Source organism: Novosphingobium sp., assembly GCF_031424035.1.
GTDB lineage: Bacteria > Pseudomonadota > Alphaproteobacteria > Sphingomonadales > Sphingomonadaceae > Novosphingobium.
The window spans coordinates 1-53,074 of record NZ_JANPGP010000141.1 but is presented as its reverse complement, the minus strand read 5'-3'; the positions used below and the strand labels follow the sequence as shown (position 1 = coordinate 53,074).

The 53,074-nt window shown below is 64.9% G+C and carries 52 protein-coding genes and 1 pseudogene; 14 read left to right on the top strand and 39 right to left on the bottom strand.

Annotated elements, in window-relative coordinates; genetic code table 11:
- The 3 genes and pseudogenes from RMO89_RS19615 to RMO89_RS19605 all read right to left on the bottom strand — a co-directional run.
- Positions 1 to 374: pseudogene (locus tag RMO89_RS19615) on the bottom strand (efflux RND transporter periplasmic adaptor subunit); the annotation flags it as partial.
- 328 nt (positions 375 to 702) lie between these two features.
- A complete protein-coding gene (locus RMO89_RS19610) occupies positions 703 to 1,002 on the bottom strand; it encodes a DUF1153 domain-containing protein (protein WP_310535296.1) in 300 nt (99 codons plus the stop codon).
- Positions 995 to 1,312 (bottom strand): hypothetical protein, encoded by a 318-nt coding sequence (locus RMO89_RS19605; RefSeq protein WP_310535295.1) that lies wholly within the window; start codon positions 1,310 to 1,312, stop codon positions 995 to 997. Before RMO89_RS19605 ends, RMO89_RS19610 begins: the two co-directional genes overlap by 8 nt.
- 159 nt (positions 1,313 to 1,471) lie before the next feature.
- Here RMO89_RS19605 and mnmA point away from each other — a divergent pair, with 159 nt between their 5' ends.
- On the top strand, positions 1,472 to 2,656 hold the full coding sequence (mnmA, locus tag RMO89_RS19600; RefSeq protein WP_310535294.1) for a tRNA 2-thiouridine(34) synthase MnmA: 1,185 nt from the start codon (positions 1,472 to 1,474) through the stop codon (positions 2,654 to 2,656).
- A 16-nt stretch (positions 2,657 to 2,672) separates the two neighbouring features.
- Here mnmA and RMO89_RS19595 read toward each other — a convergent pair whose 3' ends face one another.
- Positions 2,673 to 2,957: a hypothetical protein gene (locus tag RMO89_RS19595; RefSeq protein WP_310535293.1), complete on the bottom strand. Its 285-nt coding sequence runs from the start codon at positions 2,955 to 2,957 to the stop codon at positions 2,673 to 2,675.
- Positions 2,958 to 3,062: 105 nt separating this feature from the next.
- On the opposite strand from RMO89_RS19595, the gene RMO89_RS19590 reads away from it, so the two are divergent.
- Positions 3,063 to 4,196 (top strand): serine hydrolase, encoded by a 1,134-nt coding sequence (locus RMO89_RS19590; protein ID WP_310535292.1) that lies wholly within the window; start codon positions 3,063 to 3,065, stop codon positions 4,194 to 4,196.
- A gap of 5 nt (positions 4,197 to 4,201) precedes the next feature.
- Here the strand turns inward: RMO89_RS19590 and RMO89_RS19585 are convergent, their stop codons facing one another.
- Together RMO89_RS19585 and pdxH are read right to left on the bottom strand one after the other, a co-directional pair.
- A complete protein-coding gene (locus tag RMO89_RS19585; protein WP_310535290.1) occupies positions 4,202 to 5,128 on the bottom strand; it encodes a cation diffusion facilitator family transporter in 927 nt (308 codons plus the stop codon).
- Positions 5,125 to 5,733 carry a pyridoxamine 5'-phosphate oxidase gene (gene pdxH / locus RMO89_RS19580; RefSeq protein WP_310535288.1) on the bottom strand — a complete coding sequence of 203 codons (609 nt, stop codon included), beginning with the start codon at positions 5,731 to 5,733 and terminating at the stop codon, positions 5,125 to 5,127. The genes RMO89_RS19585 and pdxH overlap by 4 nt, the downstream gene beginning before the upstream one ends.
- Before the next feature lie 65 nt (positions 5,734 to 5,798).
- Between pdxH and RMO89_RS19575 the strand changes: the two genes are divergently transcribed.
- The 3 genes from RMO89_RS19575 to fabI are packed head-to-tail and all read left to right on the top strand — an operon-like array spanning position 5,799 to position 8,582.
- A complete protein-coding gene (locus RMO89_RS19575; protein ID WP_310535286.1) occupies positions 5,799 to 6,734 on the top strand; it encodes a DnaJ C-terminal domain-containing protein in 936 nt (311 codons plus the stop codon).
- A gap of 19 nt (positions 6,735 to 6,753) precedes the next feature.
- Positions 6,754 to 7,782, top strand: a complete 1,029-nt coding sequence (locus tag RMO89_RS19570) for a YihY/virulence factor BrkB family protein (RefSeq protein ID WP_310535285.1) — start codon at positions 6,754 to 6,756, stop codon at positions 7,780 to 7,782.
- Positions 7,779 to 8,582, top strand: a complete 804-nt coding sequence (gene fabI / locus RMO89_RS19565) for an enoyl-ACP reductase FabI (RefSeq protein ID WP_310535282.1) — start codon at positions 7,779 to 7,781, stop codon at positions 8,580 to 8,582. Before RMO89_RS19570 ends, fabI begins: the two co-directional genes overlap by 4 nt.
- Before the next feature lie 51 nt (positions 8,583 to 8,633).
- Here the strand turns inward: fabI and RMO89_RS19560 are convergent, their stop codons facing one another.
- The 10 genes from RMO89_RS19560 to RMO89_RS19515 form a co-directional block, all read right to left on the bottom strand.
- Positions 8,634 to 10,004, bottom strand: coding sequence for an O-antigen ligase family protein (locus RMO89_RS19560; RefSeq protein ID WP_310535281.1), 1,371 nt, complete (start codon positions 10,002 to 10,004; stop codon positions 8,634 to 8,636).
- Complete coding sequence (locus tag RMO89_RS19555; RefSeq protein ID WP_310535280.1) at positions 10,001 to 11,206, bottom strand: hypothetical protein; 1,206 nt, start codon at positions 11,204 to 11,206, stop codon at positions 10,001 to 10,003. The genes RMO89_RS19560 and RMO89_RS19555 overlap by 4 nt, the downstream gene beginning before the upstream one ends.
- Positions 11,207 to 11,228: 22 nt before the next feature.
- Positions 11,229 to 13,436 carry a polysaccharide biosynthesis tyrosine autokinase gene (locus tag RMO89_RS19550; protein WP_310535279.1) on the bottom strand — a complete coding sequence of 736 codons (2,208 nt, stop codon included), beginning with the start codon at positions 13,434 to 13,436 and terminating at the stop codon, positions 11,229 to 11,231.
- A 19-nt stretch (positions 13,437 to 13,455) separates the two neighbouring features.
- Entirely contained in the window at positions 13,456 to 14,211 is a 756-nt protein-coding gene (locus tag RMO89_RS19545) for a polysaccharide biosynthesis/export family protein (RefSeq protein WP_310535277.1), read from the bottom strand.
- 89 nt (positions 14,212 to 14,300) lie between these two features.
- Positions 14,301 to 15,446: a glycosyltransferase family 4 protein gene (locus tag RMO89_RS19540; RefSeq protein WP_310535275.1), complete on the bottom strand. Its 1,146-nt coding sequence runs from the start codon at positions 15,444 to 15,446 to the stop codon at positions 14,301 to 14,303.
- A gap of 2 nt (positions 15,447 to 15,448) precedes the next feature.
- The gene (locus tag RMO89_RS19535; protein ID WP_310535273.1) at positions 15,449 to 16,477 is read right to left on the bottom strand and encodes an EpsG family protein; all 1,029 of its coding nucleotides are present in this window, start codon (positions 16,475 to 16,477) and stop codon (positions 15,449 to 15,451) included.
- 82 nt (positions 16,478 to 16,559) lie between these two features.
- Positions 16,560 to 17,138, bottom strand: coding sequence for an acyltransferase (locus RMO89_RS19530; RefSeq protein WP_310535271.1), 579 nt, complete (start codon positions 17,136 to 17,138; stop codon positions 16,560 to 16,562).
- Positions 17,135 to 18,487 carry a lipopolysaccharide biosynthesis protein gene (locus RMO89_RS19525; RefSeq protein WP_310535270.1) on the bottom strand — a complete coding sequence of 451 codons (1,353 nt, stop codon included), beginning with the start codon at positions 18,485 to 18,487 and terminating at the stop codon, positions 17,135 to 17,137. Before RMO89_RS19525 ends, RMO89_RS19530 begins: the two co-directional genes overlap by 4 nt.
- Positions 18,484 to 19,617 (bottom strand): glycosyltransferase, encoded by a 1,134-nt coding sequence (locus RMO89_RS19520; protein ID WP_310535269.1) that lies wholly within the window; start codon positions 19,615 to 19,617, stop codon positions 18,484 to 18,486. Before RMO89_RS19520 ends, RMO89_RS19525 begins: the two co-directional genes overlap by 4 nt.
- Positions 19,614 to 20,576: an FkbM family methyltransferase gene (locus RMO89_RS19515; protein ID WP_310535268.1), complete on the bottom strand. Its 963-nt coding sequence runs from the start codon at positions 20,574 to 20,576 to the stop codon at positions 19,614 to 19,616. The genes RMO89_RS19520 and RMO89_RS19515 overlap by 4 nt, the downstream gene beginning before the upstream one ends.
- A gap of 168 nt (positions 20,577 to 20,744) precedes the next feature.
- Here RMO89_RS19515 and asnB point away from each other — a divergent pair, with 168 nt between their 5' ends.
- Positions 20,745 to 22,685: an asparagine synthase (glutamine-hydrolyzing) gene (gene asnB / locus RMO89_RS19510; protein WP_310535266.1), complete on the top strand. Its 1,941-nt coding sequence runs from the start codon at positions 20,745 to 20,747 to the stop codon at positions 22,683 to 22,685.
- A gap of 6 nt (positions 22,686 to 22,691) precedes the next feature.
- Here asnB and RMO89_RS19505 read toward each other — a convergent pair whose 3' ends face one another.
- From RMO89_RS19505 to rfbC, 8 genes are read right to left on the bottom strand one after another with little or no spacing between them, the layout of a single operon-like run.
- On the bottom strand, positions 22,692 to 24,014 hold the full coding sequence (locus tag RMO89_RS19505) for an acyltransferase (protein WP_310535265.1): 1,323 nt from the start codon (positions 24,012 to 24,014) through the stop codon (positions 22,692 to 22,694).
- Positions 23,953 to 24,855 carry an NAD(P)-dependent oxidoreductase gene (locus RMO89_RS19500; protein WP_310535263.1) on the bottom strand — a complete coding sequence of 301 codons (903 nt, stop codon included), beginning with the start codon at positions 24,853 to 24,855 and terminating at the stop codon, positions 23,953 to 23,955. Before RMO89_RS19500 ends, RMO89_RS19505 begins: the two co-directional genes overlap by 62 nt.
- Positions 24,848 to 25,969 (bottom strand): glycosyltransferase family 4 protein, encoded by a 1,122-nt coding sequence (locus tag RMO89_RS19495; protein ID WP_310535262.1) that lies wholly within the window; start codon positions 25,967 to 25,969, stop codon positions 24,848 to 24,850. The genes RMO89_RS19500 and RMO89_RS19495 overlap by 8 nt, the downstream gene beginning before the upstream one ends.
- A complete protein-coding gene (locus RMO89_RS19490; protein ID WP_310535261.1) occupies positions 25,966 to 27,162 on the bottom strand; it encodes a glycosyltransferase in 1,197 nt (398 codons plus the stop codon). The genes RMO89_RS19495 and RMO89_RS19490 overlap by 4 nt, the downstream gene beginning before the upstream one ends.
- Positions 27,163 to 27,174: 12 nt before the next feature.
- Positions 27,175 to 28,050 (bottom strand): glucose-1-phosphate thymidylyltransferase RfbA, encoded by an 876-nt coding sequence (gene rfbA, locus RMO89_RS19485; RefSeq protein ID WP_310535260.1) that lies wholly within the window; start codon positions 28,048 to 28,050, stop codon positions 27,175 to 27,177.
- Positions 28,051 to 28,052: 2 nt separating this feature from the next.
- Positions 28,053 to 28,946 carry a dTDP-4-dehydrorhamnose reductase gene (rfbD, locus tag RMO89_RS19480; protein WP_310535259.1) on the bottom strand — a complete coding sequence of 298 codons (894 nt, stop codon included), beginning with the start codon at positions 28,944 to 28,946 and terminating at the stop codon, positions 28,053 to 28,055.
- A complete protein-coding gene (rfbB, locus tag RMO89_RS19475; RefSeq protein WP_310535257.1) occupies positions 28,939 to 30,021 on the bottom strand; it encodes a dTDP-glucose 4,6-dehydratase in 1,083 nt (360 codons plus the stop codon). The genes rfbD and rfbB overlap by 8 nt, the downstream gene beginning before the upstream one ends.
- A 2-nt stretch (positions 30,022 to 30,023) precedes the next feature.
- Complete coding sequence (gene rfbC, locus RMO89_RS19470; RefSeq protein ID WP_310535256.1) at positions 30,024 to 30,587, bottom strand: dTDP-4-dehydrorhamnose 3,5-epimerase; 564 nt, start codon at positions 30,585 to 30,587, stop codon at positions 30,024 to 30,026.
- Positions 30,588 to 30,847: 260 nt separating this feature from the next.
- Between rfbC and RMO89_RS19465 the strand changes: the two genes are divergently transcribed.
- The 4 genes from RMO89_RS19465 to RMO89_RS19450 all read left to right on the top strand — a co-directional run bounded on the left by RMO89_RS19465 (position 30,848) and on the right by RMO89_RS19450 (position 35,343).
- Positions 30,848 to 32,098 (top strand): sugar transferase, encoded by a 1,251-nt coding sequence (locus RMO89_RS19465; protein WP_310535255.1) that lies wholly within the window; start codon positions 30,848 to 30,850, stop codon positions 32,096 to 32,098.
- 34 nt (positions 32,099 to 32,132) lie between these two features.
- On the top strand, positions 32,133 to 33,404 hold the full coding sequence (locus RMO89_RS19460) for a nucleotide sugar dehydrogenase (RefSeq protein WP_310535254.1): 1,272 nt from the start codon (positions 32,133 to 32,135) through the stop codon (positions 33,402 to 33,404).
- Between the two features lie 184 nt (positions 33,405 to 33,588).
- Complete coding sequence (locus tag RMO89_RS19455) at positions 33,589 to 34,587, top strand: GDP-mannose 4,6-dehydratase (protein WP_310535253.1); 999 nt, start codon at positions 33,589 to 33,591, stop codon at positions 34,585 to 34,587.
- A 6-nt stretch (positions 34,588 to 34,593) separates the two neighbouring features.
- On the top strand, positions 34,594 to 35,343 hold the full coding sequence (locus RMO89_RS19450) for a class I SAM-dependent methyltransferase (protein ID WP_310535251.1): 750 nt from the start codon (positions 34,594 to 34,596) through the stop codon (positions 35,341 to 35,343).
- Positions 35,344 to 35,434: 91 nt separating this feature from the next.
- On the opposite strand, the gene RMO89_RS19445 is transcribed toward RMO89_RS19450, so the two are convergent.
- From RMO89_RS19445 to RMO89_RS19390, 12 genes are all read right to left on the bottom strand, one after another.
- Entirely contained in the window at positions 35,435 to 36,442 is a 1,008-nt protein-coding gene (locus RMO89_RS19445; protein WP_310535250.1) for a glycine zipper 2TM domain-containing protein, read from the bottom strand.
- A 157-nt stretch (positions 36,443 to 36,599) separates the two neighbouring features.
- Positions 36,600 to 37,901: a UDP-N-acetyl-D-mannosamine dehydrogenase gene (gene wecC / locus RMO89_RS19440; RefSeq protein WP_310535249.1), complete on the bottom strand. Its 1,302-nt coding sequence runs from the start codon at positions 37,899 to 37,901 to the stop codon at positions 36,600 to 36,602.
- Positions 37,879 to 39,024: a non-hydrolyzing UDP-N-acetylglucosamine 2-epimerase gene (gene wecB / locus RMO89_RS19435; RefSeq protein WP_310535247.1), complete on the bottom strand. Its 1,146-nt coding sequence runs from the start codon at positions 39,022 to 39,024 to the stop codon at positions 37,879 to 37,881. Before wecB ends, wecC begins: the two co-directional genes overlap by 23 nt.
- Before the next feature lie 62 nt (positions 39,025 to 39,086).
- Positions 39,087 to 39,659, bottom strand: coding sequence for a hypothetical protein (locus tag RMO89_RS19430; RefSeq protein ID WP_310535245.1), 573 nt, complete (start codon positions 39,657 to 39,659; stop codon positions 39,087 to 39,089).
- 112 nt (positions 39,660 to 39,771) lie between these two features.
- Positions 39,772 to 40,266: a demethoxyubiquinone hydroxylase family protein gene (locus tag RMO89_RS19425; protein WP_310535297.1), complete on the bottom strand. Its 495-nt coding sequence runs from the start codon at positions 40,264 to 40,266 to the stop codon at positions 39,772 to 39,774.
- 20 nt (positions 40,267 to 40,286) lie between these two features.
- A complete protein-coding gene (locus RMO89_RS19420) occupies positions 40,287 to 40,745 on the bottom strand; it encodes a disulfide bond formation protein B (RefSeq protein ID WP_310535243.1) in 459 nt (152 codons plus the stop codon).
- 18 nt (positions 40,746 to 40,763) lie between these two features.
- Complete coding sequence (locus RMO89_RS19415; RefSeq protein ID WP_310535242.1) at positions 40,764 to 42,104, bottom strand: S41 family peptidase; 1,341 nt, start codon at positions 42,102 to 42,104, stop codon at positions 40,764 to 40,766.
- Between the two features lie 105 nt (positions 42,105 to 42,209).
- Positions 42,210 to 43,427 (bottom strand): peptidoglycan DD-metalloendopeptidase family protein, encoded by a 1,218-nt coding sequence (locus RMO89_RS19410; protein WP_310535241.1) that lies wholly within the window; start codon positions 43,425 to 43,427, stop codon positions 42,210 to 42,212.
- Between the two features lie 11 nt (positions 43,428 to 43,438).
- Positions 43,439 to 43,864 (bottom strand): 23S rRNA (pseudouridine(1915)-N(3))-methyltransferase RlmH, encoded by a 426-nt coding sequence (locus tag RMO89_RS19405; protein WP_310535240.1) that lies wholly within the window; start codon positions 43,862 to 43,864, stop codon positions 43,439 to 43,441.
- Positions 43,861 to 44,256 (bottom strand): ribosome silencing factor, encoded by a 396-nt coding sequence (rsfS, locus tag RMO89_RS19400; RefSeq protein WP_310535239.1) that lies wholly within the window; start codon positions 44,254 to 44,256, stop codon positions 43,861 to 43,863. Before rsfS ends, RMO89_RS19405 begins: the two co-directional genes overlap by 4 nt.
- Positions 44,257 to 44,299: 43 nt before the next feature.
- A complete protein-coding gene (locus tag RMO89_RS19395; RefSeq protein ID WP_310535238.1) occupies positions 44,300 to 44,974 on the bottom strand; it encodes a nicotinate-nucleotide adenylyltransferase in 675 nt (224 codons plus the stop codon).
- The gene (locus RMO89_RS19390) at positions 44,938 to 46,218 is read right to left on the bottom strand and encodes a glutamate-5-semialdehyde dehydrogenase (RefSeq protein WP_310535237.1); all 1,281 of its coding nucleotides are present in this window, start codon (positions 46,216 to 46,218) and stop codon (positions 44,938 to 44,940) included. The genes RMO89_RS19395 and RMO89_RS19390 overlap by 37 nt, the downstream gene beginning before the upstream one ends.
- Before the next feature lie 296 nt (positions 46,219 to 46,514).
- Between RMO89_RS19390 and RMO89_RS19385 the strand changes: the two genes are divergently transcribed.
- Complete coding sequence (locus tag RMO89_RS19385) at positions 46,515 to 47,597, top strand: peptidoglycan DD-metalloendopeptidase family protein (RefSeq protein WP_310535236.1); 1,083 nt, start codon at positions 46,515 to 46,517, stop codon at positions 47,595 to 47,597.
- A gap of 4 nt (positions 47,598 to 47,601) precedes the next feature.
- Positions 47,602 to 47,961: a polymer-forming cytoskeletal protein gene (locus RMO89_RS19380; RefSeq protein ID WP_310535235.1), complete on the top strand. Its 360-nt coding sequence runs from the start codon at positions 47,602 to 47,604 to the stop codon at positions 47,959 to 47,961.
- Between the two features lie 130 nt (positions 47,962 to 48,091).
- Here the strand turns inward: RMO89_RS19380 and RMO89_RS19375 are convergent, their stop codons facing one another.
- The 3 genes from RMO89_RS19375 to RMO89_RS19365 all read right to left on the bottom strand — a co-directional run bounded on the left by RMO89_RS19375 (position 48,092) and on the right by RMO89_RS19365 (position 51,790).
- A complete protein-coding gene (locus RMO89_RS19375; RefSeq protein WP_310535234.1) occupies positions 48,092 to 49,786 on the bottom strand; it encodes a long-chain fatty acid--CoA ligase in 1,695 nt (564 codons plus the stop codon).
- 138 nt (positions 49,787 to 49,924) lie between these two features.
- Positions 49,925 to 50,623, bottom strand: a complete 699-nt coding sequence (locus tag RMO89_RS19370; protein WP_310535233.1) for a DUF1013 domain-containing protein — start codon at positions 50,621 to 50,623, stop codon at positions 49,925 to 49,927.
- A 165-nt stretch (positions 50,624 to 50,788) separates the two neighbouring features.
- Complete coding sequence (locus tag RMO89_RS19365; protein WP_310535232.1) at positions 50,789 to 51,790, bottom strand: NAD(P)H-quinone oxidoreductase; 1,002 nt, start codon at positions 51,788 to 51,790, stop codon at positions 50,789 to 50,791.
- A gap of 118 nt (positions 51,791 to 51,908) precedes the next feature.
- On the opposite strand from RMO89_RS19365, the gene RMO89_RS19360 reads away from it, so the two are divergent.
- Positions 51,909 to 52,109, top strand: a complete 201-nt coding sequence (locus RMO89_RS19360; RefSeq protein ID WP_310535230.1) for a DUF1192 domain-containing protein — start codon at positions 51,909 to 51,911, stop codon at positions 52,107 to 52,109.
- A gap of 144 nt (positions 52,110 to 52,253) precedes the next feature.
- On the top strand, positions 52,254 to 53,074 hold an 821-nt coding region (locus tag RMO89_RS19355), incomplete at its 3' end, for a Clp protease N-terminal domain-containing protein (RefSeq protein WP_310535229.1).

Genomic DNA, 53,074 nt, shown 5'->3' with positions numbered 1-53,074 from the left:
GCGAGCACTTGCCCGGCATTGACCCAGTCGCCCGCCTCGACCAGCACCGAGCGGACCTGGCCGCCTTCGCCGACAACGCCGACGGGCATTTCGCGGCGCGCGCCCAGCGAGCCGTTGACGTTGATCGCGCCTTCAACCGTGGCTGCACCCGGGGCCACCACGGTTACGCGCGGAGCCTGATCCTTCTTTTCCTCTTCCTTCGCGCCAAATCCGTGGAGCATGAAGAACACGGCGATGAGCGCGACGATGGCGCCAACAATGATCAGGATCGTGCGGCGGCGGGATTGCCGGTCCTCTTCGGCATCGGTCAGCACGGAATCAGCCGCCAGATCGGCCCCTGCCAGGGCAGCATCGGTCCTCGAATCGTAATCCATCAAAAAGGCGCCTTAATTCTGCAAATGGCGGAAGCATGCCGCCTCCCGTAGTTCGGGTGCTGTATTAGATCAATATATCACCTGCCGCAACAGTGCACGGGGGCTTTGATCCACGAGCGGGGAATAGCCTTCGACCAACGCTCTGGCAATCAGACAGAATGCACCGATTTGTAACCGAAAAAATGGTGTTGCGGGACGGCATCGCCAAGATGGCGGAGCCTCGATCCTGTCGGCATGCGGCAGAGTCCAAATTCCTGTTGCCAAACGGCAACGGCCGGACCTCGCGTTCGAGGCCCGGCCGTCTGAATACCCATCGGGGTAGCCCGGATCAGTACTTGAGCTGGCGCTCGTATAGTTCGCGGTAATGCTGGATGCGGGTCACGCGCAGCCCCTGCATGCCTGAACGATCGACGGCCCGCTGCCAGCCGGCAAATTCCTCGAGCGTCAGACCATAGCGTTCGCAAGCTTCTTCGATCGACAGCAAGCCGCCGTTGACCGCTGCAACCACTTCAGCCTTGCGGCGCACGACCCAGCGGGTCGTCGACGGCGGCGGAAGCGAGTCTAGCGTCAGCGGTTCGCCGAGCGGACCGATGACCATGGCTGGCCGGATATCCTGGTTCTCAATCATAGCTTTCCTCGGTCATCGCAGTGGGGGTGTCGATGACATGGGCATCATTGGCAGACGGGGCTTTGCGATTGCCTGAAGCATCAAGGTTAACGGCAGCAGCAAATTCTCTAAGGGCGGCGAGCGCATCAGCGCCCGATCCGGTGAAGCTGCCTCCGGAAAAAGCCCCGTTAGCCGCATCGGCAAGCTCGCGCCGCAAGGCGTGGGCGGCGATGAAACGCGCCTTGATGGCATGCCAGTCAAGCGGCCCGGTACGCGGATTCTGCGCGCGGGCTACGCTGCTGGCCTCAAGGCTTGAAGGGGCAAATCCCATTTCCATAAGCCGGCTTCTAGACCGCCCAAGGTCAAGACGGAGTAAACGCGGTCTTCATTTGATCTTGAGGTTAGTTAACAAGTCTGAACCTGTGCACGGCTCATCGCTTTTGTGCCGCCGGTTTTGCCGTGGCGCGGCTTAAAGTGTATGGGCGCCGGGATGGACGCCCCCCTTTCTGACCTTGAAGCCGCGCAGCTCGATTGGCCTGCCCTGTTCCAGTTGACCGCCGGCGCGGACAGCACGCTGGCCGGCAAGCGTATCGTCGTCGCCATGTCGGGCGGGGTCGACAGCTCGGTGGTTGCCGCCATGGCGGCAGCCAGCGGGGCCGAGGTCATCGGCGTCACGCTCCAGCTGTACGAATACGGCGCGGCGACCGGCCGCAAGGGTGCCTGCTGCGCCGGTGACGATATCCGCGATGCCCGCGCCGTGGCTGACCGGCTGGGCATCGCGCACTATGTCTTCGACCACGAAAGCCAGTTCCGCGAGGAAGTGGTCGAACGCTTCGCCGACGATTACCTTGCGGGCCGCACCCCGATCCCCTGCATCCGCTGCAACATGGGGCCAAAGTTCACCGACCTGTTCGCCATGGCGCGCGAACTGGGGGCGGACTGCCTTGCCACCGGGCATTATGTCCGGCGTGAGGAAGGCTCGGCCGGACCGGAACTCCACCGGGCGCTCGATCCGGCGCGCGACCAGTCCTATTTCCTTTACGGCACCACCGAAGCCCAGCTCGAATTCCTGCGCTTTCCCTTGGGCGGCCTGCCCAAGCCTGAAGTCCGCCGCCTTGCCGAGACATTCGGCCTGCGCAACGCGGCCAAGCCGGACAGCCAGGACATCTGCTTCGTGCCCGATGGTGACTATGCCAAGGTCGTCGAGAAGGTTCGCCCCGAAGGCTTGGGCGGCGGCGAGATCGTCCATGCGACAACTGGCGCGGTGCTGGGTGAGCACAAGGGCGTGATCCACTTCACCGTTGGCCAGCGCCGCGGGCTGGAGATTGGCGGCCAGCCCGAGCCGCTTTACGTGACCGGGATCGACGCCGCGGCGCGGCGCGTGCTTGTCGGACCGAAGCGGCTGCTGGCGGTGGCTTCGGCGCGGATCGACGAGACCAACCGTATCGGGCCGATGCCGTCCGGACCGGTCACGGCCAAGGTGCGCAGCTTGGCCAAGCCGGTGCCGGTCACCATTGAGGGTTCACTCGGCGATGGCGAGGCCGTCACCATCCACTTCGCCGCACCAGAATATGGCGTCGCGCCCGGACAGGCAGCGGTGTTCTACGCCGGGGAACGGGTGCTGGGCGGCGGCTGGATCGACAGCACAGTGAGCGCGGCGTTTGCCGACTCCTGATCACTCACCCAATTGATCAGTCGTCCCACGGCTCCAGTACACAGCCCGGCCCATCCCGAAACGTCGCGGTCTGCGAGGCGAGCAGCGGAAAGCGCGCGGTGACGCTTTTCGCCGCCGTGTCCTCGCTCAGCATGACCAGTCCCATGCCGGGCTCGAAATCCTTGCGGCAATCGTCAAGGCTGCGGCCGCCGATGTAGCGGCACGAACAGGCCACCCGCGCGCCATAGGAAGCCCCGGCATCGGCATAGCCGTTGATTGGTGTCCAGAACCAGACCAGCAACCCAGCGAGAACCACTGGCACCAGCCACGGCCAGCGTCGCCGTGGCCGGAGTCGCGCTCGTAAACTCTGCAGGGGTTTCGGTTTCGTGGTTGCCATCGGACCCGGTTCTTGCGCATGAGGCGCGCGATGTCCGCGCGTGCGCCCTCCCTTATCCTGACCATCGCGATGCTGCCAGCCCTCGCGGCTTGCACTGTGAGAGAAGCCGATCCGCCGCCTCCCCCGCCGCTGACGGAGCAGGCGCTTTCCGCTGTGACCGAGAAACCCGGCGTGAACCGCGAGCGGCTGGCGCGCGAGGTCGATGCCCTGTTCACCGATGCCGCCGCCGGGGAAACCCGCGCGCTGGTGGTGTTCTCGGGCGGGCGAATCGTCGCCGAGCGTTATGGCGAGGGCTATACGAAAGACATGCGGCTGGTCGGTTGGTCGATGGCCAAGACGATCACCGGCGTGATGATCGGCCAGTTGATCTCCGACGGGCGGCTGCGGCTTGATGACAGCGCCCCGGTCGCCGCATGGCAGCGCCCCGGAGACCCTCGCGGCGCGATCACCTTGCGCCAATTGCTCCAGATGCGTTCCGGCCTGCGCCATACCGAGGCGGGCGATCCGGTTTATGAATCGGGTGAAGTGCGGATGCTGTTCCTTGAGGGGCGCGACAATATGGCCGCCTGGGCCGAAGCCGAGCCGCTTGAGGCGGAACCCGGCCACAAGTTCGAATATAGCTCAGCGACGACCGTGATCCTGTCGGACATCGCCACGCGCTCATTGACCCAAAGCGCCGACCCGGGCGTGCGCCAGCGCGCCGTGGCCGATTACCTGCGCACCCGCCTGTTCGAGCCGACCGGCATGAAGAGCGCTTTCCCGGAATTCGACGCAGCAGGTACGCTGATCGGCTCAAGTCTGATCCACGCCACCGCGCGCGACTGGGGCCGCTTTGGCGAATTCCTGCGCGCCGGCGGGACGGCGAAGGGCGTCCAGCTCGTGCCACGAAACTGGATCGATTTCATGACCAGCCCCAGCCCGCGCAATCCCGGTTACGGCGCGCAGACCTGGCTCAACCGCCCGCAGCCAAGCGGCCGCGAATCGCTGTTCCCGGACCGCGCCCCGCGATCGGTCTTCGCCGCGCTCGGCCATCTCGGCCAATATGTGATCGTCTCGCCTGACCAGAAACTCACCGTGGTGCGGCTGGGAAAAAGCAGCGAGCCGGAACGCAAGGCAGTGCGCGATCACCTCGCGCGGATCATGGCGCTGTTCCCGAAGGCGTAAGGGCGTCAGGCGCCGACCGGAGGCATGAGGTCCTTCGCGCCGATGCCGGTATCGACGTGGCCCTCGGGATCGGGATGGATCAGGATTTCCACGCCGGGAAATTCCGCGAGCAGCTTGATCTCGATCTCGTCCATCACGCGGTGCGCCTGCTGGATCGTCATGTCCGGATCGACCCATACGTGGAACTGGACGAAATCCTGATTGCCAGAGGTGCGCGTGCGCAGATCATGCACGCCGCGCAGTTCGGGGTGACGGGCCATGACTTCGATGAACTTCTTGCGCTTATCCTCGGGCCATTCGCGGTCCATCAGCTGGGTGATCGCCTCCTGCGAGGCGCGCCATGCCCCCCATCCGAGCCACAGCGCGATGGCGAGGCCGAACAAGGGGTCCGAACCGGAAATGCCGACATATTGGTCAAGCGCCAGCGCCCCGATCACCGCGAGGTTGAGCAGCAGGTCGGACTGGTAATGGACATGGTCGGTGCTGATCGCGAGGCTGTTGGTCTTGGCGATCACGTGGCGCTGCCAGGCCAGCAGGCCAAGCGTTGCCGCCATGGCGATCACCGAGACGAGAATGCCATCGCCCGCCGCCTCAGTGCGCGCGCCGGCGAAAAACTGTTCGATGGCGCGGAAGGCCAGGGTCAGCGCCGAGATCGAGATCAGCACGATCTGGAACAGCGCGGCCAGCGCCTCGGCCTTGCCGTGGCCGAAGCGGTGATGCTTGTCCGCCGGCTGCGCTGCGACCCAAACCCCGGCAAGCGTCGCCACCGAGGCGATGAGATCAAGGACGGTATCGGCAAGGCTGCCAAGCATCGCGGTCGATCCGGTCGACCATGCCGCCCATGTCTTCAGCCCTACCAGCAGCAGCGCTACGGTGATTGAGGCGAAGGCGGCGCTGCGGTTCAGCACGGCGGAATTGTCAGGCGTGTTCATGGGTAAAGCAGCTCGCTGGTCCAGGCGCCGCTTGCCGCATCGCGGACGAAGCGGCGGCGTTCGTGCAGGCGGAAGGGACGGTCCATCCAGAATTCCATGGCGTGCGGCACCAGCCGGAAACCGGTCCAGTGCGAGGGGCGCGGAATGTCGCGGCCAAGGTACGTCGCGCCGATCTTGGCGATCCGGCCAAGGAACGTCGCGCGCGAAGGCAGCGGGCGCGATTGATCGCTGGCCAGCGCGCCGATCTGTGAATCGCGCGCGCGGCTGGCGAAATAGGCATCGGCCTGTTCGTCGCTCACCTGTTCTATCGCTCCTTCGATGCGAATCTGGCGGCGCAGCGACTTCCAGTGGAAGAGCATGGCCCCTTGCGGATTCGCCATCAGTTCGCACCCCTTGCGGCTCTGCGCATTGGTATAGAACAAAAAGCCCGTGGAATCGCGTTCCTTCATCAGCACCATCCGCACCGAAGGCGCGGCACTGGGCGTTGCCGTGGCCAGTGCGACGGCTTCGGGATCGTTGAGTTCCTTCTTGACGGCCAGCGCGAACCATTCGTCGAACAGGGCGAAAGGTTCCTCGCTGACAATGGCATCGGCTTCGTTCGACATCGCAGGCAGGCTTTCAGGCGGCAGGGTGGCTTGCCGGATCGCCCGGCGCCCCCTAGCTAGGGCTTATGGCAGACCCTTACGCGATCCTAGGCGTTGCACGCAATGCGAGCGAGAAGGACATCAAGTCCGCATACCGCAAGCTGGCCAAGGAGCTTCACCCCGACCGTAATACCGACAACCCCAAGGCGGCCGAGCGCTTCAGTGAAGTGACCAACGCCTATGACCTGCTGTCCGATGCGACCAAGCGTGCACAGTTTGACCGGGGTGAAATCGACGGCGACGGCAATCCGGCAAATCCGTTCGCCGGCATGGGCGGCGGGGGTGGTGGCGGCAATCCCTTCGGCGGCGGCGGGTTTTCCGGCGGCGGCGCGGAAGGCATCGACTTGTCCGACCTGTTCGACGGCCTGTTCGGCGGCGGCGGAAGCCGTGGCGGCGGCAGGCCCGGCGGCGGCTTTGGCGGCGGCGCGCGGCGTCCCCCGGCCAAGGGTGCGAACGTCAGTTACCGCCTCAAGGTCAGCCTGACCGACGCTGCTACCCGCGCGCCTCAGCGAATCACGCTGTCCGATGGCAAGACCATCGACCTGAAACTGCCCGCCGGGGTCGAGGACGGCACCCAGATGCGCCTCGCCGGCAAGGGCGAGCCGGGTTCCGGCGGCAACGGCGATGCCATTGTCACCATCGCCATAGACAGCCACCCGTGGTTCAAGCGCGACGGCGACAACTTGCGGCTCGACCTGCCGATCACGCTCGACGAGGCGGTCAACGGCGCCAAGGTCAAAGTGCCCACCGCCGATGGTGCGGTGATGTTGACCGTCGCTCCGGGTTCAAGTTCGGGCAAGGTGCTGCGGCTCAAAGGCAAGGGCATGTCGAAAAAGGACGGCACCAATGGCGACCAGCTCGTCACGCTGGAAATCGAACTGCCTGGCGATGACGAAGAGTTGAAGCGCCGCCTCGATGGCTGGCGCGACACAAGCAACCCGCGAAGTCGGCTGGGTGTCTGAAGTGTTGGGCGTCTGACCCATGGAAGAACACGAGGTCGACGAACCGGGCCTGCCTGCGCACGTTCCCGACCTTTCGCCGGAAGCGCGCCGCATTCGCGCGGAACACTGGCGCGGCGAGCTCGCCGAAAAGATCGACCACCAATTCGGCAAGGGATCGCGCCTGCACCGCGTATTCACCCGCGTCTGGACGGGGGCGTGGAACGACGGCTTCATCCATGCCGGCAACCTGGCCTATACGACCATCGTTGCGCTGTTCCCCTTCTTCATCACCGTCACCGCCGTCTATTCCGCGATCGGCGAGCCTGATGAGCGCATCGCCTCGGTCAGCGCCTTTCTCGCCGGCCTGCCGCCCGTCGTCGCTCACAGCCTTGCGCCGGTGGCCTATGACGTGATCGAGCTGCGTCACGGATCGCTACTGTGGATCGGCGGCCTTGTCGGCCTGTGGACGGTCGGCAGTCTGGTCGAGACCATCCGCGACGTGCTGCGCCGCGCCTATGGCACCGAGGCGACGCAGGCCTTCTGGCGGTACCGGCTGATTTCTACCGCGATCATCATGGCGGCAGTGATCGCGTTGATGTTCTCGCTGCTGGCGCAGGTGGCGCTTGGTGCGGCGGCGCAAATCGTCGAGACTTGGTTCCCCCGCGCCTCCAGCCTGCTGACCGACATCGCGCTGGGCCGGATCGTGCCGGGACTGGTGCTTTACGCCTCGTTGTTCCTGATCTTCATCTGGCTTACGCCGTCGCATTATCGCGGCAGCCGCTTTCCGAAATGGCCCGGCGCCCTGTTTGTCACGCTGTGGTGGACCGGCGTGTCAATCGCGCTGCCGTGGGTGCTTCGGTCGCTTTTCCACTACGATCTGACCTATGGCAGTCTTGCCGGCGTCATGATCGCCCTTTTCTTTTTCTGGCTGGTGGGCTTAGGACTTGTCGTCGGAGCCGAACTCAATGCCGCACTGGCCGAGAGTCCGGAGGAACGGGACCTTATCGAGCGCAAGTCCTCACCCGGGTGGCGCCGAAAACAGAGCGAAGGCGGGGAAGGCACTTCATGAGCGGATTGATGCAAGGCAAACGCGGGCTGATCATGGGTCTGGCGAATGACAAGTCGCTGGCTTGGGGAATCGCCCAGAAACTGCACGAACACGGCGCCGAACTGGCCTTTACCTACCCCAACGCGGCGATCGAAAAGCGCTGCCGGCCTCTGGCCGAACAATTGGGCAGCGACTTTGTATTCGAATGCGACGTTGGCGACATGGAGCAGCTCGACAGCGCCTTCGCCACGCTGGCGGCTCGCTGGCCGACGATCGACTTCGTGGTTCATGCCATCGGTGCATCGGACAAGAACGAGCTGCGCGGCCGTTATTCGGACACCAGCCTCGACAACTTCCTCAACACCATGAACATCTCGGTCTACAGCTTTACCGCCGTGACCCAGCGCGCAGCGGCGATGATGCCGGATGGCGGATCGATCCTGACGCTGACCTATTACGGCGCCGAAAAGGTCGTGCCGCATTACAACGTCATGGGCGTCGCCAAGTCGGCGCTGGAAACCAGCGTCAAGTATCTCGCCGCCGATCTTGGCCGTGACAATATCCGCGTCAACGCGATTTCGGCCGGACCGATCCGCACGCTGGCAGCTTCCGGGATTGGCGATTTCAACCTGATCCTCAAGTGGAACGAATTCAACGCGCCGCTGGGACGCAACGTGACGATCGAGGATGTCGGCGGGGCAGGGCTCTACCTGCTGTCAGACCTAGCCTCGGGCGTGACCGGCGAGATTCACCATGTCGACGCCGGCTACAACGTCATCGGCATGAAACGCGAAGACGCACCAGACATCGCTCTGGCCTGAGGCGCGGCGACTGAACCGGGCCCTGCATTGCAGCGGGTCCGGTCAAACCTGTCAGATCTGAACCATTTCCCGGGCCGATTCACCCGTGCGCGGGCGATTGCCCCGGCGCGAGCGGCTGCGCGGAGCATCGGCCGGGCGGACCATCAGCACGCAGGCGATTGCCACGATGCTGCTCATTGCCGCAGTGCGCAACGGATAGTCGACCAGGCTGTGCAGCAGTTCGGTGGCGATGACCATGCTGGCGGCCAGCGGCACGACATTGCGGCGCGGACCGGCCCACAGGCTCCACGCACGCGGCACGAACCAGATCAGGAACAGCCCCAGCACGGCGAGGCCGAACACGCCGGTTTCGATCAGCAGTTCAAGCAGGTCGTCATGTGCGTGATTGACGAAAGTGGTGCTGACCTGCGCCGGGTCTTCATACCAGCGGTACAGTTCGACAAAGGTGCCGCTGCCGCTGCCGAACGGCGCGAAATCGCCGAGAATCTTGAGGCCGGTGACAAGGAATTCCTGACGGCTGATGCCGGGTACCGTGCCTTTGACCAGCAAGTCGTTTTCCGCCGGACCATAGATCAGGAAGGCCCCGAGCCCGCCCAGAACCAACAGGCCGCCGACCAGGACGAGCAGGAACGGCACGCGCAGGTCCGGCTTCAGCACCAGCGCCAGCGAGGCGAGGACTGGGATCAGCAGCAGCTGGCAAGCGAGCGAACCTGATACGACAACGCCGACGACGAGCAGCAGCGCCACTCCCGAATGAAGCGCGCGCGATGTGTCGAGCGTCTTGCCCCCGATTGCACCGCCCCGCATTTCGCCGATGGCCCAGCAGCCCCACAGTGCCAACGCGCAGAGCAGGAAGCTGCCCTGGTGGTTGCTGTTCGAGAAGAAGCCCGGACCTTCGCCGATATTGGTGATCTCGTAGAAATAGAACGCGCCGGCAGTCGTCTGCAGGCCGCCGAACACGACCGAAAGGGCCGCCACCGCTGTCACCACGCCAATGACGTGGCGGCTCAGCGGTGCGCCGCTGGTCCGCATCGACAGGAACAGCGCAGCGGCGGGGATCCACCAGGCGAAGCTCGCCAGCGAGTGCCACGGATTGAGCGACAACGTGAGCCACGGCGCGGGCGCGCCAATCAGGACAAAGCCGTTATAGATCGTGTCTCGGCCGGGCAGGTGCTGCCACAGGGCGGGTGGCATGGGCACGAATTGCACCGCCATCAGCACGCCAAGCGCGAACGCGAACTTGCGGAGCCCGGTGTGCATGACGCCCTCGGCGCTGCGATCGAGCAGGGTCCAGCCGATCAGCCCGGCACCAAGCAATTGCAGGAAGACATTGCCGACCGGGCTGGCGGCGCTCGCCCCACCCAGCAGGAGCACGAACACGAGATAGGCCAGTGTGGCATTGGCGCGGGTCGCAAGGCTCATTTCGCGGCTCCCGGGATGACATCAAGCTTTTGCACCAGCGCCTGCTGCGAATCGCGGCTTTCCTGCACGCGGCCGGCGATGGCGAGCTGTTGGCCGGGGCAGCCCTGCGGCACGGTGAAGGTGACCACAAGCGCCTGGCTGGCACCGGCGGTTCCCGTCAGCGGCTGGTCGAACACCCGCAGGTCCTTGCCCGCGCAGGTCATCTGCAGTCCAAGCGCGCCTGGCGTACCGCCGGTCGTGCGATAATCGAGCCGCGCCTTGTAAGTCCCGGGGGCGAGCGTCAGCAGCTGCGACACCAGCGGTCCGGGCGTCCGGCCGAAATAGTCGATCGCCAGACCACCGGCGGGGTCGCGCTCCGCTGCGCCGGTGGCATCGGCGCGCAGGTCCCAGTTGAACGGCGGCGGCGCCTTGGTATCGGAGAAATCGGCGCTGTGGATCAGGCCGCTACTTGCGGCGCCCGTGCCCCACAGGCCGCGCGCCTGAGTAAACGCCTGGGCCGAGATCAGCAGGCGGATCGCCTGCCGGCGCACGGCGGGATCGGCGAAGCTGCTGCGCGGCAGGCGCTGGACCAGCCGGGTCGACAGGGCCGCCGGCTTGGCCTTGGCCGAAAAGCCCTTGAGGAAGGGTTCGAGCAGTTCAGGATGCGGGGCCAGCGCGGCGACGGCTTCATCGACCTGTTTCTCACTGCGGATCGCTGCGCCGAGGCCGGGCATAAGCTGGTCAGTGACGCCGTTGGTCAGCCGGTTGAGCACGGCAATGTGCCCTACCGCGCCATTGAGATCGCCGGTGCCGAGTGCATGGCGCATCAGGAAATAGCGCGCCTCGCGCGAGCGGGGATTGCGGCGCAGCGCCTCGGTCAGCAGCTTGGCGTCAGCCGCGCTGCCGATGGCCGCCTTTTCGCGGAAACCGGAAGCCGCGACGGCCATGAAGGGTTCATAGGCCAGCGGCGCCTTGGCTAGCGCTTCGCGACCAAGTTCGGCCGCGCCCGCAGGAACCGCGCCGGTCTGGTCAAGCTGCATCGCGCGCAATTGCCCGATCTTGCCCGGCCCGAAGGCGCCAAGCGCCGGCACCGCGCCGGCCACCGACGATTCCGCGATGCGCCCGACATGGGCGACAATCGCAAGCGCAGCGACAGCGACACCCGCCGCCAACGCCTTCAGCACCCGGTGTGACCCGGTTTCGGAATCCCGTTCGATACGCATGGGTCCTGCCTTGTCAGTCCGTTCAGCGCCAGTCCGCTGAGCTCTCGGCCTTGTTCAGGTCGAGTGCGCGGGCGGGATCGGAGGACACCTTGCCGCCGACTCCGTCCGTGCCGTAGCTGTACGAATAGTAGCTGTAACCATAGGCGGCATTGCCCTGGGTAACCTTGGTGAGGATCACGCCCGAAATGCGCGCGCCGGCTTCGGCGAGGCGGCGGACCATTTCTGCCACGTTCCCGGTGCGCGAGGCGCGGCTTTCGATGACAATCGCTGTCGCCTCGGCAGTCGAGCCGAGCAGCGGGGCGTCCGTCAGGCCAAGCACCGGCGGACCGTCGATCACGACCATCTCGAACGTATCGCGCGCTTCGGCGATGATCGCCGGCAGGCGGTTTGACGATAACAGTTCCGCTGCCGAACCGACGAAACGGCCAACCGGAAGCAGGCTGAGGTTTTCGGCCTGCGTGGTTTCGACATAGGCCGAAAGCGGCTCTTCTGTGCCGAGCAGGTGCGCCAGGCCATAGCCGTCCGAACGGCTCGACACGAAAGTCGGCTTGCGCAAGTCGGCGTCGATCAGCAGCACCTTGGTGCCAAGGCGCGCCATCGAGCTGGCAATCGCGAAGGCCGAGGTCGACTTGCCTTCGCCCGGCCGCGTCGAAGTGACCAGCAGTGTCCGCGGTGCCCCCTTCGAGGTCGAGAACTTGAGCGCGGTGCGGACCGAGTAATAGGCCTCGGAAATGTCCGACTTGCGATCGGCCAGTGCCTCCATCAGCGTGCGGTCCTCCGTATCCATCGGGATCACGCCGAGCACCGGCAGGTGCAGCTTGTTGCGGACATCAGCCGGGTCGATAATGGCATCGAACAGCAGGTGAACCGCAAAGGCGAGCGCTACGCCAACACCAAAGCCGAGCAGCAGCCCGGCCAGTGCATTATAGGCCATGCGCGGGCTGTAGGGACCGCCAGGCGCGCCAGCAGGATCGACGACCGACACGTTGCTCTGGCCGATGCCGCCAGCGACGCCGATTTCCTTGTAGCGCTGCAGCAGGGCATCATAGAGCGCGCGGTTGGTATCCGCCTCACGCTGGAGGATGTTGTATTCGATCGAGCGGCCGCGCTCGCCCTGGACTTCGCCCTTGGCCGAGGCAACGCGCGAGGCGAGCTGCGCTTCGGCGCGGACGGCGGCCTGATATTCGCCCTGAAGTTCGGCGCGGCGGTTGCCCGAGGTGCGGCCGCGCTCCGAATTGATGTTGGCATCAACGCGGGCGATGCGCGCCTGCAGTTCGCGCATGGCGGGATAGTCCGCCTTGAAGACCTTCGATTTCTCGTCGTACTGCGCCTGCAGTTCGGAGCGTTGTGCGACCAGCGGGCCGACCGCTGCGGCCTGATCGCCCGAGAAGTCGACCGAGGCGCTCTTGAATGCGTTCTCCGCCGTAATGCGGCGCACCCGCGCCACATTGAGCGCTTCATTGAGCAGGCCAAGGTCCGACTGGGCGAGCGTCGCGCCTTCCGAGGTCTTGCCTTCAACGGTGATCGACTGTGTGCGGAACACGCCCGAATTCATCGAATAGGCGTTGAGCTTGCGCTCAGAATCCTCAAGCGAAGCCTTGGTCCGTTCGAGCTGGTCCGACAGGAACTTGCGCGCATAGGACGAGGAATCGAAACGGCGTTCCAGGCTGGAGGCGATGAATCCGTTGGCGAGGCCATTGGCGATTTTCGCCGCCATTGCCGGGTCCTTGGCGGTCTGGCTGACCTGGATCAGCAGGCTGTTCTTGACCGGCTCTACCGTCGTGCCGAGCATCAGCACGCCGGTTGCCCGCTTGGTGCGCGCTTCCCGCGTGCCGGAATCGCCGCCATAGTCAGGCAGTGAGGCGAGGTTGAGATCCTCGACCACGCGGCGCGCCAGCTTTTCGCTGCGCAGCAGGCCGATCTGGGTGGCGACGAGTTCCTGGCTGGCAAGGCGCTGCTGGGCCTGCGGCGACTTGCGGCCGGCATCGACCAGCATGTCATTGGTCTGGTTGTTGATCTCGAGCAGCGCGGTCGAGCGATACATCGGGGTCATCAACAGGCTGGCGACAATCCCGAGGATCAGGCCGATAATGCCCGCGCCGAAGATGATCTTGCGCTGTTCCGAAAGGATGCGCAGCACGTCACCCAGTTCGAAGCCATGTGACTGAACCGGCGCTTCAAGCGGGGTGGACTGGGGCGCATTGCCTGCGCTCATCGTCTGGGAATTCATGTCTTGCCGATTCCCGTTTCTAGAGATTGCCGAAGATGGCGATCAGCGGAACCGCCTGGATCAGGTCGCGGTAAAGCGAGCGCAGGCTCGAACTGTCGACCACGATGGTATCGCCGGGATAGACGGTCGGATCTGCCATTTCCCCGCGCCGGATCGAGGTGACGTCGAAGGCCGCCGCCTGCGTCTTGCCTTCACGCTTGCGGAAGATCGCCACGCGCTTGGCATTGCCGTCATTGCTGTTGATGCCGCGTGCCAGGGCGATTGCGCCCAGCAGGCTGGTGCGGCCCGGCAGGGCATAAATGCCCGGCGCGTTGACGCCGCCTTCAACCGTCACACTGGTGCGGTTGGTATTGACCACGCGCACGGTGATTTCCGGGTTCTGCAGGTACTTGGTGCCGTACTTCTGCTCAAGCAGGGTCGAAAGCTGGTCCGGGCTCTGGTCACGCACCGAAAACTTGCCGACCAGCGGCAGATCGAGATTGCCGAAGGCATCGACCTGATAGTCGGCCGAAAGATCGGGCACGCGGAACACGCTGACGCGGATCACGTCGAGCGGGCCGAGCGGCACGTCATAGGCTTCCGTGCCCAGTTCGGCACGGTCCGGCGCGCCGAAGCCCGCAGGGTCATAGGGGATCTTGCCGCCGCGGGTGTTGCACCCGGCGAGAATCAGCGCGAGAGCCAGAACCAGCACCAGACGTGCCGCTACCTGCCACGCGCTCCACAGCGCTTCGCCAACATGCGAAGTTCCGGCAGTTTCCTGCAACTGGTCGCCCAAGCCTAGCCTCCTCAACGTCATCGTAACTGTTAATCCGGGCACGCTTCTAGGGCATGAAGGGATAATTGCAAAGGGATTGGGACGGCCCGTTAGGTCGGAACCGGAGGCACAATTCCGGCGGAATCCAATGCCTCCAGGTAGAGCTGCGTAACCCGTTCCTGCGAAAACTCGGTCCTGACCCGCTCCCGCCCCGCCTGCCCCATGGCCCGCCAGCGGCTATCATCACAGGCCGCGGCCCGTTCCAGCGAGGCGGCGAGCGAGCCGGTATCGCGTGCTTCGCACAGGAAGCCGTTGACCCCATCGGTCACGACATCGCGGCACCCCGGCACATCGGTGGTGACAATGGGGCGCGCCATGGCCGCCGCTTCGAGAAGCACGCGCGACAAGCCTTCGCGGTACGAAGGCAGCACGATCCAGTCCGCCGCGTTGACGGCAGCGCGCACATCGTCCGCGGGTGGCAGGTATTCGATCGCGCCCTCATCCTGCCAACGCTCCACTTCATCACGGGCAATCGCGGTGCGGTTGGCGACATCGAGCGGGCCCATCAAGGCGAATCGTGCTTCGGGAAGATGGGCGCGGACGGCCTTTGCCGCCTCGGCATATTCGCGCACGCCCTTGTCCGCGACGACGCGGGCGATCATCAGGAAGCGGTTGGGGCCGGGGCGCTCATCGCTCGCCGGGGCCCAGTGATTGGCGTCTATGCCCGAGCCCGGCAGCAGTGCCGTTTGGCCCGCGCGGACCATGCCGAGCGCCACGAACAGGTCACGGTCATCGGTGTTCTGGAAGAACACGCGGTGCGCCCGGGCAAAGCCGGTGCGATAGAGCCGCTTGGCGATCTGCGTCAGCAGGCCCTGCCGGATGAAGGCCGTGCCCAGCCCTGAAACGTTGGGAAAAGCCGGCACCCCCGCCAACCGTGCGGCAAGCGAGCCATAGACGTTGGGCTTGATCGTCCATGACAACCACGCAGCTGGCTTGTGGCGCGCGATGGCGCGGCGAAAGGCGAAGAAGGTGGCGAAATCGCGCAGCGGGGAGAGGCCTGCCGAATCGATTTCCACTGGCTCGAAGGCGCAGCCCATATCGGCCAGCCGGCGTTCCATCTCGGCATCGGGCGGGGCAATCGCGACGACGGAAAAGCCCCGGGCGATCAGCGCGCGGATCAGCCCGGCGCGGAAATTGACGAGATTCCACGCCTGATTGGCGCAGACCGCAATTGGGCCGGCAATCACACGGGTCACGATCAGAGGTTCTCGAAGACGGACTGGTAAGGCACCCAGAAGATCGCATGGGTGCCGAAGATCAGCCAGACGCTCTGCACCGCAACGGCCACGCCGATCAGAATAAGCCGGGTAAATTGCGCCATCCGGTCAGACACGCCGGCCAGCGCGCGGAATTCTCCGAAAGCGGCCATCTGGATCACCGAGAAGAACAGCGCGATACGGTCAACCGCAGTTGACGAAGGGCTGAGCACCAGCGCCACGACCGCAATGAAATTGGCCACCGCCATCATCAGCCAGACCGGCCGCACCTTGGCACCGGCGACGAAATGCCGCCAGCGCAGGACGATCAGCGCGCTGGGAACCAGGCTCATCACCAGACGCGCCGCCGCGCCGCCCGAATCGTATTCCGCCTCCAGATAGCCGAGTTCGAAGGAATTGAGGCGAGGGGCGAGCACGAAGACGAAAGCGGCCGCGCCGACAACGCCCGCCGCCGTTGCCAGCAGCTTGTTGCGCGGGGCCATGCCGAAGACGAACAGCGGAATGGTCAGCGCTGCGGTCGAGTGGAAGGCCACGGCGATGGCAAGGTAAACCAACGTTCGTATCGGATTCGACCGGTCCATCGAGGCGATGGCCAGCAGCATCATGCCGATTGCCGCGCCTTGCCGGACATAGCCGAAACCGACAACGATCAGCAGATAGGGCACCGCGATCAGCACCGCCAGCCAGGGTTCGCGGAACGAGGTGGCAACGCGCACCACGCCGTAAGCCAGGACGAGGCAGCAGACCCCGTTGACCAGATAGATGCCGGTGCCGAGCTGGGCGGACAGCCAGTTGAAGAAGCCGTAGAGCGGATCGGTCCGGGTCATCGCATAGGCGAGCGTATCGACGCGCATGTCCTCGAACATTTCGTCGTAAGTCAACCAATCCCCCCCGGTTTCATACCGGAACGCGCCAAGCGCGGTGTAGAAGATGACGAACAGCGCAAGCGCGAAGATCTGCCCGCCGCGCAGCGATCCGCGCGGCGCTCCGACCGGATAGGCCAGCGCCATCAGCGCCGGAAATGCAAGGAGGAGCCAGTAAATCAGCATCTGTCGTTCGACCGGGTACTAGACGAAGGGCGCAGCGGCAAGCTCAGGGATTGCCCTGATCGGTCGGCGCGCCAAGCAGCCGCGCCGGTGCCCCGGCGTAGGCACCGCGCGTTTCGAGGCTGCGGGTGACCACCGAATTGGCCCCGACGACGGACCGGGCGGCAATGGTCACGCCCTTTGTCACGGTCACCTTGGCTGCCAGCCAGACATCGTGTCCAATGGCAATCGGCGCGGTGGCAAAGCCTTGTTCGGCCAGCGGCGCGTCGCCTTGCCAGTTGTGGTCGTGATCGCGGATCGTGACCTGTTCGGCGACCTGCGATCCAGCTCCGATGGTGATGCCCTCCTTGCAGGCAATCACCGAGCCGCGCCCGACATGGGTGCCTGCCTCGAGTCGCAAAGCGCCACCATCGGCGATCATCAGCACATCATCATGGATGAAGCAGCCTGCGCCGATTTCGATGCTTCCGCCAGCGAAGGCGCGCAGCCTGGCGCGCGGTCCGAACCGTGCTGAAGCGGCACAGGAAATGCCCGGATAGGCAGTGCGGAAATAGGCGCGCATCGCGGCGCTGCGCAGGGCGAGGCGCATGCGGCGCAGCAATGCAAAGCCCTTGCGCAGGATCATGCCCCTTCCCCCTTTGCCGCATCGCCCCCGCCTGCCGGCAACAACGCACGGTTGAACGCGGTCGAATTGATGCCGGTACGCCGGTGGAGCATGGCCGCGCAATAGGCCGCGCCGACGAAGGAGCCAAGCGCCGATGCCGCCGCCGCGCCCATCGCCCCGTAATGGCTCACCGCCCAGAACCCGGCGGCAAGGTTGACCGCCGCGATCAGGCCGAAAGCTCGGGTCGAGAGCATGTGTTCTCCGGTCATGTTGGCTACCGCCAGCGTCAGTCCGAACACCGCCGTGGCAAGGCTGCCGCACCACAGGACCGCGAAGACCGGGACCGAGGCGACAAAATCGGCGCCGAACAGGCGCGGGAACAGCCAGTCGCCCAGCAGCAGGATTGGCGCGCCGATCAGCAACGCTCCGCCGATCATCGCCCAGGCCGACGCCGCCGCCACCCGTTGCAGCGCTCGCCGGTCACCCTCACGCCACAGCCGCGCGAACATCGGCGTTGCCGCCGTGCCGACGACCGATGCCACCAGCGCGGTGATCTGTGCCACGGCGTCCGCTACGCGGTAAATGCCCGCCTGCGCGGTCCCGGCCAGCGCACCGGTGAGCAGCAGGGCGAGCTGGCCTTGCAGCAGGCGCAGGCCTTCGGTCAGACCCATCGGCAGGCAGGCGGAGAGCCAGTGTCGCACGTCCCGCACAGGCCGCGCGGTAGCAAGCTCGGTCGGGCGGACGCGGCGGAACAGCCACACGACGATACCCATCGCCACCGCCGCGCCGAACACCTGCGCCGCCATAGCTTGCCACGCGGCAAGACTGCCACTGACCCACCACAGCCCGCTGCAGCCGATCAGGAACAGCAGCGGCCGCAGGATCATCACCGGGAACTGGCTGGCAAAGGTATGGTCGAGCGCCAGCAGCACGAAGCTGCGCAGCTTGCCCACGGCGACGAAGGGCACCAGCGCCACGGCCCAGAGCAGCGTCGCGAGGTAAGCCGATGCGCCCCGCGCCGCGAAGATCCACACCCCCGCCCAGGTACCCAGCGCCAGCACGACCGACAGCACAGCGATTGCCCGGTCCGCCCAGCCGAGCAGTCCTTTGAGCCCCGACCAGTCACCACTCGCCCGCGCCGTCCCGGTTTCGCGCATGGCGAGCACCGGCAGGCCGAATTCGGTGGCGATGCCGGCCAGAGTCGCGGTGGTCATGGCCAGTGCATAGACGCCGTAACCCGACGCACCGAGCAGCCGCGCGAGCAGCACGCCGACCAGAAACGTCAGCCCGACCGACCCGCCATAAAGCAAAGCCATGACGCCGGACGAGCGCAGGAAATGCCGCACGGGAGAGGGCTTCTCGCCGCTCATGGAAACATCGCCTGCCAATAGGCATCGACCGCGCGCGTGGCGGAAAACTGCCCGGCGCGGGCGCGCTGGAGGATCGGCTTGGACGGTGCTTCCAATGCATCGGCCATGGCCTTGGCAAGGGCCGCCGGATCGTTCATCGGCACCAGCGTGCCCCATCGTCCGCCGCCCAGCGCTTCGGCGGGGCCGTGGGGGCAATCGGTTGCGACCACCGGCAAGCCGTAGTGCATCGCCTCGACCATGACGTTGCCGAAGCCTTCGAAGTTGCTCGACAATACGAAGAGGTCGGCCCCGGCATACCAGTCGCCCGGCGTTGCGCAGAAGCCGGGAAGCACAACGCGGTCATCAAGACCCAGCTCGCCGACGAGAGCTTCGAGTGCAGCGCGCTCCTGGCCTTCGCCGACAATCGCCAGCGTTCCCGGCGCGTGGGCAGCGAACTCTGCAAAGGCCCGGATCAGCAACGCGAAGTTCTTCTCCGCCTTGAGCTTGCCCATTGCGAGCAGGTGTGGACGCGGCAGGTTGTCCCACACGTGGGCGCCCCAAGTCGAATTGGCCGGGCGCTCGATCGGGTTCCAGATTGTCTGCACGCTGCCTTTCGGCAAATGCGCCAGTTGCTCCATTTCTTGTGCGAGACCCTGCGACACCGCGATCACCCCGTCCGCCGCGCGATACGTCAGCGGCGCGGTGAGGCGCAGCGACAGGTTGGTGTGCAGCGGCTGGGCATATTGTTCCAGCAGAGGGCAATGGTCCGACAGCAGCAGGCGCGGGCGTTTTGCCAGCCCGCGTGTTGCCAGAACCGCCACGCTGGTCAGCGGCCACATCGCCGCGAGCAGGGCATCGGGCGTCTCGCGCTTCAGATAGGCCCTCAGCGCCCCGGGCACATGGCGCAGACGCGGAACGCCAAGGTCCACCACCCGCACCGCCGGATCGAGCAGGGGCAGGAATTCCCCACGCGCCTGCATCAGCACACAGTCAACCTGCGCCCCGCGCGCGGCAAAGCCGTTGGCCAGCTCGACCGTCAGCCGCTCGGTGCCGCCGCCGCCCATGTCGGGCAGGAGGAACGCCGCCCGGCCAGCGTTGATGCCCGCACTGCTGCCCGCCGTGCCGCCCGCTTGAGGCAGCGCTTGGTTCAATTCGAGTTCCGTGGCTGACTGTGACTTCGGGGCCGCGACCCGGCAAGCTCGGCGTGGCTGATGCGGCCTTTGGCGGCGAGCTGCGCGGCTAGTTCACCGGCGGGACCGCTCATGCCTTCGGGCAGCAGCAGCCAGTTCATCGTGCCGGGAACGAAGCGGATGGTGTCCGCCTCGATGCCCACGCCTTCGCGGATGACATAAGAGCGATAGCCGCGATCCGCGACTTCGGCGGCAACGGCAGCAGCGCATTCATCGTCGAGGATCTCGATCACCATTGCCGGCATTGGACCATCGGCAATTGCGGGCCACAAGCCGCGAAGTGCCTGCGGTTCGTGCCGCTCGACATCGATCTTGATCAGGTCGGGCCGGTGACCGCTGTCGGCGATCACGCTGGCCAGGCGTATCACCGGCACTTCGATCGATATGGCCTCAGCCGTGTCCATCCAGTCCATATGTTCGAAGCTGGCGGAATATTCGTGATCGGCCTGCATCAGCTTGATCTCGGCCGTGCCATCGGAATCGGAGACGGCGGCGGCGTGGACCGTCACGTCGAATCCGTTGAGCGCAACATTGGCGCGCAGCCGGTCGGCAATTGCGGGGAGCGGTTCAAAGGCGTGGACCATTGCCTGCGGGCTGGCCGCCTTGGCAGCGACCGCGAACAGACCGGTATTGGCCCCGACGTCGAAGATCACTTTCTGGCCAATCGCCAGCCGCTCCCAGGCGAGCAGCGTCGTGCCTTCCCAGTCGGCACCGAAACCGGCCCAGAACAGGCTGTTTTCAATTTCTGCTCCGAAATGGTTCATTTTCACCCGAGTGCCGGCAACCAGAAAGTCAGCCGTGCCGGTGAAGGGCAAGTGATGCCACAGGCGAGCCGGCACCATGCCGGTCGCGCGCAGCAGGCGGCACAGGGGCTCCATCAGGGGGCTATTGTCGCGCCAGCGCTTGATCGTCTGTTTCATTGCGCCCCCCGTAACCGGCCAAGGGCCAAGGGAGCAAGAGGCATGGCCCGCTGAGAGCCACAAATGGCCAGAGTCGGACGACAAATGGGTTGAACCGGCAGGTCAGGTGCCATACCCCGCGCAAGGTGAGCCGGTGCCCTTGCGCCTGCCAGCAGGAGCAGTTTTTCGATGTGCGGCATAGCCGGTTTCCTGTCCACGTCCTTGGCCGTTACCCCGCACGTCCTGCGCGCCATGACCGACCGGATCGTCCCGCGCGGGCCAGATTCGTCGGGCGAATGGGTTGACGAAAAGGGCGCGATCGGGCTCGCCCATCGCCGCCTTGCAATCATCGACCTGACCGAGGCCGGGCACCAGCCGATGCATTCGGCCTGCGGACGCTACACGCTGACCTACAACGGCGAGATCTACAATTTCCAGGACCTGCGCGCCGAGCTGGAAGCGCAAGGCAAGGCACCCAACTGGCGCGGCCATTCGGACAGCGAAGTGCTGATCGCCGCGATCGCCGCCTGGGGCATCGAGGCTGCACTCGAAAAGGCGCACGGCATGTTCGCGCTCGGCGTCTGGGATTCGCGGACCCGCGAACTGGTGCTGGCGCGCGACCGCTTTGGCGAAAAGCCGCTGTACTATGGCTGGACCACGCAGGGCTTTGCCTTTGCCTCCACGCTCGGTCCGATCCGCGCCGCGCCGGGGTTTGCCAACCCGGTCAGCCGCGAGGCGCTCGCCGGCCTGATGGCGCGCGCCTATATGCCCGCGCCGCTGTCAATCCACGAGCGCGTGTTCAAGCTGCCGCCGGGCTGCCTGCTGCGGGTGAGCGAGGACTTTGCCCGCACCCCGCAGGATGCGCCGCCGGCAGTGCACCGCTGGTTCGACTATGCCGATCAGGTCATCGCCGGCGCCGCCGATCCGATCACTGACGAGGCCGAGGCGCTCGAAGCGCTCGATAGCGTGCTGACCGGCGCCGTGGAGCGGCAACTGGTGGCCGACGTTCCGGTGGGCAATTTCCTGTCGGGTGGGATCGATAGCTCGCTGATCACCGCCATCGCGCAGAAATGCGTCAGCCGCCCGATCAAGACCTTCACTATCGGCTTTTCCGAAGCCGGCTTTGACGAGGCGGTCTTCGCCAAAAAGGTCGCGGCCGCCCTCGGCACCGATCATACCGAGCTTTACGTCAGCCCTGCCGACGCGCTCGAAGTGATCCCGCAGCTTCCGGCGATGTATGACGAGCCCTTTGCCGACAGCTCGCAGATCCCGACGCATCTCGTTTCAAAACTGGCTCACAGCCAGGTCACCGTTTCGCTGTCAGGCGACGCCGGGGACGAATTGTTCGGCGGCTACAACCGCCACATCCAGTTCCCCCGACTGTGGCGCGCGATGGACAAGGTGCCGGGTCCGCTGCGCCGCGCTGCGCTTGAAGCTGCCGGAGCGGTGCCGCCGGGGGTGTGGAACGGCCTGTCCGACCTTACCCGCCGCCGCCGCTCGGCGTGGTTCGGTGACAATGCCCGCCGCGCGCTGCGCCAGATGGGCCGGGCGCGCGATTTCGATTCCCTGTTCGACAGCTTCATGGACGACTGGGCCTTATCCGGAAACCCGCTGGCCGGCGGCGTGACAAGTTCGCAGCGCCTCGCGCTCGATCCGCGTCTGGCGCACTTGCCGCTGGAACTGCGGATGATGCACGCCGATGCGGTGACCTACCTGCCTGACGACATCCTGTGCAAGGTGGACCGCGCGGGCATGGCGGTCAGCCTTGAATCGCGGATTCCTTTCCTTGATCCACAAGTCACGGCGCTGGCGGCGCGGGTTTCACCCGGCCTGAAGTTCGCGAATGGCGGCGGCAAGGCGATCCTCAAGACGCTGCTGTACCGCTATGTCCCGCGCGAGCTGATCGACCGGCCCAAGGCGGGTTTTGCCATTCCGGTTGGGGTGTGGATGAAGGGCCCGTTGCGCGATTGGGCCGAAGATCTGCTGTCTGAAAAGGCACTGGGCGAGGACGGCCTGTTCGATGCCAAGGTGGTCCGGACGCGCTGGCAGCGGCACCTTGATGGCCGCGAGGATGCGACCCAGCCCTTGTGGTCGGTGCTGATGTTCCAAGCGTGGAAGCGCGCGGGCTGAGGCCCTCTAACGCCGCAGCAGGTGCCGCTTGAGCCAGCCGCGCACCAGTCCGGTACGTCGTTCGAAAACCTGCGCGAATATCCACGAAGCGCCAAAGCAGAGCGCGATCACGGCGGCATAGACGGCGAGCGCCAGCGGCTCGGTCGGCGCCATGCCCGCAGCGAAGCCGGGGGCGCCGGTCAGCGTGCCCAGCATGGCGACGAACAGGATCATCAGCGGATAGTGGATCAGGTAAAGGCTGTAAGAAAAGTCGGCCATGGCCTTGTTGAACGGGGCCATCGCCTCGGCCCAGGCCAGACGGCGGCCGCGCAGGCCGAGCAGGACCAGTGCCATGCTGATGCACACGCCGTAGAGGACGGCATTGCGCAACAGGGCATCGGTGATGCCGGCAGCATCGATATAGCGCCGAAGGATCAGGATCGCGCCGAACAGGCCGAGTGCAGGGATCGTGATCGGCAGGCGCGTCGGGCGGACGACGGCAGCCGCCACGCCGATCAGCCACATGCCGAGATAGATCCAGAAGGTCGAGCCTAGCACCAGCGTAGCGATAACTGCCAGCGTGATCAGCACCACGCGCTTCCTCGCGCGGGCGTTGGCTGCGGCGCCCAGCAGGCCGAACACGGCATAGAACCAGAACTCGCTCGACAGCGTATAGAGCGGCGGATTGGCACCATAGGGCGCGGCAAACAGGTTCTCGCGGAACCATTGCAGCATGAACAGGTTGCCGGTGAAGTTGCCCCAGCCGGCATTGTCGGCGAAGACCAGCGTTGTGCCCGATGCGGCGTAATTCGGGTGGGTGCCCGAAAAGAGCCCGGTGGCGTCGAACCAGCGCATGCCAACCCAGGTCAGCGCCACCGACAGCAACAACGCCGGCAGAAACGCAGTGTAAAGCCGGCTGAACCGGTCAACCGCATAGCCCGGCGCGTCGAACGTGCCCTGTTTCAGCCGCGCCAGCCCCATCCCGCCGACGAGAAAGCCCGAGAGCACGAAGAAGATCAGCACCGCCTCGACATAATAGCCGGTGACGAAATACCAGCCCTGCACCCACAGCGGGCGTTGTTCGGGCAGGAGCAAGGCATAGGGTTTGACCAGCGGCAACCGCGCGTGGCTGATCACGACCACGGCGGCAGCGAGCCAGCGCATGAGGTCAATCGCGGAGACCAGTCCGGGATTGGCAAGGTCGCGCAGGAAGCGCGCAGGGTCGATCAGGTCGCCCTTGCTTTCGGTCTGCTGGTGCCCCCCGGCGATTGCCCCCCCGTCGATCATCCTACCCGAGATACCCCTGATACTTGTCGGCCAGATATTCATCCAGACAGACGCGCCAGTCACGCATGACGTTCACCCCGCGCAAGTCAAGCTTGGCGGTCAGCAGCCGCTCACTGGGCGGACGCGGTGCGAAGTATTCCTGCGCGAAATAGTCCGACGAAACCGGGCTGACCGCGATCTCGCTGTCCTTGCCGAGCGCCTTGACGAGGTACTGCGCCACTTCGAGACGGCTGGTCACCCCGGCGCAAACCATGTTGTAGAGGCCCCAGAGTTCCTGCTCGACCAGCACCTTCACCTGCGCGGCGAAATCGCGCGTGTAGGTAGGCGTGCCAAGCTTGTCGTCGACGACCTTGAGCTCTTTCGCCCCGGCCTTGAGCTGGGCCATCAGCTTCTGGATGAACTTCTTGTCCTTGTCCGGCCCCGCACCCATCATCCAGCCGGCGCGGCAGACGAGGTAGCGCGACGCGTTTTCGACCACGAAGCGTTCGCCCATATATTTCGAGCGCGCATAGTGGCCCAGCGGGTTGGGCTGGTCCCAATCGTCATAGGTTTCCTGCGCGCCGTCGAAAATGCCGGCAGTGGAAATGTAGAGCAGCGGAATATCGAGCCGGTTGGCCAGCCAGACCGCGTTCTCCACCGGCAGGGTGTTAGTCGCATAGGCATCGGCGATGTCGTCCTCGCAATATTCGAGGCTGGTGTGCGCGCCAATGTGGAACAGGTAGTCCGGCTTCATCGCCAGAACCTGCCGCGCATATTCCTCGCGGTCGCGGAAATCGAGGAACGACAGCCACGGCGCATTCACGTCTTTGTCGGTGCAGACAATTTCGTGGCTTTGCGAAAAAGTGTGGTGGAAGGCTTCGCCCAGCATACCGCCGACGCCAGCCATAAAAATCTTGCTACCCATTGCTTCCCTGCTCAATCGCGGATTCGATCACCGCCCGATATTGTCCTGCAATAGCGGCCAGCGAATATTTTGCCACCGCATCCTTGCGCGCTGCCTCACCCAGCTGCCGGCGCAGAGTGGGTTCAGCAATCAGCCTTTCGAGCGCAAGTTCCCATTCCTGCTCGGTTTTTACCAGAATGCCATTGCGTTCATTCTGGATGATCATCGGCGTGGTACCCACCTCGGTCGCGACACAGGGCAGGGCAAAGGCCATGTACTGGATCGCCTTCAGCCCCGACTTGCCGAGCACCCAGTCATCGATTGGCAGCGGATAGACGCCGATGTCGAGCGCCTGCAGCTGCGCAACTTCCTCTGCCGCCGACCAGCGGATGACTTCAAGATCGACACCGGGCAGTTCGTAATCGAAGTTGCCGATCACACGCAGGCGGAACGGCACCTTCTGCGCCAGCCGCTGGAACACGCCGCGCAGCAGATCGAGATAGACCGAACTTGAGAAGGTCCCGGTCCAGCCGATCACTACCGGCTTGTCGTTCGAATAGGGCGTCGCGGGCTGGAAACGGTCGGTATCGACCGACGACGAGATATAGGTGCAGGCCCGCGCCCGGTTGATGCCCATGCAGGTTTCATTGAGGAACGGCGAGGAGGTGATCACATGGTCCGCCTCGCGGATCAGGTAGAGGAATTTCGATTGGCTCTTGAGCAGGCGCGACATCGGATTGGGATTGTCCGCCTGCCCATCCGCGCCGGACAGCACGTTATCCTCGATGTCATAGACCAGCGCCCTGGCGCGCGCCCGGATCAGGCGTTCGAACAGCGGGCCGAAGAACGGCGTGGCCCACATGCAGACATAGACGAGGTCATAACGCCCGGTGCGGGTAATGTCGCGGGAGCGGCGCAGGTAACCCTTGAGCGTGCCCCACGCCTTGGCCAGCAAGTGGCCCGGCTTGTAAAGCACGTCCCAGGCCTTGCGGTCGAGGAAGCTGGAAACCTCGATCTCCCAGCCGGCGCTGCGCCAGTCGGCGAAGTACTGTTCGTACTTCAGCCGCTGCTGAGCCGCGCAGCCTTCGGGGAACGGACAGATGACGAGCATCCTCCGGGTGGTGTTTGACGTCATGACGCCAGTCCCAGCCAGATCTTGCGGTAATCTTCCGCCCCGGTCTCCACCGAGAAGTGGCGCAGCGCGACTTGGCGGCAGTGTGCGGCGGTGGCGGGATCGTCGGCCATGGCGAGCAGGCGGTCCACCGCTCGGGCACGCTCGGCATCGGAAAAGTCGCGCAGCGCAACCCCGGCGCCTTCGTCCTCAAGCATCATTTCCATGTCGCCCACCCCGACATTGCCGAGGCACGGCACCCCGCAACCGAGGTATTCGGCGAGCTTGGTCGGAGCGCTGGCAATCTTGGAGAACACCGGCTTGATGATCGCAGCCCCCGCGCTCATCCGGCGGACCTGCTCTGGCACGCGGGCATGGTCGGCGCCGGTGATCTCGATTGCCTCGGGCGGAATGGCGAAAGCGGCGGCGCGCTCCTGCACAAGGTCTTGCTCGTTGCGATTGATCACCAGCAGGCGCGCGTCGGGCCGCTTGGCGCGCAGCAACACGAAGCAGGCCAGCACCTCATCGAACAGATACCACGTGCCGATCGAGCCGAGATAGCCGAGCGTGAACGGCTGCGGTTTTGCCCCGTCGCCGATGGTGAAGCGGTCCAGATCGGCGCAGGTCGGGATCACGCTGATGGGCGCGTGCGGTCTTCCCCTGAGATAGGGAAAGTTCTCGATCACGGATTTCGAGGCATGAGTCAGCGTGACGATGTGGTCCGCGCCGAGCAGCAGGGTCTTCTCGATCCGCTTGACCGCGCGGTAGAGGCGCCCTCCTTCAGGCCAGATGCCGCCGTCCGTGCGCTCATCGGCCCACAGGCCGCGCATGTCGAACAGCAGCGTTGCTCCGGTGAGCAGCTTGATCATCCAGCCCGCCAGCGCCGCCACGTAGGACCGTGCATGGACAATGCCGAGGCCATGCCGCGCGCAGAGCCAGGTGCCGACGACCACCGCCTGCGCCAGATCGAACAGCGTGGCCGGCAGGGTCGGCCGCTTGTGATAGGTCAGCGGATGCCAGGTCACGCCGGCGGTCGCCATCCGCGCCCGCAGCGCTTCACGCCGGGAAAGATCGGCCCAGTCCGCCGGTTTTTCAAAGCTGACGATATGAACGCGCGCGGTATCGGTCAGCCGCTCGACATAGGCCAGCACCTGGCTCTGCCCGAGCGGTTCGAGCATACCGTCGTAACTGATGTAGAGGACGCCCGGCGAAGTCACGGCAGATGCGGCTCAGCTTTCGCCGAGCAGGCGCAGGAGGTACTGGCCATAGCCGGTCTTGGCGAAATAGTTGCCCCTCTCGCGCAGAGCGGCATCGTCGATCCAGCCGTTCTCCCAGGCGATTTCTTCCAGACAGGCGAGCTGGATGCCCTGCCGGTGCTGGAGCGTGCGGACGAATTCGCCGGCTTCGAGCAGGCTGTCATGGGTGCCGGTATCAAGCCAGGCATAGCCGCGGCCCATACGCTCGACGTGGAGCTCGCCCAATTCCATGTACATGCGGTTGAGGTCGGTAATCTCAAGCTCCCCGCGGTGCGAAGGCTTTACCTGCCGGGCAAGATCAACCACGCGTTCGTCGTAGAAATAGAGGCCCGTGACTGCCCAGTGCGACTTGGGGTTCTGAGGCTTTTCCTCGATCGACAGCGCGCGGTAATCGCCATCGAGTTCGACCACGCCGTAAGCTTTGGCATCTTCGACATGATAGCCGAACACGGTCGCCGCGCCCACGGCGGCACGTTCCCGCGCGCGTTTCAGCATGTCGGGCAGGCCGGCACCGTAAAAGATGTTGTCGCCCAGAACGAGCGCCGATGGCCCGCCGGCAACGAAGTCCGCACCGATGTGGAAAGCCTGCGCTAGCCCCTCAGGCTTGGGCTGGACGGCATAGTCGATTGCCAGCCCGAACTGCTCGCCCGTACCGAACAGGCGCTTGTAATTGTCGATATATTCGGGCGACGAGATGATCAGCACTTCGCGGATGCCGGCGAGCATCAGCGTCGACAGCGGAAAGAAGATCATTGGCTTGTCGTAGATCGGCAGCAGCTGCTTGTTCACCGCCAGGGTCGCCGGATGCAGGCGCGTGCCCGATCCGCCGGCGAGAATAATACCCTTCATCGTCAAGTCCTTCCGGGCGTTTGGCCCGCCAGCTGGCGAACCACTTCATCCACCGCCTGCTGCCACGGGCGCAATTGCAAGCCGAAGTCCGCAGCAAGGCGGCTGCAATCGAGCCGCGAATCGGCGGGCCGGCGTGCCGGGGTGGGATAGTCTGCCGTGGTGATCGGCTCCACCATCACCGGCACCTTCATACCGCAAGCAGCGGCGCTGGCGAAAGCGTGCTGGGCGAGGCCATGCCAGGTTGTTTCACCCATATTGGTGCAATGCCAGGTACCCGAAGCTTGCGCCGGATCGCTGGTGAAGCGCGCGGTGATCGCCGCCAGTGCCTCGGCAAGATCGCCGGCATGGGTCGGGCAGCCGCGCTGGTCGGCCACGACACTCAAGGTGTCGCGCTCGGCGCCCAGCCGCAGCATGGTCTTGATGAAATTCGCGCCATCCGCGCTGATCACCCATGCGGTGCGGACAATCGCATGGCGCGCGCCCGATGCGCGCACGGCGTCCTCGCCATCGGCCTTGGTCTGGCCATAGACGCTGACCGGACCGATGACATCGTCCTCGCGCCACGGGCCTTTGCCGTCCGCCGGAAAGACATAGTCGGTCGAAACATGGATGATCGGGATGCCGGCGCGCGCGGCGGCGGCGGCCAGCCGGGCCGGCGCGGCAGTATTGATCGCGCGGGCCATCAGCGGCTCGCTCTCGGCCTTGTCGACAGCGGTGTACGCGCCGCAATTGATGATTGCGGTGACACCTTTGAGCAGGGGATCGAGATCGGGCAGCGCGGCAAGATCGAACTGCGCACGCGACGGAGCGACCACTTCGACACCCGGCAGCGACAGGCGCTGAAATGCCGTGCCGACCTGCCCCGTCCCGCCGGTGACGAGCCAGCGTTCAGCCATTGGCTGCGTCGTCACTTGAAAGGCCAAGTCGTTCACCGCGGTACGAACCGTCATGGATTGCCGACCACCAGGCTTCGTTGTCCAGATACCAGCGCACGGTGCCGGCAATGCCGCTTTCGAAACTTTCCTGCGGGCTCCAGCCAAGCTCGCGACCGATCTTCGCGGTGTCGATGGCATAGCGGAAATCGTGGCCCGGGCGGTCCTTCACATAGGTGATTTGCGAGCGGTAGGATTCGCCGTCAGCGCGGGGGCGCGCGGCATCGAGTTCGTCGCAGATCGCATGGACGACCTGCAGGTTGGTGCGCTCCGAATTGCCGCCGACGCAATAGGTTTCGCCGGGAACGCCCTGATCGACCACCAGCCGCAGCGCGCGGGCGTGGTCTTCGACATGAAGCCAGTCGCGGATGTTCGAACCGTCGCCATAGACCGGCAGCGGCTCGCCCGAGATGGCCTTCAGGATCACCAGCGGGATCAGCTTTTCGGGGAAGTGGTACGGCCCGTAATTGTTCGAGCAATTGGTCACCACCACCGGCAGGCCGTGGGTGTGATGCCAGGCCCGCACGAGGTGGTCGCTCGATGCCTTCGACGCCGAATAGGGCGAGCGCGGATCGTAGGCGGTTTCCTCGGTGAACATGCCGTCGTCGCCGAGCGAGCCGAAGACTTCGTCGGTCGAGATGTGGTGAAAACGGAACGCGGCACGTGCCGCATCGTCCAGCCCGCGCCAGTAAGCCGTCGCCGCGTCGAGCAGGGTGAAAGTGCCGACGACATTGGTCTGGATGAATTCCGCCGGCCCGTCGATCGAGCGATCGACATGACTTTCGGCGGCAAGGTGCATCACCGCATCGGGGCGGAAATCGGCAAAAGCGCGCGCCATGGCGGCGGCGTCGCAGATGTCGGCCTGCAGGAAGTGGTGCCGGTTCGAAGCCCTCGCATGGGCCAGCGACGACAGGTTGCCGGCATAAGTCAGCTTGTCGACATTGAGGACTTCGGCCTCGGTCTCACCAATCAGCTGGCGAACCACTGCTGAGCCGATGAAGCCCGCGCCGCCGGTAACAAGGATACGCTTGTGCTGCATGATCAATCGAGCTCCGCCATGGGAATGCCGTCATAGGCGAAGGGGCTGGCAAAGTCGGCCAGCCGGGGCAGTTTCTTGTCCTTGTCCGACAGCATCGGCTCCATGCCTTCCAGTGGCCAGGCGAGGGCAATGTCAGGATCGTCCCAGGCCACGCCGCCATCGCAATCGGGCGCGTAATAGTCCGAGGTCTTGTAAGCGACCTCGACATTGTCAGTCAGAGTGACGAAGCCGTGCGCGAACCCGATCGGCACATAGAGCTGTTCGCCGCCTGCCGCAGTCAGTTCACATCCGACCCATTTGCCATAAGTCGGCGATCCGGCGCGCAGGTCCACCGCCACGTCCCAGATGGCCCCGGCAAGGCAGCGCACCAGTTTGGCCTGGCCGTGCGGGGGGGTCTGGAAATGCAGGCCGCGCAGGGTGCCTCGCGCTGCTGAAAAGCTGTGATTGTCCTGCACGAAATCATCCGTGATGCCGAGTTCGGCAAGGCGGCGCCGGCTGTAACTTTCGGTAAACCAGCCGCGTGCGTCGCCGTGGCGGACAGGAACTATACGCTGGGGAATGGGCATGCGGGCGCTGGCTCGGCCTAATTACTGAAGGGTTGGCGGGTGCGTTACGGGCAAACCGGAACGAGGTCCAGCCTGAGAACAGCCCGGAGGCGGAAAGGTGCCGAAGTGGCGTGAACCAATTGCGACATGACGCGTTTTGCGACTATAGGGGCCGCGAACGGGCCCGTGACCCATGGGCGGGCAATGGCCGGGACGGAAGCAGGCTTTGAATGACGATCGCTAACAGGCGGTTCCAGAGACGCAGCACCTGGCTGCACCCGATGGTTCAACTGATCACCGCGTGCCTCATCTGCGTTTTGCTGCCCTGGCTGGTTCAGGTCTGGTCGCTGCCGGCTTCGTGGCAAAGGCCTGAAACCGACAATACCGCGATTGCCGCGCTGTGTGCGCTGGTCTTGGGCTTTTGGCTGCACAGTTCAGTCGCCAGCCTGCCGGGCACGCGCGAAAGTTCCGGCATCCTGCCAGGCTTCCTCGCCTCGTTCGGCCTGACGCTGACGGTGATCCTGCTGCTCCGTATCGAATATTCGCGCTCGCTGCTGGTTGTTGCTTTCGTGCTGTCGGTGGCGTGGTTCTTCCTTGTCTACGCCATGACCCAGCGCAAGACGCAGCTGGTGCTCGGCGTGGTCGAAGGCGGACGCGTCGGACTGTTCGATGCGATGAACGGGGTCGAGGCCGTCCGGCTTGATGGCACCGCCCTGCCTGAACAGATCGACGCCGTGACCGCCGATTTCCGCCATGACCACAGCGACGCATGGGAAGCGCGGCTGGCGGATTACACACTGGCCGGGATTCCGGTCTACCATTCGAAGGACCTCTATGAATCGCTGACTGGCCGCGCCGATCTGGAGCACTTGTCGGAAAACACCTTCGGCGCGCTTGGCCCGCTTGCCAGCCTGCTCGAATTCAAGCAGTGGGTCGACCGGCTGATCGCCCTGCCCGTGATCATTCTGCTGCTGCCGCTGTTCGCGATTGTCGCAATGGCGATCAAGCTCGACAGTCCGGGGCCGGTGTTCTTCATGCAGCGCCGGATGGGCTACCGCGGGCACGAATTCAGCGTGATCAAGTTCCGTACCATGCGCGAAGATCGCCAGCACCCGCGCGGAGGTGAGGAACGGTCTGGGGATCGGGCCGGGATCGACCAGTTCATCACCAAGGAAAACGACCGGCGCATCACCAAGCTCGGCCGCTTCCTGCGCCGCACCCGGATCGATGAACTGCCACAGGCCTTCAACATCCTCGCCGGCCAGATGAGCTGGATCGGCCCGCGCCCCGAAGCATCGCAATTGTCCGAATGGTACGAGGCGGAGATTCCCTTCTACCGCTATCGCCACGTCGTGCGGCCGGGCATCACCGGCTGGGCGCAGGTCAATCAGGGCCATGTCGCCGAAATTCACGATATCCGCACAAAGCTGCAATACGACTTCTACTACATCCGCAATTTCTCGCTGTGGCTGGACATCCTGATCGTGGTGAAGACGATCCGCACGGTGTTCACCGGCTTCGGCCACAAGTGACCGCGCCAGATTGCGCACAAGCACAAGGACTCCCATGACAACCCATACCCCGCGCGTGACCGTGATTGGTCTTGGCTATGTCGGCCTGCCGCTCGCCGTGGCGCTGGCCAAGCAGTTCGAAACCACCGGGCTCGACATCGACACGCGCCGCATTGACGAGCTGAAGAGCGGCCATGACCGCACCGGCGAGATCGACCGCGAGCGGATGACGGCGAGCAGCCTGGCACTGACCGCCGATCCCGGCACCTGCCCGCCGTCGGACTTCTACATCGTCACCGTCCCCACCCCGATCGACGGCGCCAACCGCCCAGACCTCGGCCTCGTCGAAAAGGCCAGCCGCACAGTCGCAACGATGATCGCGCCTGCCGTGGCAGAGGGTCGCGCGCCGGTGATCGTCTATGAATCCACGGTCTATCCCGGCGTCACCGAAGACCTTTGCGCGCCGATCCTCGAAGAGGTTTCCGGCCTCACCTGCGGCAAGGACTTCTTCCTTGGCTACAGCCCCGAACGCATTAATCCGGGTGACCGCGAACACACGATCGACAAGATCACCAAGGTCGTCTCGGGCCAGACCCCCGAAGTGCTCGACCGCGTGGCGAACCTCTATAACGCCATCACCAGCGGCGGCGTGTTCCGCGCCAAGTCGATCAAGGCCGCCGAAGCTGCCAAGGTGATCGAGAACGCCCAGCGCGACATCAACATCGCCTTCATGAACGAGATTGCGCAGATCTTCGGCGCAATGGACCTCTCGGTCTGGGACGTGCTGGAAGCGGCACGCACCAAGTGGAACTTCCTGCCCTTCTCGCCCGGTCTCGTCGGCGGTCACTGCATCGGCGTCGATCCCTATTACCTGTCGCACCGCGCCGAGGAACTGGGGCTCGACCCGCAGGTGATCCTTGCCGGGCGCGGGGTGAACGATGGCATGGCGGCATGGGTCGCGCAGCGCCTGCATGGCCTGCGCGGAGGCAAGCCCGGATCGGTGTTGGTCCTCGGCCTGACCTTCAAGGAGGACGTGCCCGACCTGCGCAATTCGAAGGTCGCGGACCTGATCGGCGCGCTCAAGGGCCTTGGCCATGACGTGACCGTCCACGATCCCCACGCCGATCCCGACGAAGCCGCGCACGAATACGAACTGACGCTGCAGGGCGGAGAGCCTTCGGGCGCGTACGACCTCGTCCTGCTCGCCGTACCGCACCGCGAATACCTCGCGCTGGGCGCCAGCACGCTGCGCTCGCTGGTGGCGAACGGCGGCAGCCTCGCCGACCTCAAGGGCGCGCTCGGCGGCGGGGCTGACTGGACGCTTTAAGAACCTGTTCGCGCAAAGGCCGCAAAGGTCGCAAAGATGGCGGGCTCGCCGCCGCAGGCTTTCTAGGCTCGAACGCCTGAATGAGCCCGGATCAGGATCGGAAGCGGCTACGCCGCAATCACGATGATCTTTGCGACCTCTGCGGCCTTTGCGCGAAACAACTAAAATGCACTAAGGACACCCCATGAAAGTTCTCGTCACCGGCGCGGCCGGGTTCATCGGTTTCTCGCTCACCCGCAAGCTGCTCGCGCGCGGCGACGAGGTGATCGGGGTCGACTGCGTCAATGACTATTACGACGTCAGCCTGAAGGAAGCCCGCCTTGCCGTCCTGCGCGAGGAAGGCGGCAGCCGCTTCACCTTCGTCAAGCAGGACTTCGCGCTTTACGAACCGCTGGTCGAGGCGCTGAAGCCCTACACCTTTGACCGCGTGGTCCACCTTGGCGCGCAGGCCGGGGTGCGCTATTCGATCACCCACCCGCACGCCTACCTGCACGCGAACCTTGCCGGCCATCTCAACATGCTCGAAGTCGCGCGCCACCGCGAGCTCGACAACATGGTCTATGCCAGTTCCAGCTCGGTTTACGGCGGCAACACCAAGCTGCCCTTTGCCGTGGAAGACCGCGTCGACCAGCCGGTCAGCCTCTACGCCGCGACCAAGAAAGCCGACGAGCTGATGAGCGAGACCTACGCTCACCTCTACCGCCTGCCGCTCACCGGCCTGCGCTTTTTCACCGTCTATGGTCCGTGGGGCCGGCCCGACATGATGATGTGGATCTTCACCAAGGCGATCCTCGCCGGCCAGCCGATCCCGGTGTTCAACCACGGCGAGATGTACCGCGATTTCACCTTCATCGCGGACATCATTGCCGGCGTCATGGCCTGCCTTGACAATCCCGCCCCCGATGACGGCGCGGTCAAGGCCGGCGGCAGCACCAAGCCGCACCGGCTTTACAACATCGGCAACCACAAGAGCGAACACCTGATGAAAGTGATCGAGATCCTTGAGGAACAGCTGGGCAAGAAGGCTATCATCGACTTCCAGCCAATGCAGCCGGGCGACGTGCCGCAGAGCTTTGCCGACATCGACGCGATTTCGGGCGATCTCGGTTACAAGCCGACGACGAGCATCGATGTAGGCGTTCCCAAGTTCATCGAGTGGTACAAGGGCTATCACGGGGTCTGACGACGGGTGACGGGGCGATCATTCCTTGAGGAAGCCAGGCGCCTCGCCGGATCGCTCCCACTTGCGGTAAACGTCTATCGCTGGCTGCGCGAACTGGCCGACCCGCACCGCCGTGCGCTGAGAATTGCCCGCGAAACGCAAGGCGACCAGCTGTTGCAGTGGTCCTCTGCGACCTTCGCCGATCGGTATCCCCCCTATTTTCAGGCGCTGCAGCACGAACTGGCGCGCATTGAACGCCCGCGCATCCTGTCGTTCGGCTGCTCGACCGGCGAAGAGGTGTTTTCCCTGCGCGGCTACTTTCCGGATGCCGAACTGACCGGGATCGACATCAATGCCCATTCGATCGCAGTCGCCAATGCCGCCCTGGCGCGCCGTGCGGACCAAACCGGCATCACCTTCCGCTGCTCGGGTTCACTCGATGACGAACCGTCCGCCCGTTATGACGCGATCTGCGCCATGGCCGTGTTGCGCCACGGCGAACTGACCCGCCTGCGCCCGCCTTCGTGCGAGGCCTATCTGCCGTTCGAAAAGGTGGAACGCGCGGTAGCCGGCCTCATCCGCTGTCTGAAGCCGGGCGGCTTGCTGATGGTCAGCAATAGCAATTACCGTGTGATCGACATGGCCTGCGCCAGCGACCTGACCATCGCATTCAGCGATCCGCTGGGCCTGACCCAGCCCGAACCGCTGTACGGGCCGGATAATCTCAAGCTGGAAAGCCCGGTCAATTGCGAAGTGATTTTCCGGAAGATGTCCTAGCCCAATTCGCCCCTGGCAGACGCAGCTTCGCCGCCGCCAGGGCATTCCCGGCAGCGGCGAAACAGTTAGTCAGCCTTGGCAGCGATCAATATCAATTGATGCCGTAACGCTGGCGCAGGGTATTGATCCGCTGCTGCATCATCGTCTGGTCGCGCTGCGAGAGCATGCCCTGACGATTATGGCGCAGGCCACGCTCGGTGGTGCGAAGGCGGGTCACTTCGCGCAAGGCCATGGCGCGGGTGTTGCGGCTGTTGCCCTGCCAGTTCCCGCGATCGGCGCGCAGGTAGCGGTCGAGTGCTACGAGCTGGCCGGCGATCGTCTGCGACTGCCAGTTGCCCTGCTGCTGATAATCGCCGCCCTGGACGTTTTCGCGGGTCGAGATCCAGCGGCCACGGTTGTCGTAATAGCCCGTGGTGGCACCGGCGTTCCAGCGGCCATTGCTGTCATAATAGCCCGGCTGGGTCTGCGAGGCCCAAGATCCGTTCTGGGCATAACCCGAATCCTGCGATCCGGCGATCCAGCGGCCACGTTCGTCATAACGGCCCGCTGCCGGACCGGCATTCCACCGGCCGCTCTGGTCGTAGTAGCCCGTCGAAACGCCAGCGACCCAGCGATCATTGCGGTCGTAATAGCCCTGCGAAGAAGCCGGGACCCAGTCACCATCGCGGGTATAGGCGCCGCTGGCTTCACTGTCGCCCGAACGCGCGATCCAGCGGTTGCCGTCGGCATAGGCGCCATTCGGCGGGCCCTGCATCCAGCGGCCGTCGCGGTCATAATAGCCGCGCGCATCGCTCGCCGAAACGCCTGTGGCGTGCCAGCGATTGTTCTCGTCGTAATAGCCATAGGCCTGACGGCAATCGCGCGAAGGCTTGGTTACCTGATTGCCGACGACTGCACCGCCGGCGCCGCCGATGACGGTGCCGATCGTCTTGTCGCCGCGGCCGGCAATGACATTGCCGAGCACGCCGCCGATGACGGCACCGGCAACAGTGCCAACAACCTGATCGGACTTCTGGCTCTCGCACGAGCTCTGGGCAAAAGCGGCGCTCGGGATAAGGGCTATGGCAGCAGCAGAGGCTGCAAGGTGGAACAGACGCATGAGATGATCTCCGGAAACGGGAAAGATGCTTCTCACGCAATATGGGGAGTGATTGTAAGATTACGAATCAATGACGCAATATTACTACAACATATATTTATTTGATTGCGCCATGGCTATTCAGGGAACAATAATCATTCAAATGCGTTGGCCGGTTTCAGCTCGCGAGCCTCAGCCCCTGCACCACGCCTTCACCCTGTTTGGGCTGATCGGGCCAGATGCCGCGCGTGTCGTAGACGACCTTGCCGGCGCGTTCGGCGAGCGGGACGACACGGAACACGTCGTGGTCGACCAGCACGATCAGCAGGTCGCAATCTTCCAGCGCGGTGTCAATGTCGATGAGATGCGCGCCGGTGCCTTCGAATTCGCGCGGCAGTTCAGCCGCATAGGGCTCGACCACCGACACGCGCTCCCCATAACGCCGGGCAAGCGTTGCCGCCACCAGCCGCGCCGGACTTTCGCGGAAATCGTCGATGTTGGCCTTGAAGGCAAGGCCGAGGCAGGCGACTTTGGCGCCCGGATTGGCCGAGACCAGTTCATCGGCGCGAGCGATCACGTGATGGATCTTGCAATCGTTGACCCCGCGCGCGGTGCGGATCAGCGGGCTTTCCTCGGGCGCGGAATGGACGATGAACCACGGATCGACCGCGATGCAGTGGCCGCCGACCCCGGGTCCGGGCTGCAGGATATTGACGCGCGGATGCCGGTTGGCGAGGCGGATCACTTCCCAGACATCGAGGCCCAGCCGGTCGGAAATGATCGACAATTCGTTGGCGAAGGCGATGTTGACGTCGCGATAGGCGTTCTCGACCAGCTTGGTCATCTCGGCCGAGCGGCTGTCAGTCGTCACGCAGGTGCCGCGCACAAAGAGCTTGTAGAAAGCCAGCGCCTTGCGGGCGCAGCGCGGGGTGATGCCGCCGATCGAGCGGTCGTTGCCCGCAAGTTCCTCGAGGATCTTGCCGGGCAGCACGCGTTCCGGGCAGTAGGAGACCGAAACGTCAGGCGTTTCATTCGTCAGTCCGGGAAACTTGAGGTCGGGACGTTCGCTGGCGAGCATGTCGCGCAGCTGTTCGGTGGTGCCGACCGGCGAAGTCGATTCGAGGATCACCACGTCGCCCTGCTTGAGCACCGGCGCGATCGAACGGCCGGCGTTGAGCACATAGGTCAGGTCCGGCGCGTGGTCCTTGTCGAACGGCGTGGGCACGGCGATGATGAACACGTCCGCCGGCTGCACTTGCGTAGAGGCGGTCAGCAGCCCGCGCGCGACAACGCCCTGGACGAGGCCGTCGAGATCGACTTCCTCGATGTGGATTTCACCGCGATTGATCGTGTCGACGACCTTCTGCGAGACGTCGACCCCGTTGACCCGGCATCCGGCGCGGGCAACGATGGCAGCGGTAGGCAGGCCGATATAGCCGAGGCCGATGACGGCAACGTCAGGTTTGGCTTGAAAATTCACGCGCGATCAACTCCACGATTTGGCGCGCCGAGGTGCCATCCCCAAAGGGATTGTGCGCCCGCGCCATGCTTTCGTAAGCCGCCTTATCGTCGAGGAGGGTGAAGATTTCGGTAACGATACGAGTGGGATCGGTGCCGACAAGCTTGGCTGTGCCGGCCGCCACGCCTTCGGGCCGCTCGGTCGTTTCACGCATGACCAGCACCGGCTTGCCGAGCGCGGGAGCCTCTTCCTGCACGCCGCCCGAATCGGTGAGCATGATCTCTGCCAGCGAAAGCAGACGCGCGAAGTGCGGGTAGTCGAGCGGTTCGAGCAGGGCGACATTGTCCAGCCCCGCCAGCGCCGAGTTCATCACCGCACGGACATTGGGGTTGAGGTGGACGGGGAAGATAATCGCCACATCTTCACGCGCGGCGATTTCGCGGATGGCGCGGGCGATATTTTCCATCCCGTCGCCGAAATTCTCGCGCCGGTGGCTGGTGACACCGATGATTCGCTTGCCAGCGAAGCGTGCCTCGACCTCGGACAGCCCCACGACCAGCGAGGGATCCGCGGCGTTGCGCCGGGTCACCCAGTGAAGCGCATCGATCACCGTGTTGCCGGTGACATGGACGCGGTCTGGCGCAACATTTTCGCGCAGCAGTGCTTCACGTGAAACATCGGTCGGCGCGAAGTGCAGCGAGGCCATCGAACCGATGATCTTGCGGTTCACCTCCTCGGGCCAGGGGTGATAGATATTGCCAGAGCGCAGCCCGGCCTCGACATGATCGACCGGAATCTTGCGGTAATAGGCCGCCAGTGCCCCGGCCATCGCGGTGGCCGTATCGCCCTGCACGATTACCCGGTCGGGCTGTTCTGCGTCCATCACCCGGCCCAGCCCGGTGAGCAACGTGGCCGTCAGCGCGTCGAGGCTCTGGTCTGGCTTCATCACGTCAAGATCGTGGTCCGGCACGATACCGGCGATTTCGAGGACCTGATCGAGCATGCCGCGGTGCTGCGCCGAAACGCAGACCTTGCAATCAAACCGCGGGTCCGCCTTCAGCGCGGCAACGACGGGGAACAGCTTGATCGCTTCGGGCCGGGTGCCGAAGACGACGAGGATCTTTGCAGGGTGTGGCGCGCTCATGCCTCTGTCCCTAACCCAAGGAGGGTTAAGGTTAAATCACCGCGCGCCTGGGCGACTCCTGATCAGTTCTTTGGCGGAGTGGGCGCAGGAGTGACACTGGGCGGGGTCAGCGGCTGCATCGCGGCCTCTTCGGCCTCCTGCTCGGCACGCTTCTTGGCGTCGATTTCCTTCTCGACCGCTTCGACCCGCGCCTGGGTGGCGCTGGCATCGGTATCGATCGTGGCGAGACGCTTGCCGCGCTCTTCCTCGATGATCCGGGCAAAGCTCATGTCCTCGCCCTGCTTTTCGGCATAGGCCTGTTCGATCAGCTTCTGCGAGCAACCGGTCCAGCCGCCTGCACCGCTGGGCGTGCACGACATTGTGCCGGTCTTGCCGACGCGCTCATAGGCCATGACGCGGCTGTTCCACGATTCGCTGGAGGCGCTGGGCGTTTCGCGCAGGCCCTTGGGGATGCGGAAGCGCTCTGCCTCGGGCTTGCGGGCGCAGACGGTGATCTCGTCATCGCTGGTCGGGCGCGGGCATTCGTCCTGGCCATAGACGATCACGGCGTTGACCTTGTCGTTGGCCGCGTCCTGAGCAAGCACTGGAGTGGCCCCGGCCAGAACGGCGAGCGAAAGGGCTATGGTCAGGCGCATGGGTCAACTCCTTGGGACGTCGGCAAGCAATATAGGGCCTATCTGGCTTTAACGGTAGATGAAGCAGGCGGTTCCGCGCCGCCTTGTTCCGAATCAAATGCCAGACAGGAAATCAGATGCGTTCCGAAAGCCGGATGGCCACGCGGCAGCCCAACCGGATCGCGCCCGAAAGCAACGGATAGGCCGGTGCGCGTTCAGCGCCAGAGGCAAGCGCTGTGTGGAGGTGCTCGCGCTCATCATCACGAAATTCCTCGACGATTGCGGCGAGTTCGGGATCGGAACCGTCGGCCAGTTCGTCCAGCTGCTGCGTGTAATGCCGGTCGATCTCGGTCTCGATCGCCGCCGTGCAGGCCATTGCCGCTTCGGGTCCGAGCAGCGCGGTGGCCGCGCCAAGCGCATAGCCGGCGACCGACCAGATCGGCTGCAACGCCGTTGGACGAATGCCGCGCGCGGCGATCAGTGCGTCGAGCCTTGCCCGGTGTCCGGCTTCCTGCGCGGCCATCGCTGCGATTTCTGAGGCCTGCGGTCCGCGATTGCCCATCACCGCCATCTGCCCGGCATAGATGCGGGTCGCGCCATATTCGCCAGCCTGGTCGACGCGCAGCATCCGGTCCGAGCGCGTGCGGCTCACTTACGGCGGCCCAGCAGGACCAGCGCAGCAAGCGCGCCGGTGGTGGAAATCAGGAAATTGAAGCCCGCGAGCGAAATGCCCATCAGCGACCATTGGATCTCGTCGCAGCGCGTAATCGGCGCGGCGAGCACGGCGGCGAGCGGATCGCCGCCCGCTTGCACCATCGAGGTGCAACGGGTGAACCCTTCCCACCAGCCATTTTCGACGCCGGCATGGAAGGCACCGATCAGGCCCGAGGCCAGCACCGCCAGCGCAGCCAGAGCCACCGGCCAGCGCGCGGGCTTGAACGCGAAAGCCAGAATCGCGAGGCCGATCGCCGCGAAATGCGGATAGCGCTGCCACCAGCACATCTCGCAAGGAAACAGGCCGAAGCCGTACTGCGAGATATAGGCGCCGCCAAGCAATCCGGCGGGCACCAGCAGGGATATCCAGCGCGCTTTATCGAGGTTCGTCATGCGCGCCAAATGCCCCGCTTACTTGCCCTTGGCAAGCTGGCTGCCGCCGGTCCGCTTGAGCGTGGTGATGGCATAATGCAGCTGGAAATCGGTGATGCCCTTGGCCTTCAGCCCTTCCGGCGTGTCCTTGAAGCGCGGGTCCTCGGCCTTGTCGGTTTCCAGCTTCTTGTCGTCCATCGAGATCTCGTTGATCAGGTGGCCGCGCAGGTCGCTTTCGCGGATCTGCAGTTTGGCGCGCTTGGCCGCATCGGGATCGGACAGCTGCGGTACGCGGATATCGGGTTCGATGCCGCCTTCCTGCACCGACTTGCCCGATGGCGTGAAATAGCGCGCCGTGGTCAGTTTCACCGCGTGCGTCCGGTCAAGCCGGATCATCGACTGAACCGAACCCTTGCCGAACGAACGGTCACCCATGATCAGCGCGCGCTTCTGGTCCTGCAGCGCGCCGGCAACGATTTCCGAAGCAGAGGCCGAGCCGGCGTCGATCAGCACCACCACCGGCAGGCCGGCGGCAACATCGCCGCGGAACATCGATTCGGCGCGGTAATACTGGTTTTCCGAGGCAATGCGCCCGCGCTGCGAAACGATGTCGCCCTTGGTCAGGAACAGGTCGGACAGCGCGACGGCTTCATCGAGCGAGCCGCCGGGGTTCTGGCGCAGGTCGAGCACAATGCCTTGCATCCGGCCGCCGCTTTCCTTGCGCATCGCCTCGATCGCGTCGTTGACGTAGCGGCCCACATCGCGGCTGAATTCGTTGACCGTGACGACACCGATACCGTCAGTCAGCTTGTGCGTGACAGGTTCAAGCGTGATGACGCCGCGCGTCACGGTGATGTCAAAGGGTTCATCGCGGCCCGGCCGCACGATGGTCAGGCGGATCTTGGACCCGGCCTCACCGCGCATCTGGGCGACGGCATCATCCAGCGGCAGGCCGTAGATCAGCTTGCCATCGAGGTGCGTGATGTAGTCGCCCGCCTTGACGCCGACCGCCGCTGCCGGGCTGCCGCGCATCGGCGAAATGACCTTCACCGTTTCCTGTTCGGACTGCACCGACAGGCCCAGGCCCGAATAGGACCCGTCGATCATGGTATCGAGCCGGGTCAAGCTGGAGCCTTCGAGGTATTCCGAATGCGGGTCGAGGCTTTCGAGCATGCCGTCGATCGCGCCCTTGATCAGCTTGTCGTCGTCGGTCTTGTCGACGTAGTTGGCCTTCACCAGCTGGTAGATCGTGTAGAGCTTGCCGAATTCCGGCCCCGAACGCCCGTCAACCGCCGCCAGCCCCGCGGTGGTCGCGGGCAGGATCGAAACGGCTCCCAGCAGCAGCGAAGTGCGCAGGAAAGTGGAAAGCTTGGTCGCCATCGTGGGCCTTTCGGATCAGGTTTGCCGCCAGTCTATAGGGCGGGGCTGCTTAACGCCAGATGGCGGAAACGCGCCGAGTTGCAAGAAACTATCGACAAAACGCGTTCACAGGCGGGCGAAATCCAGCGGATTGACCGGCTTGCCATCGCGCCGCAGTTCCAGACTGACAACCGGGCGGCCCGGCCCGGCAAGGCCGAGCGGCGACCCGGCAACGACATTGCGGCCGACCACGGTATCGACCTGGGCAAGCCCGGTGACAAGGCTGGTCCAGCCATTGCCGTGATCGATGATGATGATCGAGCCATAGCCGCGATAGGGTCCGGCAAAGGCGACGCGGCCCGGCGCGGGGGCCACGGCTTGCGCGCCGGCGCGGGCAGCGAGGGCTATCCCTTGGGAGCGTGTAACGCCCGGGGCAGATGCGCCGAATCCGGCGATCAGGCGGCCCTGCACCGGCATCTGGAAGGCTGGCGCGGCGGCGGAACTGGCGGAAGGTGATGGGTCGATCACCGCGACTTGCGCGGCCTGCGGGTTGGCCGGACGGATCACTGGCCCTGCGAGCTTGGCCAGTTCCTCGCGCAGTTCACCCGCCTCGCCAAGCTGCTCGGTCAGGCCGTCAAGGTCGCGCGCCGTTTCGGCAAGCGCGAGCGCGCGTTCGGCCTCACGGTCGGCGGTGCCGCTGGTCTGGCGCAGGTCGAGCCGCTGGCGCGTCTCCAGCGTGGCGAGTGACTGGCGGCGGCGGCCAAGCTCGGCCTGTTCGGTCTTGAGCGTTGCCACTGCAGCGAGCGCAGAATCGCGGAGCGCCTTGCCCTTGTCGATCTCGCCGCGCAGCGCGGCGGTACGGCGCTGCACTTCGGGCAGCATGGTATCGAGCATAGCGCGCATGTGCACCGTGTCCTGCAACGAACCGGGTCGCAGCAGCGACAGCGTCAGCGGACGGCGCGACAGGCGCTGTAGCGCGCCGGTGAGTCGCACGACGGGGAGCTGGCGCTGGGCGAGCCGCTCGCGCAGTTCCTCGCGGCTCTGGTCGATCAGGCGAATGTCGGCTTCCCGCGCGGCGATGGCGGCCTGAGCCTCTTGAATGCGCGCGGCGGCGGCGGCGGCTTCACGCGCGGTGCGATCGGCCTGCTGCCCGGCCTTGGCGGCTTCGGCCTCAAGCGCTTCGGCTCGTTGACGGGCGGCGGCCCCTTCGCGGCGGGCCTCGGCAAGCGCTGCGCGGGCATCGCCGGCGTTATCATAGGTCGCCAGTTCCTGCTGCTGCGCGCTCGCTACGACGGCAATCGCGCCAAGGGCCAGCAGCCCGGCAAGAATGGGAAAACGCCGCATCGTCGCCGGCCTTATCCCGAACGATGGTAGGGATGGCCAGCCAAAATGCTGCTCGCGCGCCACAATTGCTCGGCAAGCATGGCGCGGGCCATCATGTGCGGCCAGGTCATCGCCCCGAAGGCTATAAGCAGGTCCGCCTCGGAGCGCATGGCATCGCCGTGGCCATCCGCCGCGCCGATCAGGAACCGCACCTCGCGCACGCCCTCATCGCGCCAGCGGCCAAGCAGTTCGGCGAACTCCTCGGACGACAGCTGACGTCCCCGCTCATCAAGCAGGACATCGCGCGACGGCGTGGCGGAAGGCGGTGGCGCGGTGCCGCCGGTATCGGGCAGTTCCGTGACCTTGAGCGGCCATGAAATTCGCTTGGCGTAGCGCTCAACTAACTCAGCCTCGGGCGAGCGGCCAATCTTGCCGCGCGCCACGATGTTTATCTTCACGCAGCGCCCGAAGGGCCGTCGAATCCCCACATGCGTTCGAGGTTGTAGAAGGTGCGCACTTCCGGGCGAAACAGGTGAATCACGATGTCGCCGGCGTCGACCAGCACCCAGTCTGCCGCGGGCAGGCCTTCGATGCGGACGTGGCCAAAGCCGCCGTGCTTGATTCGCTCGGCCAGTTTCTGCGCCATGGCGGCGACCTGACGAGTCGAACGGCCACTCGCGATGACCATGTGGTCAGCGATCGCAGTCTTGCCTTCCAAGGGGATGGAAACGATTTCCTGCGCCTGGTCGTCGTCAAGTGACTGGAGCACCAGGGCGTGAAGCGAACCCGGTTCCGAGGGCGGAAGAGGTATCGCGCCGGGGTTGGCCGGTTCTGTACTTGCCTGGTTCATGAAGAAAAAATCGGCTCCTGTTTCCGTAACTTAGGCAACACGATCAGTTCACCCGGCTGTGGGTGACACCGTCGCGAAGCGATGAAATTGACATGCGGCTGGCCCAGGATGGGTCGGCGCGGCGAATGGCGGTAGCCGAACGCGGATCGGGATCGAAACGCAAGAGCACCAGCGCAGGCGCGCTCCAGTCGCAACCGTGTGAAAGGCTGGCAGCAGACCGCCGGTAACGGCCGAGCCAGGCCATAGCGGGGCTCGCCATAGCAGCCCCCTCATAGCCCGGACGAGCGATAACGGCAATCGGCACCATTCGCGCGATGCGCCGCCAGTCCTTCCACTGGTGAAACTGGGCGAGATTGTCGCTGCCCATCAGCCAGACAAAGCGCCGCTTCGGCCAGCGCCGCAGAATTGCCGCGAGCGTTTCCACGGTATAGCGCGTGCCGAATTCTCGCTCCATCGCGCTCGCCCGGATGCGGGCGCCGCGCGCCTGCCGCTGCGCCGATACCAGCCGCGCCGGCAGCGGAGCCATGCCGGCCTTGGGCTTGAGCGGATTTCCGGGCGAAACCAGCCACCACACCTCGTCCAGCGTGAGCGCATCGATCACGAAGCGGCTGATCCGGCGGTGCCCGCCATGCGCGGGATTGAAACTGCCGCCGAGCAGCCCGGTTAGGGGGCCGCGCCGGTTCAGGGGCGCACCTGGCCGGTGCCGCGCACTTGCCACTTGTAAGTCGTCAGCCCCTCAAGCGCGACGGGCCCGCGCGCGTGGAGCCGCCCTGTGGCAATGCCGATCTCCGCCCCCAGCCCGAATTCGCCGCCATCGGCAAATTGCGTGCTGGCATTGACCATGACGATCGCCGAATCGACCTCGTTCAGGAATCGCTCCGCCGCCGCATCATCGCCGGTGACAATGGCCTCGGTATGGCTGGAGGAGTGCGCGGCGATATGCGCCAGCGCCTCGTCAAGGCCGTCGACCACCGCGACTGAAAGCACGGCATCAAGGTATTCGCAGTCCCAGTCATTGGCGCTGGCCGGCACGATGCGCGGGTCGAGCGCGCGGGCGCGGGCATCGCCGCGCAGCTCGCAGCCGGCATCGAGCAGGCCCGCAACCACGGAAGGCGAGGCGGGAAACTGCGCGTCGAGCAGCAACGTTTCCATCGCGCCGCAGATGCCCGTGCGCCGCATCTTGGCATTGAGCGCGATCGCGCGCGCCATGTCTGGATCAGCAGCGGCGTGGATATAGGTGTGGCAAATGCCATCAAGGTGCGCGAGCACCGGCACCCGGGCATCGGCCTGAACGCGCTCAACAAGGCTCTTGCCGCCGCGCGGGATGATCATGTCGATCAGGCCGGCTGCGGTCAGCATCGCGCCGACCAGCGCGCGGTCCTGACTGGGCATCAACTGCACCGCATCGGCGGAAATACCCTCCTTTTCCAATCCCTGCACCAGCGCGGCATGAAGCGCGCGGTTCGAATGAACCGCCTCGCTGCCGCCGCGCAGCAGCACGGCATTACCCGAGCGCAGGCACAGCGCCGCGGCATCGGCGGTGACGTTGGGGCGGCTTTCGTAGATGATGCCGATGAGACCGATCGGCACACGCACGCGGCTGAGCACCAACCCGTTGGGGCGCTGACTGCGCGAGATTTCCTCGCCCACCGGATCAGGCAGGGCGGCGACTTGATCGAGCGCATCGCAGATGCCCGCTAGCCGGCCTGCATCTAGCCGTAGCCGATCAAGCATGGCCCCGGACAGCCCGCGCGCTTCGCCTGCCGCCACGTCGAGCGCATTGGCGGCAAGGATCGCCGCTTCGCTGGCCCGCATGGCCTCTGCCGCGGCGCGAAGGACAGCCGCCTTTTCGGCGTCGGTCATCCGCGCCAGAACGCGCTGCGCCGCGCGGCCCGCCAGCGCCAGACGCGCGACGAGCGATTCGGGGGTTTCTTGACGAGAGATGTCGGGTGAGCTGGCCATGATGCCGCTCGCCTATCACTTGGCCAGCGGTTTGTCAGCCGATCTGGCGATGGTCGTCCGGTGAGGGGCTAATCTTGTCGAATCTGGTAAATAGATGTTTCACCGAACCGTTCACCGCATGACTCTCTCGACTCGGCCCGAGTCCGCTCGAGTCGATTCGCCACGCCGCAACCACCCTGCTAGCCGCGCGCCAGCCCGAAGACGGGCGCAAGTAGGGCGGGTCAATTTTGCCGAACACAACTGATGGCGCATTAACACGGCGCCTGCGGAACTGGTTCCCGGATCGCGAATTTTTCATGCGGTCGCAGGGGCAGGTCCGTTTCATCAAGATTTCTACGCGGGTCCAGGTCTGGGCTGCGTCGGCGGTTGCGTTGTTCCTCGCCGTCTGGCTGGGCACGATGGCGGTGATGACCGTCAATTCCTACCTCGCCAGCCGCGACCGGCTCTCGCTGCTCGCTCGTGAGGCCAAGGTGACCAGCGCCGAAACCCGCGTTTCCGCCTACAAGGACGACATCACGGGCGTTTCCGCCGAACTGCGCCGCCGCCAGGACGCCATCGAAAAGATGGTCGGATCGCTGCCGCAGGACATCATGGCCGGCGAGACCGTGTCCGATTCGTCGAGCGAAGCCGCCAAGACCATCGACAAGGTTTCAGCGGTGTTCCCCGAAGCGGCCCAACTTGCCCGGCTCGAAGCCCGCCAGCTTGCCTTCGTCGAAGGCCTGACCCGGCTGGCTGATCGCCGCGCCAAGGAAGCCGAACTGGCGATCCGCAAGGTCGGCCTCGATCCCGCCTATCTGCTGTCCTCTGTGGACGACAAGAGCGCGATGGGCGGTCCCTTCATCGCCTTTGCCTCGTCGACCGATTCGGCGCTCGACCAGCGTTTCCAGCGCCTCGCCGTCAGCCTTGCCCGCCTTTCGGCGCTGCAGCGTGGTCTGACTTCGATGCCGCAGGTTTTGCCCGCCAGCCTCGAATTCATCTCCTCGGGTTTCGGCTATCGCTCCGACCCGTTCACCGGCGCCGGCGCCTTCCACGCCGGTCTCGATTTCAAGGGCCCGATCGGCTCGCCGATCCATGCCGCCGCGCAAGGCAAGGTCAGCTTCGTTGGCCAGCGCCAGGGCTATGGCAATTGCGTCGAGGTTGACCACGGCAACGGCATGATCACCCGCTATGCACATATGAGCGCATTTCGCACCACTCTGGGCAAGGACGTGCTAGCAGGCGAAGTGATCGGCGCGATCGGCAATACCGGCCGTTCGACCGGACCCCACCTGCACTTCGAAGTGCGTATCAACGATCAGGCCGTCAATCCGCGCCCGTTCCTCGAAGGATCGACCCGTGTTCAAAAGCAAGCTGTCAGCGCCATCGGCACAAGGAACTAGGCACATGGCCGGATCAACCTTTTCCGTGCTCGGCTCGGACGTGGCCATCAAGGGCAATATCTCGGCCAAGGCTGATCTGCACATCGACGGCCGCGTCGATGGCGACATCGCCTGCACCAGCCTTGTCCAGGGCGAAACCAGCGAGATCGTTGGCGGCGTGACGGCGGAAACCGCGCGGCTTGCGGGCCGTGTGCGCGGTTCGATCACCGCCGGCCAGCTGGTCATCCTCAAGTCCGCGCATATCGAAGGCGACGTGTTCTATGACGCGCTGACCATTGAGCAGGGCGCCACGGTAGAGGGCAAGTTCGCCCACCGCGATCCCGAGCCGAAGCTGGCGATTGCCGGCGGCACTGACGCGGGTTGAAACCCACTTCACCGTCATCCCGGCGCAGGCCGGGATCAAGTCCAGGCAAATAGAGCCGTCGCTTTGCGACGACGTTCCCTGTTACGCTGGGCCCCGGCCTTCGCCGGGGTGACGGGTTAGAAAACGGCTCTCAATCGACAAACCCCGCCAGCGCCTGTTCCTTCAGCGTCTTGCGATCGAGCTTGCCGATCATCGTCTTCGGCATCGATTCACGCACCACGACATCATCGACGCGCTCATGCTTGCCGACCCGCAGGTTGAGCCATTCGCGCAGCACCGCACCGGGCGTGTCCTCGCCTTCCTGCAGCGTCACGAAAGCCCGCGGCTTTTCACCCAGCCGCTCATCCGGCATGCCGATAACCAGCGCTTCTTTCACCGAGGGATGTTCGAGCAGGACGTGTTCGACCTGGCTGGGAAACACCTTGAACCCGCCCACCGCGATCATGTCCTTGATGCGGTCGACAATGCGGATGTAGCCCTGGCCTTCAAGCACGGCGACGTCGCCAGTACGCAGCCAGCAAGTGCCATCGATCAGCGCAAAGGCCGTTTCGTCGGCCTCCGGGCGCTGCCAGTAGCCTTTCATGATCTGCGGACCGGCGATGGCGAGTTCGCCGGGTTCGCCCGGCGCGGCATCACGCGTCGGGTCCTCCCGGTCAAGCAGGCGGACATAGGTGCCGGGCAGCGGCTGGCCGATGGTTCCAGCACGGTCATCGCCTTCATAGGGATTGGCCGTGGCCACGCCCGAGCTTTCGGTCAGGCCGTAGCCTTCGACAAGGCTGACACCGGTCTTCGCCTTCCACCGCTCCTTGACCGGCAGCGGCAACGGCGCGCCACCGACAATGCACACACGCAGCGACGAGAAGTCTGCCTCGTCGATCCCGGGATCGTCGAGCAGTGCCTGAAACATCGTCGGCACCCCGGGGAACGAGGTCGGCTGCACGCGGCGGATGGCCTTCAGCACCTGACCCGTCTCAAAACGCGGCAGCATGGCAATGCAACCGCCGTTGATGACCGTGCGGTTGAGCACGCCCGAATTGGCGAAGACATGGAACAGCGGCAGGGCGCCGAGGATCACGTCACGCTTGCCGGCCTGCGGATCAATCGCGGCGATCTGGCGGGCATTGGCCGACAGGTTCTGGTGGGTGAGCATTGCTCCCTTCGGCGTGCCGGTGGTGCCGCCGGTATATTGCAGCAGGGCAATATCCTTCAACGGATCGATTGCCACCGGCGCGGGATCGCCCTTGCCGAGGAACGCGTCCCACCGGGTAATGTCAGCCTGCTGAGGAATGGGCGTGAGCTCCTTGCGGCCCAGCAGGCGGAAGGCGATGTTTTTCAGCGGCGGCAGCAGGCTTGGGAAATCGGCGACCACCAGATGCTCGAGCGCGGACCCGCGGAGCACCGTCAGCGCGGTGGGCAGCAGCTTGGCGAGGCTGACGGTGACCAGCAGCCGCGTTCCTGAATCGGCAACCTGAGCTTCCAGTTCTTGCGCGGTATAGAGGGGCGAGAAATTGACCAGCGTCGCCCCTGCCATCAGCGCGCCGTAATAGGCGGGAATGTATGTCGGCACATTGGGCAGGTAGAGCCCGACCCGGTCGCCGCGCTTGATGCCCCAGGCCTGCAAGCCAGCCGCGAAGTGCTTCGCCTGAGCCAGCAGTTCGGCATAGCTGTATTTGCGGCCCATAAAGTCAACGAGCGGGGCCTGCGGATGCTTGGTCGCTGCTCCGACAAGTAGGTCGGGCAAGCTCAGCGGAGCATAGTCCGCGTGCCAGTCGCTGGGATGGCCATAGGCTTCGAGCCAGGGCGTTTCGGGCTTGCTGACATTCATGTCAGCTAGATTGCCCCAAGCAGGACTTCAGGGCAAGAGCGGATTGCGCCGCAACGGGCCGATCCAGCGGCGTTGCAACCCGCTTGCACAGGGCTTTCGGCCCTGCCGTAAGGGCAGGGCGCACAATCTTTTTTCGGCTTATTCCTCGCCGGCAGCTTCGGCAGCGCGCTTGGCTTCGAGCCAGGCGGCGGCTTCGGCTTCCTGTGCGGCTTCGCCAGCGGCCTTGATGTGGGCCTGTCGTTCAGCGCGCAGTTCCTCGATCAGCGCCTCGCGGTCGCTGCCCAGACGGCTGTCGGCCTCTGTATCGACAATGCCGGCCTTCTTGGCGGCCTTGGCAACCAGCGCATCAAGCTCGCGCTGCGAACACAGGCCGAGAGTCACGGGATCCTTGGGCTGGATATTCTGAATGTTCCAGTGGCTGCGGTCGCGGATCGCGGTGATCGTATTGCGCGTCGTGCCGATCAGCTTGCCAATCGCGGCGTCCGAGATTTCCGGGTGATTGCGCAAGACCCAGGCGATGCCATCGGGCTTGTCCTGACGCTTGGAAACCGGCGTATAACGCGGCCCCTTGGTGCGGTTGACCTGAGCCGGAGCCTTTTGCATCTTCAGCGAATAGCTGGGGTCGGCCTGGCCCTTTTCAATCTCCGCCATGGTCAGTTCGCCCGAGCGGACCGGATCGCGGCCGGTGTACTTAGAGCTCGCGAGATCGTCGGCCATGGCCTGAACTTCGAGGATGTGCAGACCACAGAATTCAGCGATCTGTTCGAACGACAGCGCGGTTGTGTCGACCAGCCACGAGGCGGTCGCATGCGGCATCAGCGGGGTGGGTTGGGTCACGGCCAAAAACTCCGGCAAGGAGAGAAACGTCTCCGGCGAAAATAGATAGGGCCGCCCCTTGCGGAGCGGCCGTTCGCGAATTCCTGTAGGGGAGGACTGCCGCAAGGGCAAGGCAAAGAGTCAGGTCCCGGCGATGAATGCCGCCCGTGATTCTGAGCCGATCGATCAGCCGACCTTGAGCACGATCTTGCCGATGTGCGTGCCGGCTTCCATGCGCTGGTGCGCCGCGACCACATCTGTCAGCGCAAAGGTCTGGTCCATAACCGGCCGCAGCGCGCCTTCGCCGACCAGCGGCCAGACAGTGTCGCGCAATTCCGCCACCAGCGCGGCCTTGAACGCCTTCGACCGGGAGCGAAGCGTGGAGCCAGTGAGCATCAAGCGGCGGCTCATCACCACGGCCATGTTGATCTCGGCCCGGGTGCCGCCCTGCACCGCGATGGTAACATGGCGGCCATCTTCGCCAAGGCACTTGAGGTTGCGCGCAACGTAATCGCCAGCAACCATGTCGAGCACGATATGCACGCCCGCGCCGCCGGTGATCCGGGCGACTTCCTCAACGAAATCGGCGGCCTTGTAATCGATCGCATGGTCCGCGCCGATGGCCAGCGCCGCCTTGCACTTGTCTGGCCCGCCGCAGGTGACGATGACCGTCAGCCCATAGAGTTTGCCGAGCATTATCGCCATCGAACCGATGCCGCTGGTGCCGCCGTGAACGAGGATCGCCTCGCCCTCGCGGGCATAGGCCCGTTCGAACACATTGTGCCACACGGTCATCAGCGTTTCCGGCAGCGCCGCCGCCTGATCGAGCGGCAAGCCGGGCGGCACCTGCAGGCACTGGTCAGCCTCGGCAAGGCAGTATTCCGCATAGCCCCCACCGGCAACCAGCGAACAGACCTTGCGGCCGAACAGATCGGTGGAAACGTCCGAACCCAGCGCGACGACTTCGCCGGAAATCTCGAGTCCGGGGATCGGGGAAGCGCCCGCCGGAGCGGGATAAAACCCCTGCCGCTGGATCACGTCGGGGCGATTTACGCCGGCATAGGCGACCTTCAGCAGAACCTGTCCTGGGCCAGGCGAAGGCAACGGCAGAACCTCGCTGCGCAGAACTTCAGGACCGCCGGGCGCATCGAAGCCCATCGATGTCATCGTTTCGGGCAAATCGGCCATGTGAAAGTCCCCAAGAGCTGCGCCTCTGTGGCAAGCGGGCCGCACCTTGGGCGCCACCGCACGCATTCCTTAGCTTGCAGTTGACAGATAAGGCAACGCGTTGAATTCTCTTTGCGTGATGGATGAAGACGACCGCCCTGCCCGGCGCGGAGACGCCGCCAGCCTTTTGGCGAGAGAGGCGCTCGATAGCTACTCGCGCGCGGAACTGGACGGCCGGGTCCAGCAGCTTGAGGCAGAGATTGCCCGGGTCAAGGCCCACCGCGACAAGGCCGAGGCACACCGGCTCGCTGCCGATGCTTTTTTCAAGCCGAAGAGTTGAAAATGCTCCGCCGCATCTTCCTCCCCCTTGGCGGCCCGGTTTACCGTTCCTATTCATACAGTGCACAGCACGGTCGCCATAGAACCCGATCCCCGCGTGCCGTTCTCTTCTCCAGCCCATCCGGGCCCACCGAAAGCCTCTGAAATGCCCAGCTTTGCCCAGAGCCTCGAAAAGACGCTGCACAACGCGCTGACCAACGCGGCAGAGCGCGCGCACGAATATGCGACGCTCGAACACTTGCTGCTCGCGCTGATCGACGATCCGGATGCCGCGCAGGTGATGGGGGCCTGCGGAGTGGACCTGTCGGAACTGACCGACGTGGTGAAGCAGTACCTCGATCAGGAATACCAGTCACTCAAGACCAGCGAAAAGGGCGATCCCGCCCCAACCGCCGGGTTCCAGCGCGTGATCCAACGTGCCATCCTGCACGTGCAGTCGAGCGGCAAGGACACGGTCACAGGTGCAAACGTGCTGGTCGCGCTGTTTTCCGAACGCGATTCCTACGCCGTCTATTTCCTGCAGCAGCAGGACATGAGCCGGCTCGATGCAGTCAGCTTCATCAGCCACGGTATCGGCAAGGGCGGCAAGCGGATCGAGGAGCGCAGCCCGAACGGTTCCGACGAACCGCAGCAGCAGGCCCCTCAGCAGGAAGAAAAGGGTCAGTCGAAGGGCGAAAAGAAGGATTCCGCGCTAGACCAGTTCTGCGTCAACCTCAATGAAAAGGCGATATCCGGCAAGATCGATCCACTCATCGGTCGTGGGCCAGAAGTCGACCGCACGATCCAGATCCTGTGCCGCCGGTCAAAGAACAACCCGCTCTATGTCGGCGATCCCGGCGTCGGCAAGACCGCCATCGCCGAGGGTCTGGCGCGCAAGATCATTGAGGGCGACGTGCCCGAAGTGCTGGAAGATGCCGTAATCTACAGCCTTGATATGGGCGCACTGCTCGCTGGCACGCGCTATCG

Excerpts from the sequence above, each read along its gene's own strand:
- RMO89_RS19610 (WP_310535296.1), bottom strand. The coding sequence starts at position 1,002 with ATGATTGAGAACCAGGATATCCGGCCAGCCATGGTCATCGGTCCGCTC.
- RMO89_RS19605 (WP_310535295.1), bottom strand. The coding sequence starts at position 1,312 with ATGGGATTTGCCCCTTCAAGCCTTGAGGCCAGCAGCGTAGCCCGCGCG.
- mnmA (WP_310535294.1), top strand. The coding sequence starts at position 1,472 with ATGGACGCCCCCCTTTCTGACCTTGAAGCCGCGCAGCTCGATTGGCCT.
- RMO89_RS19590 (WP_310535292.1), top strand. The coding sequence starts at position 3,063 with ATGTCCGCGCGTGCGCCCTCCCTTATCCTGACCATCGCGATGCTGCCA.
- RMO89_RS19585 (WP_310535290.1), bottom strand. The coding sequence starts at position 5,128 with ATGAACACGCCTGACAATTCCGCCGTGCTGAACCGCAGCGCCGCCTTC.
- pdxH (WP_310535288.1), bottom strand. The coding sequence starts at position 5,733 with ATGTCGAACGAAGCCGATGCCATTGTCAGCGAGGAACCTTTCGCCCTG.
- RMO89_RS19575 (WP_310535286.1), top strand. The coding sequence starts at position 5,799 with ATGGCAGACCCTTACGCGATCCTAGGCGTTGCACGCAATGCGAGCGAG.
- RMO89_RS19570 (WP_310535285.1), top strand. The coding sequence starts at position 6,754 with ATGGAAGAACACGAGGTCGACGAACCGGGCCTGCCTGCGCACGTTCCC.
- fabI (WP_310535282.1), top strand. The coding sequence starts at position 7,779 with ATGAGCGGATTGATGCAAGGCAAACGCGGGCTGATCATGGGTCTGGCG.
- RMO89_RS19560 (WP_310535281.1), bottom strand. The coding sequence starts at position 10,004 with ATGAGCCTTGCGACCCGCGCCAATGCCACACTGGCCTATCTCGTGTTC.
- RMO89_RS19555 (WP_310535280.1), bottom strand. The coding sequence starts at position 11,206 with ATGCGTATCGAACGGGATTCCGAAACCGGGTCACACCGGGTGCTGAAG.
- RMO89_RS19550 (WP_310535279.1), bottom strand. The coding sequence starts at position 13,436 with ATGAATTCCCAGACGATGAGCGCAGGCAATGCGCCCCAGTCCACCCCG.
- RMO89_RS19535 (WP_310535273.1), bottom strand. The coding sequence starts at position 16,477 with ATGGCGCTGGCCTATCCGGTCGGAGCGCCGCGCGGATCGCTGCGCGGC.
- RMO89_RS19530 (WP_310535271.1), bottom strand. The coding sequence starts at position 17,138 with ATGATCCTGCGCAAGGGCTTTGCATTGCTGCGCCGCATGCGCCTCGCC.
- RMO89_RS19525 (WP_310535270.1), bottom strand. The coding sequence starts at position 18,487 with ATGAGCGGCGAGAAGCCCTCTCCCGTGCGGCATTTCCTGCGCTCGTCC.
- RMO89_RS19515 (WP_310535268.1), bottom strand. The coding sequence starts at position 20,576 with ATGAAACAGACGATCAAGCGCTGGCGCGACAATAGCCCCCTGATGGAG.
- asnB (WP_310535266.1), top strand. The coding sequence starts at position 20,745 with ATGTGCGGCATAGCCGGTTTCCTGTCCACGTCCTTGGCCGTTACCCCG.
- RMO89_RS19500 (WP_310535263.1), bottom strand. The coding sequence starts at position 24,855 with ATGGGTAGCAAGATTTTTATGGCTGGCGTCGGCGGTATGCTGGGCGAA.
- RMO89_RS19495 (WP_310535262.1), bottom strand. The coding sequence starts at position 25,969 with ATGACGTCAAACACCACCCGGAGGATGCTCGTCATCTGTCCGTTCCCC.
- rfbA (WP_310535260.1), bottom strand. The coding sequence starts at position 28,050 with ATGAAGGGTATTATTCTCGCCGGCGGATCGGGCACGCGCCTGCATCCG.
- rfbD (WP_310535259.1), bottom strand. The coding sequence starts at position 28,946 with ATGGCTGAACGCTGGCTCGTCACCGGCGGGACGGGGCAGGTCGGCACG.
- rfbB (WP_310535257.1), bottom strand. The coding sequence starts at position 30,021 with ATGCAGCACAAGCGTATCCTTGTTACCGGCGGCGCGGGCTTCATCGGC.
- rfbC (WP_310535256.1), bottom strand. The coding sequence starts at position 30,587 with ATGCCCATTCCCCAGCGTATAGTTCCTGTCCGCCACGGCGACGCACGC.
- RMO89_RS19465 (WP_310535255.1), top strand. The coding sequence starts at position 30,848 with ATGGTTCAACTGATCACCGCGTGCCTCATCTGCGTTTTGCTGCCCTGG.
- RMO89_RS19460 (WP_310535254.1), top strand. The coding sequence starts at position 32,133 with ATGACAACCCATACCCCGCGCGTGACCGTGATTGGTCTTGGCTATGTC.
- RMO89_RS19455 (WP_310535253.1), top strand. The coding sequence starts at position 33,589 with ATGAAAGTTCTCGTCACCGGCGCGGCCGGGTTCATCGGTTTCTCGCTC.
- RMO89_RS19445 (WP_310535250.1), bottom strand. The coding sequence starts at position 36,442 with ATGCGTCTGTTCCACCTTGCAGCCTCTGCTGCTGCCATAGCCCTTATC.
- wecB (WP_310535247.1), bottom strand. The coding sequence starts at position 39,024 with ATGAGCGCGCCACACCCTGCAAAGATCCTCGTCGTCTTCGGCACCCGG.
- RMO89_RS19430 (WP_310535245.1), bottom strand. The coding sequence starts at position 39,659 with ATGCGCCTGACCATAGCCCTTTCGCTCGCCGTTCTGGCCGGGGCCACT.
- RMO89_RS19425 (WP_310535297.1), bottom strand. The coding sequence starts at position 40,266 with ATGCTGCGCGTCGACCAGGCTGGCGAATATGGCGCGACCCGCATCTAT.
- RMO89_RS19420 (WP_310535243.1), bottom strand. The coding sequence starts at position 40,745 with ATGACGAACCTCGATAAAGCGCGCTGGATATCCCTGCTGGTGCCCGCC.
- RMO89_RS19415 (WP_310535242.1), bottom strand. The coding sequence starts at position 42,104 with ATGGCGACCAAGCTTTCCACTTTCCTGCGCACTTCGCTGCTGCTGGGA.
- RMO89_RS19410 (WP_310535241.1), bottom strand. The coding sequence starts at position 43,427 with ATGCGGCGTTTTCCCATTCTTGCCGGGCTGCTGGCCCTTGGCGCGATT.
- rsfS (WP_310535239.1), bottom strand. The coding sequence starts at position 44,256 with ATGAACCAGGCAAGTACAGAACCGGCCAACCCCGGCGCGATACCTCTT.
- RMO89_RS19390 (WP_310535237.1), bottom strand. The coding sequence starts at position 46,218 with ATGGCCAGCTCACCCGACATCTCTCGTCAAGAAACCCCCGAATCGCTC.
- RMO89_RS19385 (WP_310535236.1), top strand. The coding sequence starts at position 46,515 with ATGCGGTCGCAGGGGCAGGTCCGTTTCATCAAGATTTCTACGCGGGTC.
- RMO89_RS19380 (WP_310535235.1), top strand. The coding sequence starts at position 47,602 with ATGGCCGGATCAACCTTTTCCGTGCTCGGCTCGGACGTGGCCATCAAG.
- RMO89_RS19375 (WP_310535234.1), bottom strand. The coding sequence starts at position 49,786 with ATGAATGTCAGCAAGCCCGAAACGCCCTGGCTCGAAGCCTATGGCCAT.
- RMO89_RS19365 (WP_310535232.1), bottom strand. The coding sequence starts at position 51,790 with ATGGCCGATTTGCCCGAAACGATGACATCGATGGGCTTCGATGCGCCC.
- RMO89_RS19360 (WP_310535230.1), top strand. The coding sequence starts at position 51,909 with ATGGATGAAGACGACCGCCCTGCCCGGCGCGGAGACGCCGCCAGCCTT.